The organism is Eubacterium sp. AB3007 (assembly GCF_000688015.1).
Lineage (GTDB): Bacteria > Bacillota > Clostridia > Peptostreptococcales > Anaerovoracaceae > Aminicella.
The window spans coordinates 921,567-979,237 of sequence record NZ_JIAD01000001.1 but is presented as its reverse complement, the minus strand read 5'-3'; the positions used below and the strand labels follow the sequence as shown (position 1 = coordinate 979,237).

At 54.0% G+C, this 57,671-nt stretch carries 52 protein-coding genes and 2 tRNA genes (2 of these 54 cut by a window edge); 46 read left to right on the top strand and 8 right to left on the bottom strand.

The annotated features are described in order from the left end of the window. The 7 genes from ptsP to P156_RS0104865 all read left to right on the top strand — a co-directional run. A protein-coding gene (ptsP, locus tag P156_RS0104895) for a phosphoenolpyruvate--protein phosphotransferase (protein WP_027869170.1) crosses the window boundary here: on the top strand, positions 1–485 show its end. Its footprint begins 1,207 nt before the window's first position; the window shows 485 of its 1,692 coding nt (coding positions 1,208–1,692); its start codon lies off the left edge, out of view; its stop codon occupies positions 483–485. Positions 486–494: 9 nt separating this feature from the next. Then, complete coding sequence (locus P156_RS0104890) at positions 495–983, top strand: hypothetical protein (RefSeq protein WP_027869169.1); 489 nt, start codon at positions 495–497, stop codon at positions 981–983. A 63-nt stretch (positions 984–1,046) separates the two neighbouring features. Beyond that, positions 1,047–1,349, top strand: coding sequence for a YhbY family RNA-binding protein (locus P156_RS0104885; RefSeq protein WP_027869168.1), 303 nt, complete (start codon positions 1,047–1,049; stop codon positions 1,347–1,349). 111 nt (positions 1,350–1,460) lie between these two features. Further along, positions 1,461–4,124 (top strand): MBL fold metallo-hydrolase, encoded by a 2,664-nt coding sequence (locus tag P156_RS0104880; protein WP_027869167.1) that lies wholly within the window; start codon positions 1,461–1,463, stop codon positions 4,122–4,124. A gap of 33 nt (positions 4,125–4,157) precedes the next feature. Then, complete coding sequence (locus P156_RS0104875; protein ID WP_185752141.1) at positions 4,158–6,440, top strand: ComEC/Rec2 family competence protein; 2,283 nt, start codon at positions 4,158–4,160, stop codon at positions 6,438–6,440. Positions 6,441–6,523: 83 nt separating this feature from the next. After that, on the top strand, positions 6,524–6,712 hold the full coding sequence (locus P156_RS0104870; protein ID WP_027869165.1) for a ferredoxin: 189 nt from the start codon (positions 6,524–6,526) through the stop codon (positions 6,710–6,712). 10 nt (positions 6,713–6,722) lie between these two features. Then, positions 6,723–7,214 carry a hypothetical protein gene (locus P156_RS0104865; RefSeq protein ID WP_027869164.1) on the top strand — a complete coding sequence of 164 codons (492 nt, stop codon included), beginning with the start codon at positions 6,723–6,725 and terminating at the stop codon, positions 7,212–7,214. A gap of 62 nt (positions 7,215–7,276) precedes the next feature. Here P156_RS0104865 and P156_RS0104860 read toward each other — a convergent pair whose 3' ends face one another. Continuing rightward, positions 7,277–8,185, bottom strand: coding sequence for a precorrin-6B methylase (locus tag P156_RS0104860; protein ID WP_027869163.1), 909 nt, complete (start codon positions 8,183–8,185; stop codon positions 7,277–7,279). 93 nt (positions 8,186–8,278) lie between these two features. Here P156_RS0104860 and P156_RS0104855 point away from each other — a divergent pair, with 93 nt between their 5' ends. From P156_RS0104855 to P156_RS0104835, 5 genes are all read left to right on the top strand, one after another. Further along, positions 8,279–9,337 (top strand): hypothetical protein, encoded by a 1,059-nt coding sequence (locus tag P156_RS0104855; RefSeq protein WP_027869162.1) that lies wholly within the window; start codon positions 8,279–8,281, stop codon positions 9,335–9,337. A 212-nt stretch (positions 9,338–9,549) separates the two neighbouring features. Then, on the top strand, positions 9,550–10,917 hold the full coding sequence (locus P156_RS0104850) for a 2-isopropylmalate synthase (RefSeq protein ID WP_027869161.1): 1,368 nt from the start codon (positions 9,550–9,552) through the stop codon (positions 10,915–10,917). Positions 10,918–10,933: 16 nt separating this feature from the next. Then, complete coding sequence (locus P156_RS0104845) at positions 10,934–11,590, top strand: GntR family transcriptional regulator (RefSeq protein WP_027869160.1); 657 nt, start codon at positions 10,934–10,936, stop codon at positions 11,588–11,590. Position 11,591: 1 nt separating this feature from the next. Further along, positions 11,592–13,523, top strand: coding sequence for an aconitate hydratase (locus P156_RS0104840; RefSeq protein ID WP_027869159.1), 1,932 nt, complete (start codon positions 11,592–11,594; stop codon positions 13,521–13,523). Further along, positions 13,516–14,823 (top strand): isocitrate/isopropylmalate family dehydrogenase, encoded by a 1,308-nt coding sequence (locus tag P156_RS0104835; RefSeq protein WP_369770410.1) that lies wholly within the window; start codon positions 13,516–13,518, stop codon positions 14,821–14,823. Before P156_RS0104840 ends, P156_RS0104835 begins: the two co-directional genes overlap by 8 nt. Before the next feature lie 28 nt (positions 14,824–14,851). Here P156_RS0104835 and P156_RS0104830 read toward each other — a convergent pair whose 3' ends face one another. Next, positions 14,852–15,751: a DMT family transporter gene (locus P156_RS0104830; protein WP_081818452.1), complete on the bottom strand. Its 900-nt coding sequence runs from the start codon at positions 15,749–15,751 to the stop codon at positions 14,852–14,854. A 46-nt stretch (positions 15,752–15,797) separates the two neighbouring features. Between P156_RS0104830 and P156_RS0104825 the strand changes: the two genes are divergently transcribed. The 5 genes from P156_RS0104825 to P156_RS11620 are packed head-to-tail and all read left to right on the top strand — an operon-like array spanning position 15,798 to position 19,782. After that, positions 15,798–16,379: a flavodoxin family protein gene (locus P156_RS0104825; RefSeq protein WP_027869156.1), complete on the top strand. Its 582-nt coding sequence runs from the start codon at positions 15,798–15,800 to the stop codon at positions 16,377–16,379. Positions 16,380–16,428: 49 nt separating this feature from the next. Next, a complete protein-coding gene (locus tag P156_RS0104820) occupies positions 16,429–16,947 on the top strand; it encodes a nitroreductase (protein WP_027869155.1) in 519 nt (172 codons plus the stop codon). Positions 16,948–16,968: 21 nt separating this feature from the next. Further along, positions 16,969–18,135 carry an ATP-binding protein gene (locus P156_RS0104815; RefSeq protein ID WP_027869154.1) on the top strand — a complete coding sequence of 389 codons (1,167 nt, stop codon included), beginning with the start codon at positions 16,969–16,971 and terminating at the stop codon, positions 18,133–18,135. A gap of 13 nt (positions 18,136–18,148) precedes the next feature. Continuing rightward, complete coding sequence (locus P156_RS12735) at positions 18,149–19,402, top strand: 4Fe-4S dicluster domain-containing protein (protein ID WP_051600656.1); 1,254 nt, start codon at positions 18,149–18,151, stop codon at positions 19,400–19,402. Positions 19,403–19,410: 8 nt separating this feature from the next. Beyond that, entirely contained in the window at positions 19,411–19,782 is a 372-nt protein-coding gene (locus tag P156_RS11620) for a hydrogenase maturation nickel metallochaperone HypA (protein ID WP_081818451.1), read from the top strand. A 46-nt stretch (positions 19,783–19,828) separates the two neighbouring features. Here P156_RS11620 and P156_RS0104795 read toward each other — a convergent pair whose 3' ends face one another. After that, on the bottom strand, positions 19,829–20,743 hold the full coding sequence (locus P156_RS0104795; RefSeq protein WP_027869152.1) for a LysR family transcriptional regulator: 915 nt from the start codon (positions 20,741–20,743) through the stop codon (positions 19,829–19,831). Between the two features lie 142 nt (positions 20,744–20,885). Between P156_RS0104795 and P156_RS0104790 the strand changes: the two genes are divergently transcribed. Then, positions 20,886–21,782, top strand: coding sequence for a DMT family transporter (locus P156_RS0104790; protein ID WP_081818450.1), 897 nt, complete (start codon positions 20,886–20,888; stop codon positions 21,780–21,782). A 122-nt stretch (positions 21,783–21,904) separates the two neighbouring features. Here the strand turns inward: P156_RS0104790 and P156_RS0104785 are convergent. After that, positions 21,905–21,992: transfer RNA gene (locus P156_RS0104785), tRNA-Ser, on the bottom strand. Positions 21,993–22,160: 168 nt separating this feature from the next. Between P156_RS0104785 and P156_RS0104780 the strand changes: the two genes are divergently transcribed. The 4 genes from P156_RS0104780 to P156_RS0104765 all read left to right on the top strand — a co-directional run bounded on the left by P156_RS0104780 (position 22,161) and on the right by P156_RS0104765 (position 26,428). After that, positions 22,161–22,235 (top strand) — tRNA-Glu (locus P156_RS0104780). Between the two features lie 891 nt (positions 22,236–23,126). Next, positions 23,127–24,335: a cation diffusion facilitator family transporter gene (locus tag P156_RS0104775; RefSeq protein ID WP_027869150.1), complete on the top strand. Its 1,209-nt coding sequence runs from the start codon at positions 23,127–23,129 to the stop codon at positions 24,333–24,335. Further along, positions 24,316–25,281 (top strand): D-2-hydroxyacid dehydrogenase, encoded by a 966-nt coding sequence (locus P156_RS0104770; RefSeq protein ID WP_027869149.1) that lies wholly within the window; start codon positions 24,316–24,318, stop codon positions 25,279–25,281. Before P156_RS0104775 ends, P156_RS0104770 begins: the two co-directional genes overlap by 20 nt. A gap of 4 nt (positions 25,282–25,285) precedes the next feature. Next, the gene (locus tag P156_RS0104765; protein ID WP_027869148.1) at positions 25,286–26,428 is read left to right on the top strand and encodes a glycerate kinase; all 1,143 of its coding nucleotides are present in this window, start codon (positions 25,286–25,288) and stop codon (positions 26,426–26,428) included. A gap of 40 nt (positions 26,429–26,468) precedes the next feature. On the opposite strand, the gene P156_RS12730 is transcribed toward P156_RS0104765, so the two are convergent. Continuing rightward, a complete protein-coding gene (locus P156_RS12730; protein ID WP_027869147.1) occupies positions 26,469–27,659 on the bottom strand; it encodes a DUF3048 domain-containing protein in 1,191 nt (396 codons plus the stop codon). Positions 27,660–27,808: 149 nt separating this feature from the next. Here P156_RS12730 and metF point away from each other — a divergent pair, with 149 nt between their 5' ends. The 6 genes from metF to P156_RS13110 all read left to right on the top strand — a co-directional run bounded on the left by metF (position 27,809) and on the right by P156_RS13110 (position 34,538). Beyond that, positions 27,809–28,678, top strand: a complete 870-nt coding sequence (gene metF / locus P156_RS0104755) for a methylenetetrahydrofolate reductase [NAD(P)H] (RefSeq protein WP_027869146.1) — start codon at positions 27,809–27,811, stop codon at positions 28,676–28,678. Further along, positions 28,675–29,352: a vitamin B12 dependent-methionine synthase activation domain-containing protein gene (locus tag P156_RS0104750; RefSeq protein ID WP_034802242.1), complete on the top strand. Its 678-nt coding sequence runs from the start codon at positions 28,675–28,677 to the stop codon at positions 29,350–29,352. Before metF ends, P156_RS0104750 begins: the two co-directional genes overlap by 4 nt. A 29-nt stretch (positions 29,353–29,381) precedes the next feature. After that, on the top strand, positions 29,382–31,778 hold the full coding sequence (locus P156_RS0104745; protein ID WP_027869144.1) for a homocysteine S-methyltransferase family protein: 2,397 nt from the start codon (positions 29,382–29,384) through the stop codon (positions 31,776–31,778). Positions 31,779–31,981: 203 nt separating this feature from the next. Beyond that, positions 31,982–32,194: a ferrous iron transport protein A gene (locus P156_RS0104740; RefSeq protein WP_027869143.1), complete on the top strand. Its 213-nt coding sequence runs from the start codon at positions 31,982–31,984 to the stop codon at positions 32,192–32,194. A gap of 66 nt (positions 32,195–32,260) precedes the next feature. Beyond that, positions 32,261–34,273, top strand: coding sequence for a ferrous iron transporter B (locus P156_RS0104735; RefSeq protein WP_027869142.1), 2,013 nt, complete (start codon positions 32,261–32,263; stop codon positions 34,271–34,273). 106 nt (positions 34,274–34,379) lie between these two features. Further along, positions 34,380–34,538 carry a FeoB-associated Cys-rich membrane protein gene (locus tag P156_RS13110; protein ID WP_081818449.1) on the top strand — a complete coding sequence of 53 codons (159 nt, stop codon included), beginning with the start codon at positions 34,380–34,382 and terminating at the stop codon, positions 34,536–34,538. A gap of 112 nt (positions 34,539–34,650) precedes the next feature. Here the strand turns inward: P156_RS13110 and P156_RS0104725 are convergent, their stop codons facing one another. The 3 genes from P156_RS0104725 to P156_RS0104715 all read right to left on the bottom strand — a co-directional run bounded on the left by P156_RS0104725 (position 34,651) and on the right by P156_RS0104715 (position 38,493). Continuing rightward, entirely contained in the window at positions 34,651–36,171 is a 1,521-nt protein-coding gene (locus P156_RS0104725; RefSeq protein WP_027869141.1) for a YfcC family protein, read from the bottom strand. A 32-nt stretch (positions 36,172–36,203) separates the two neighbouring features. After that, positions 36,204–37,439, bottom strand: coding sequence for a peptidase T (gene pepT, locus P156_RS0104720; protein ID WP_027869140.1), 1,236 nt, complete (start codon positions 37,437–37,439; stop codon positions 36,204–36,206). Positions 37,440–37,596: 157 nt separating this feature from the next. After that, a complete protein-coding gene (locus P156_RS0104715; protein ID WP_027869139.1) occupies positions 37,597–38,493 on the bottom strand; it encodes a YitT family protein in 897 nt (298 codons plus the stop codon). Positions 38,494–38,761: 268 nt separating this feature from the next. Here P156_RS0104715 and P156_RS0104705 point away from each other — a divergent pair, with 268 nt between their 5' ends. The 18 genes from P156_RS0104705 to ftsZ form a co-directional block, all read left to right on the top strand. Next, positions 38,762–40,207 carry an aminoacyl-histidine dipeptidase gene (locus P156_RS0104705; protein WP_027869138.1) on the top strand — a complete coding sequence of 482 codons (1,446 nt, stop codon included), beginning with the start codon at positions 38,762–38,764 and terminating at the stop codon, positions 40,205–40,207. A gap of 16 nt (positions 40,208–40,223) precedes the next feature. After that, complete coding sequence (gene deoC / locus P156_RS0104700; RefSeq protein ID WP_027869137.1) at positions 40,224–40,880, top strand: deoxyribose-phosphate aldolase; 657 nt, start codon at positions 40,224–40,226, stop codon at positions 40,878–40,880. Between the two features lie 16 nt (positions 40,881–40,896). After that, complete coding sequence (locus P156_RS0104695; RefSeq protein ID WP_027869136.1) at positions 40,897–41,547, top strand: GntR family transcriptional regulator; 651 nt, start codon at positions 40,897–40,899, stop codon at positions 41,545–41,547. 164 nt (positions 41,548–41,711) lie between these two features. Further along, positions 41,712–42,986 (top strand): ArsB/NhaD family transporter, encoded by a 1,275-nt coding sequence (locus P156_RS0104690; RefSeq protein ID WP_027869135.1) that lies wholly within the window; start codon positions 41,712–41,714, stop codon positions 42,984–42,986. 13 nt (positions 42,987–42,999) lie between these two features. Beyond that, positions 43,000–43,485 carry a hypothetical protein gene (locus tag P156_RS0104685; protein WP_027869134.1) on the top strand — a complete coding sequence of 162 codons (486 nt, stop codon included), beginning with the start codon at positions 43,000–43,002 and terminating at the stop codon, positions 43,483–43,485. Between the two features lie 83 nt (positions 43,486–43,568). Beyond that, positions 43,569–44,327 carry an acyl-[acyl-carrier-protein] thioesterase gene (locus P156_RS0104680; protein WP_027869133.1) on the top strand — a complete coding sequence of 253 codons (759 nt, stop codon included), beginning with the start codon at positions 43,569–43,571 and terminating at the stop codon, positions 44,325–44,327. Between the two features lie 73 nt (positions 44,328–44,400). Next, complete coding sequence (locus tag P156_RS0104675; protein WP_027869132.1) at positions 44,401–46,929, top strand: heavy metal translocating P-type ATPase; 2,529 nt, start codon at positions 44,401–44,403, stop codon at positions 46,927–46,929. After that, positions 46,922–47,203, top strand: coding sequence for a GIY-YIG nuclease family protein (locus P156_RS11610; RefSeq protein WP_081818447.1), 282 nt, complete (start codon positions 46,922–46,924; stop codon positions 47,201–47,203). The genes P156_RS0104675 and P156_RS11610 overlap by 8 nt, the downstream gene beginning before the upstream one ends. A 201-nt stretch (positions 47,204–47,404) precedes the next feature. Continuing rightward, positions 47,405–47,830 carry a division/cell wall cluster transcriptional repressor MraZ gene (gene mraZ / locus P156_RS11605; protein WP_242838697.1) on the top strand — a complete coding sequence of 142 codons (426 nt, stop codon included), beginning with the start codon at positions 47,405–47,407 and terminating at the stop codon, positions 47,828–47,830. Between the two features lie 9 nt (positions 47,831–47,839). Continuing rightward, complete coding sequence (gene rsmH, locus P156_RS0104660) at positions 47,840–48,775, top strand: 16S rRNA (cytosine(1402)-N(4))-methyltransferase RsmH (RefSeq protein ID WP_027869131.1); 936 nt, start codon at positions 47,840–47,842, stop codon at positions 48,773–48,775. A gap of 9 nt (positions 48,776–48,784) precedes the next feature. Next, positions 48,785–49,111, top strand: a complete 327-nt coding sequence (locus P156_RS0104655) for a hypothetical protein (RefSeq protein WP_027869130.1) — start codon at positions 48,785–48,787, stop codon at positions 49,109–49,111. A gap of 108 nt (positions 49,112–49,219) precedes the next feature. Continuing rightward, positions 49,220–51,199, top strand: a complete 1,980-nt coding sequence (locus tag P156_RS11600) for a penicillin-binding transpeptidase domain-containing protein (protein ID WP_051600651.1) — start codon at positions 49,220–49,222, stop codon at positions 51,197–51,199. Positions 51,200–51,214: 15 nt separating this feature from the next. After that, positions 51,215–52,180, top strand: a complete 966-nt coding sequence (mraY, locus tag P156_RS0104645; RefSeq protein WP_027869129.1) for a phospho-N-acetylmuramoyl-pentapeptide-transferase — start codon at positions 51,215–51,217, stop codon at positions 52,178–52,180. A gap of 25 nt (positions 52,181–52,205) precedes the next feature. Then, the gene (murD, locus tag P156_RS0104640) at positions 52,206–53,570 is read left to right on the top strand and encodes a UDP-N-acetylmuramoyl-L-alanine--D-glutamate ligase (protein WP_027869128.1); all 1,365 of its coding nucleotides are present in this window, start codon (positions 52,206–52,208) and stop codon (positions 53,568–53,570) included. Positions 53,571–53,589: 19 nt separating this feature from the next. Beyond that, entirely contained in the window at positions 53,590–54,795 is a 1,206-nt protein-coding gene (ftsW, locus tag P156_RS11595; protein WP_081818446.1) for a putative lipid II flippase FtsW, read from the top strand. Further along, a complete protein-coding gene (gene murG / locus P156_RS0104630) occupies positions 54,792–55,886 on the top strand; it encodes an undecaprenyldiphospho-muramoylpentapeptide beta-N-acetylglucosaminyltransferase (protein ID WP_027869127.1) in 1,095 nt (364 codons plus the stop codon). The genes ftsW and murG overlap by 4 nt, the downstream gene beginning before the upstream one ends. A 15-nt stretch (positions 55,887–55,901) precedes the next feature. Continuing rightward, entirely contained in the window at positions 55,902–57,011 is a 1,110-nt protein-coding gene (locus P156_RS0104625) for a cell division protein FtsQ/DivIB (RefSeq protein WP_027869126.1), read from the top strand. A gap of 73 nt (positions 57,012–57,084) precedes the next feature. After that, positions 57,085–57,671: the 5' portion of a cell division protein FtsZ gene (gene ftsZ / locus P156_RS0104620; RefSeq protein WP_027869125.1), read on the top strand. Its footprint extends 544 nt past the window's final position; the window shows 587 of its 1,131 coding nt (coding positions 1–587); the start codon lies at positions 57,085–57,087; its stop codon lies off the right edge, out of view.

The window sequence follows — 57,671 nt, the reverse complement described above, 5'->3', positions numbered from 1 at the left end:
CACTGGTGGAGGAGATCTGTCAGGAGACCGGACTTCCCATGCCGCGCATAGGAACCATGATCGAGACTCCAGCGGCTTACATCATGGCAGAGGTGTTGGCAAAATACTGCGACTTCTTCAGTATCGGGACCAACGATCTGACCCAGTATATCATGGCGGCAGATCGCGGCAACAGTGACGTGGCTTACCTGTATAATACTTATGATCCGGCAGTGCTGCGGTCACTGAAAGGAATCATCAATGCCGGCACTGAGGCAGGCATTCCGGTGGGGATGTGCGGCGAAGCAGCGGCAGATCCCATGTTGATTCCGCTTCTGATCAGTTTTGGGCTGGAGGAGTTCTCTGTCTCACCAACCTCTGTTCTGAAGACGCGCAGAGAGATCAGTCTCTGGTCCTGCAGTGAAGCGGATGCCGTGGCAGAGAAGGCTTTGTCCCTGGAGACTGCGGAAGAAGTGGAGGATTACCTGAAGAGCGTACGGAAGTGAGGATAGACGATGACCATCAGACGAGCAACTATGAATGATATGCAGACAGTGCTGCGCCTTTACAAGGATGCACGCAAGTATATGCGCAGCCAGGGGAATTCTCTTCAGTGGGGGCCATCGGATATGCCGGAAGACAGTGTGATCACTGATCTCCAGCGTGGACAACTGTTCCTGGGGGTGGACGAGGCGGACAGGCCACATTACGTGTTTGCCTTCCTCCTCGGGATCGATCATACCTATCGAAAGATCAAGGACGGGGCGTGGCCTAACGACGCCCCGTATGGAACCATCCATCGGGTGGCCAGTGATGGGACGCAGAGAGACGTGATCGGACAGGTCACAGCCTTCTGCAGCAAGACCATCGGAAATCTTCGCTGTGATACTCACGAGATGAATGAGAAGATGAAGACTGCGCTGGAGCGCAACGGGTTTGTTCGGTGCGGGATCATATTCGAGCCGGACGGAACGGAGAGAGTGGCTTACCAGAGAGTTGGGTAACCACTCTCTCCTTGTTTTTTTAGCTTTGTTCTGTTAGAATAGAACGCAGAAGGGAGTGAATGTATGCTAACAGGGAAACAACGCAGTTACCTGAAGGGACTGGCCAATGGCCTGCAGGTGACGGCCAGCATAGGAAAACGCGGGCTCACCGACACGGTGCGCCAGACCATCGATGAGAATCTTTCGGCGAGGGAGCTGGTGAAGGTATCCATCCAGGAAGGGGTGGAGCTGGATCCGAAGGAGGTCTGTAATCAGGTGGCAGGGGAGCTGCATGCAGAGTACGTGCAGGCCATCGGACGCAGATTCGTGGTATACCGGATGGCAAAGGATCCGGAGAAGCGGAAGATCGATCTGAAGGGGGTTTAATTGCGTTTTAATTTTGGTGGGATAGAATAGGAATACCATCAAAGAAAAGGGGCAATGGGAATGAGTATAGGAAAAAGTATCAGAAGATCGTTAATACTAGCCACTGTTTTAGTGGCTTTTTGTATTGCAGGCGGGAGCGTCTACGCGGCGGACCAGGTGAAGATCCACATGATCAACGTGGGCAATGCGGATTCCTTCCTGGTGGAATACAATGGGCATTATGCACTGATCGATGGGGGCCGCGCGACCAACGCCGGGAAATACAAGAACGGCAAGGATATAGACGGTGACTGCGCTCTGGACAAGTATAGCACGCTTGAGAAGGCCCTGGCGGGGAAACTGTCTGCCGGCAGTACGACCAAATTTTACAGGGACAGAAACCTGTTCAGTTTCTACGAGCACTTTGACAATGACATGAAGGAACTGACCAGGGTGACACATAATAACAAGAACTACCTTGCCACAACCATCCTCACGGCGAGCGAGTCATATGCTACGGATTTCAACAGGGCAGTGACTGCCAGACAGGCTTACGACAGAGAACTGGAGGAATATAGGGAAGAGTGCAAGGAATGGGCTGATTATGACGAGGCGCTGGAGGCGTATGAGCACCTGGTCCAGGTATGGGCGGATTATGACAAGGCGCTGGCTGCCTACAAGATTGCAGAGAAGGAGTACCCGGCGAAACTGAAGGCGTACCAGGAGGAACTGAAGGCCTGGCAGGAACGGAACCCGGATGGACAGGAGGATCCGGAGGATCCCATGCCGGTTGAACCGGAGAAGCCGATCCCTCCAACGCCTCCTGGACCTGCATCGGAGCGTCCGACAGAGGCCCAGAGACCGCAACCACCGGAAGGGACACGTCCGCCCGCACCGGTGAACAAGTCCGGGCTGGACAATGCTGCCTGGACGCTGTACCAGAATAAGAAAAGCGTATTCGATGGAATCAAGACCAGAGCATCTGCCACCAAGTACGCAAGCAGCGCTGCGGATGTGGGCGCATTCCAGAAATTTATGGAACTTCAGAAGGAAACCTCCATCAAGAAGGAGGATCCCCAATCACCCCTTTACAGGTATTACACAGCTCTGGGTTACCGGTATGTATACAAGCAGATCGACACCTATTTCAAGAGTAGCGGTTATGTAAACGGTGCGTACAATGACTGTCTGACCTATCTGAACAAGCGCGGAGTCAAGACCATCGACTACCTGATTCTGACCCACAGCCATGTGGATCACGTGGGAGCACTGGGCGCCGTGCTGGCCAGTGACAGGATCAAGGTGAACAACATCATCTACAACGGTACCGCCTATGGGTCCGGCAATTTCCGAGTGTTCGAACACGAGATGTTGGATGCACAGAAAGAAGGCAGCAGGGTGATCAAGGCCGACGATGATAAGAACAACACATTCACCCTCGGCGGCAAGGTGAAGTTCACCCAGCTGGGAGACACAGACCGGATCCCGGCATATACCCGGGAACCGAACCAGGGTTCTACCAAGGATAAGAAAGTCATGAACCACATCGTCAACAATCAGTCCCTGGTGTACAGGATGGATTTTGACGGCACTTCCATGCTTTTTACCGGTGATGCGGAAGGACAGAAGGATGGAAATGGCTACAACCGTCAGGCGGACATCCTCAGTAAACGAAAAGCATTGGTCAATGTAGACGTCTACAAGGCGGCGCATCACTGTCATAACAACGCCAGCAATGCCAGTTTCAACAGTGCCATGAGTCCATACTACGTGCTGGCCAGCTGCGGTAAGAAGAACGAACCTCATAAGAAAGCCAGGAAGGCTTTGTCGGGGGCAGATATCTGGACGACCAAGGGGAACGGAGACGCTATCGTCGCCAGTCTGTCACGAAATTCCTTCCGGATCGTCAACGGCGCAGGCAATGATATTACCCGGAGGCCGGCGTACAGTCACACCGTCTCCACCAAGTCCAGTTTTGGCACCCCCAACCTGTCAAAGGCCGCATTCAAGGCCTCCGGCAAGTCCGTGTCTGCGCTCAGGAACACGTCCACCAGGATCGGCTACTATAACCCGCCCAAGACCGGGAATGTCAAGGTGAAGGTCAGCCCGGGCTGGTTCTACGACAGGGTGCAATATCAGCTTTGTGCAGGAGACCGGGGCATGAGCAATGCCCGGTGGAAGAGCGGGAGCACCGCCACCATCAGTGGCGCGTTCCGGGGAACCGTGTACTTCCGTCTCTCCAACAAGTATGGGCGCAGCATCGTCTGCAAGACGGACGGGTTCGAGACCCGCACGGCAGTGGCTGCAGCCAGAGGAGGCCGGGCGGTACTCACCGGCTACAATGACGTGATGATCGACTGGTATCCTGTTAAGGGTGCCAAGAAATACAAGGTCTGGTACAAGAAAGGCAAGAAATGGAAGAGCAAGGGGACGACCAAGGCCATCTACAAGTCGATCAAGAACGTGCCTTCTGGCAAGAGGGTCCAGTTCAGGATCAAACCCGTAGGGGGCAGTGGAACTGCATACGTCAGCGTGGTCACCCTGAAGAAGGCGGCCAAACCGACTGTTGGCAAGGCAGGCTCCGTTGCGAGAGTCTCCTGGAAAGCCGTTGCAGGAGGCAGCGGTTACCAGGTGGCGGTGAATTCCAAAGTGAAGGCGACGACCAGAGGGATCCGTTATGCTTCGGTGAAAGTAGCTACGGGCAAGAAACTTAAGTACAAGGTACGGGCGTATACCGTAAGCAACGGCAGAACGATCTACGGGCCCTGGTCCAAGGTGAGGAAGTATAAACTGTAATAGTTGTTTCTTGAAGAAGGAAAGCAGGCGCAGATGAGTATCAGGAGAATACTTTTTTGGGTTGTTGTGGCGGTGATCATGTACATCGCTTCCTGTGGTGTCTATGCGGCAGACGGGGGTCAGATGAAGGTCCACATGATCAACGTTGGTAACGGGGATGCGGCCCTCATCGAATACAACGGTCACTATGCGCTGATCGATGGCGGACACTCCTCTAATAACACAAAGAAATACAAGGATGGAAAGAAGGGCAACGGAAAAGGACTTTGTGCGTTGGACAAAGTCGATGGGGATTATGATAAGAATCTCTTTAGTTTCTTCGAACACTTTGACAACGACATGAAAAAACTGACCGGACAAAAAGCGACAGATGTCATAATCGATAAGGCGGATGAGTATGTCGCCGATTTCGATAATGAATTGGATGCCTATGACAGAGATCCGAGTTCGTCAAATCTGACCGACGAGGAGATCGCGTTTTATGAACAAAAGGAGGATGCATTCGAAGAAGCCAGAGAGCAGATGGAGAGGGAGGCCTACACATCTGCACCTGTAAGAGCCTTCATTGAACTCAAGGATGATGACCATCTGAAATACAACAAAGATTCCGTTCTATTTAAGTACTACACAGGATTGGGGTATCAGTTCATATACCATCAGACAGATACATACATGAAGAGTGAGGATTACCAGAACGGAGGATACAATGATTGTCTGACCTATCTGCACAAGAAAAACATCTCAACAATTGATTATATGATCCTGACACATTCGCATCAGGATCACGTGGGTGGTTTGTCAGGGATTCTGGCAAATGATGAGATCACAGTGAGAAATATTATCTGGAACGGCAGTTCCTACGGTACTGGAAACTTCCGGGTTTTTGAACACGAGATGATTGACCGGGATCGGGATCGCAAGAGCATGGTCTGGAAAGGAGACGATGACAATCAGAAGAAGAAAGAGAACGTAATTACTTCTTTTGCTCTGAATGACAAGGTTCTGTTTACTGAATTGGGGGATACGGAGTCCCTTCCTGCTTTCACTGAAGAGGCGGCGGAAGACGATGATGACCTTGGACACACTGTCAATAATCAGTCCCTGGTTTATCGAGTGGAGTTGGATGGAGCCTCGATGCTTTTCACAGGTGATGCCGAGACCAGTCGCCAAAAGGCGATCCTTTCAAAATACAAGAATGATCTCAACGTGGACGTATACAAGGCAGCCCATCACTGCCACAACAACGCCAGCAATGTGAATTTCAACGACGCCATGAGCCCTTACTTTGTGCTGACCTCCTGCGGAACATCAAAAGAACCACATAAGACTGCCAGAGCAGCCCTGGCAGGCGCGGATATGTGGCTCACCAAGGGGAATGGGGATGCGATCGTTGCAACGATCGCACCAAGCCGTTTTACCGTGAAGAACGGCAATGGGAAGAATATCACCGAGTCTCCGAAGTATACACATACCCTGGACTATACCGTGGGTGCCAGCTTCGGTACGCCGAACAACACCAAGGCAGCGTTCGCGGCCGGGGGCAAGACAGTGGATGCACTTCGTTACACCACCACCGCTGTCAGGTACTACAACCCGCCCGCCGGGAGCATCCGGCTGACGGCGAAGGCAGGCTGGTACTATGACACCATCCAGCGGCAGAAGAGTGCCGGTGATAAGGGGGTATCTTCTTCGGACTGGCAGAAGGGAGGCGTCACTTCGCTGAATGGCGATTTTCGAGGGACAGTGTACTATCGCTTCTCCAACAAATACGGAAAGAGTTTTGTGCGTAAGACAGATGGGTTCGAGACCCGTGGAAACAGAACTTCCATCCGGAAGGGGCGCATCGCGCTGGCGGGATATAACAGTGCGACGCTGGACTGGTATCCGGTGAAAGGAGTTTCGAAATACAAAGTATGGTTCAAGAAGGGCAAGAAATGGAAGAGTGCCGGAACCACCAGGCAGTTGTACCTCACCGCCAGGAAATTGCCTGCTGGTAAGAAAGTTCAACTCCGTGTCCAGGGGGTCGGCAAGAAAGGTTACGCATACGCCTATATCAGGACTCTTAAGAAGATGGCCGCACCCAAGGTGAAGTCCAGAGGAGGAAAGGCGAGGGTCTCCTGGAAGAAACTGACCGGTGCTGCCGGGTATCAGGTGGCTGTCAATGCAAAGGTCCTGTCCACCGTGAAGGGATCGCGCAGTGCGACCATCAGTGTGACCAAAGGCAAGAAACTGAAGTACAAGGTCCGGGCGTACACCGTGAGCAACGGTAAAACGATCTATGGTCCTTGGTCCAAGGTGAAAAAATACAAGATCTAGTCCTATCCCCGAGACAGTTGATTGTTTTTTGAATACATGGTATAATCTACAAAATACTGCGTGACACCATGAGGAGAAGGAGCATGAGATACATAGTGAACAAGAGTTGCATAGGGTGCGGTGCCTGCGCTTATGTATGTCCAGTGATCTTCAAGATGACAGAGAAAGGACAGGCAGAGGCAGAGCCAATGGATGTTCCCATCGAGGCTCTGAAAGCGGCTGATTACGCCATGGAGAACTGCCCGGCCTGCGCCATCGTGCCAGCGGATTAGGAGGATAAACATGAAGGGGATTAAGGGATCGAGATGGGCGGTCTGCCTGTTGGCGACGTTGCTGATAGGTTTGATTATGTTGCCCGGATGTACACAGAAAGAGAAGGATGGCAAAGACAAGAAGCAGGAGACTACGGTGATGGAGGCGGCGTTCAAGCAGTTCAAGCCAGCTTATCAGGCCGTTGGAAAGAACAACTTCTGGCACATCGATTTCACCAGAGATTTCAAGAATGAGGATACTGGGGAGACCTATGACTACTATATGGCCATCTTCGACAACGGAGCCGGAAACCCCGGGGTAGAGGGGCAGATCATCTCCCTTGATAACAAGAAGATCGTGATCAAGGTGGATTACGATCTCTACGAGGGAACACCGGGAGACTGGAAACTGGGAGATGATACTCTGGAACTGGACTACACCATCGAGGATGATGGGACCCTTGTTCTGTCCAACAGTGGAAGCAAGGTGGAGTTCGCTGAATATGTGGAGACGGATTACTGATCCGCCCCTGACTTTCGAAAACCAACAGGGATGCTGTACGAGACAGCATCCCTGTTTCTTTTTCAATCTTCCTTCTCTTTCCGCCCGGAAATGATCCATGGGGCGGGTTCGGTGTCAAAGGTGTTCTTGGCGTTCAGCTTGGAGATGGTCATCTGCAGCACCTCCGCGTCCTTGATGCCATGCTTCTCGAACAGATCCTTCATCCTGCCAGCCTCGACGAAATCCAGTGTGTAGACCACCAGGTTGATGTGGGGGTTAAGCTCCATCAGACACTGGATCTCCTGCTCCATGCTGGCGGAGGCAACGATGAAGGCTACGTCCGGTACCGGTAGATCGGCCAATGTCTCCGGCGCTACACGGTCGATGATGTGGACGTTCCGTAGGTCAAAGTAATCGATGTTGTCTTCCAGGGCATCCCGCTGCTTACGGTTGTATTCGCAAGCGATGACCGTTCCTTCGTTGGCATGGAAGGCGGCGTCCACGGCGATGATCTCACCGCCCACCACACATACGGTGTCTTCCGCATCCACATGCATTTTTCGGAGGATAATGTGGCGGATCTCGCTGCCTACCTGGTTTCCTCCGCTGCGGACCGTGAGATCGCCTAGTCCGTTCTTATAGGTGCTCATGGCGTTGGGGTTGACCACCAGCATGCCGGCAGAGGCGTTGATGCCGCGGTCGATCATGAAACGCACATCGTCGTGTTTGATCTCGCCCACAGGGTCAGAACCCTCGTTATACCAGACCTCGCAGTCCCCCAGCCCCGCGTTCCACATGCGATAGAAGATCTCTGTATCGCCGGCTTCCATGAAGGCCAGGACTGCCTTATGGGATTCCACGGTGGGGATCAGGTTCTTGTTCTTCTTGGTGACGTCCATCATCTTGATCTGTTCCAGATCGATGGGCGTATTCTCTGCAAAATACTGCAGCCACTGCAGTATCACTTCGTTCGTAAACAACTGTTTCTCCATTGATATTCACCTCGCTTTCCCCCATTATACAATTAAATCGTTGATTGTGCTACAAGAAATGCGTATAATTATGACAGAAAGGCGGAGAAGACTATGGCAATGGATATTTACAGATTTCCGATGAGTTATGGGGTCGTGACCGATGGCGGGAAGCGCTTTCTGGGACTGGTGAACAGTGACGGGGAGTCTGCCTTTGTGCTCTACGATCTGGAAGAGAACGATATCATCCACAAGTTCCAATACATGGATACCCGGAACTGGAGGCTGAACAAGCAGTTGGAGGATCACCCGACCGGGGTGTCCGACAAGGGGGCTTATTTCGTCAGTGACTACCTGCTGTCTGAAGAGCAGGGAGAGTCCTTTTGCAAGCCCTGTGGTATGGAAGTGCGGGCGTATGACAAGGAGGGAGGAAGGCTTTGTGCCACCATCCCTGTCTCGGAGGGATACAAGGAGTGGCCGCTGAACTGCCGCTTGCTGGATATGGCCAAACTGGAGGATGGTTTCTATCTGGTGATCTTCTCGGAGAAGATGCGGTCGGAACGGGATTTTGTTGTGGCACTCTACGACGGGCAGAGTGGGGAAAGTGGAGAACTCTGGCGCTCCACCGGCCACCAGATGCGGTATTTTGACGTGGCCTATCATCCAGAGACCAGGATCATCACCGTCAAGAAGGCGGAGGAGTTCTTCTACGATGTGTTCGATAAGAATGAGTACGATCTTTATACGCTGCAGCTGTCGGAGGATTACGGAGAGATCACTCTCCTCAGTGAGGAGAAGATCACCCGGGTGGAAAGTGAGTCGAACCCCCTTCCGGGACTTACCAGCCAGAAACAGAAGCGCGGCCTTCTGCGAGGCAAGCTGCACCGTTATGTGGACGATGCCACAGGGCAGGTGCTTCTGGAGATGAAGGAGGGGATGAATACCGTCTGCGAGTATATCGCCATACCAGGCTTGAACAGTCTTGTCTTAGAAAGGTCCGGCGTCATGGGCGGCGGGGCGACCTACTACGTGATCGTCGGAACGGATAGCGGCTACGAACTTGCAGAGACCATCGAGATGAACAGCGCGGCCAGGATCCGCTACGACGAGGAGGAGGGATGGATCGCGCTGGTAGGCGCGGAGGAGTCCGTTGTCCTCAGGCACAAAGCCTGACGGAATCGGCATTGTCCCGCAAGGTTGTTTTTTCTCTTGACAAACGATTTTAAAACATTTATACTTGTATACAAGCGATGCGTTAATGCGCTAAAGCGGTATACGCCGTTATTCATCATAGAGTTCAGCTAGAGTTGTTAATTCAGATAGTGCGTGGGAGTGTCTGGGATAGAGGACACTCCAACACGCATATTTCATTTGGAGGTGAATCTATGTTAGAGAGATCGGGAAAGACCAATCTGCTGGAGAATGCCAGCTATCAATATGAGTTGCAGGATGTGAAGGAACCCAACCTTCACAGAGCCATGTTCGACTATGAGGAGGCTCCCAAGATCGCCTTCAACCACCGCCGCGTCCCCATGCAGATGCCGGAGGATATCTGGATCACGGACACTTCCTTCCGGGATGGGCAGCAGGCGATGGCTCCCTATACGGTCAAGCAGATCGTGGATCTGTTTAAACTCTTGTCGAGACTAGGCGGGCCGTATGGGATCATCCGTCAGTCGGAGTTCTTTGTGTACACTAAGAAAGACAGAGAAGCCGTGCTGAAGTGCATGGATCTGGGACTGAAATTCCCGGAGATCACCACATGGATCCGGGCCAGTAAGGAGGATTTCAAACTTGTAAAGGATCTGGGGATTCGGGAGACCGGCATACTGGTATCCTGCAGTGACTATCACATCTTCAAGAAGATGGGGATGACCCGCAAACAGTGCATGGAGTACTACCTGGAGACAATCAGCGAAGCCTTTGAGGCAGGGGTCATGCCGCGCTGCCATCTGGAGGATCTGACCAGAGCCGATTTCTATGGCTTTGTGGTGCCCTTCGTGAACAAGATCATGGATCTGTCCAGGCAGGCGGGGATCCCTGTGAAGATCCGGGCCTGCGATACCATGGGATACGGCGTCCCCTACACCGAGGCAGCCCTGCCAAGATCCGTTGCAGGCATCATCTATGGCCTGCAGCATTTCTCCAAGGTGCCCAGCGAGATGTTGGAGTGGCACGGACACAATGACTTCTATCACGCCGTTTCCAACGCGACAACCGCTTGGCTGTACGGCGCCTGCGCGGTCAACTGCTCACTGCTGGGGATCGGTGAGCGGACAGGGAACATTCCGCTGGAAGCCATGGTGTTCGAGTACGCAGGCCTGCGCGGTTCCATGGACGGTATGGATCCTACGGCGATCACCGAGATCGGACGCTATTTCGAAGATGAGATCGGCTATTGGATCCCGCCCCGCACGCCATTCGTAGGCGAAGATTTCAACATGACCAAGGCTGGCATCCATGCCGATGGTCTCATGAAAGATGAAGAGATCTACAACATTTTCAATACCACCAAGATCCTGGGCCGCAAGCCTGGCGTCACCATCAGCAAGACCAGCGGGACAGCGGGCATCGCTTACTGGTTGAACGACCACTTCATGCTGGAAGGGGAGAAGATGTACAAGAAGAACGATCCTTTGGTGGCCACCCTGAAGGAATGGGTGGACGAAATGTATGCGGATGGCCGCAATACCAGTATCTCCAACCGTGAGATCCGTCACAAGCTCAAAGAGCTGGGCGTGATCAACGACTAAGGAAAGGAGCTCACCTATGGTAAAATATAAGAGTATGTCCCTGGCGAGCCAGGTATACGAAAGAATACAGAACGACATCCTCACGGAGGTCTACAAGAGAGGAGAGATCATCAGTGAAAATAGGCTGACCACAGAGCTGGGCGTCAGCCGGACCCCCATCCGTGAAGCGCTGAGCAAGCTGGCGGAGGAGGGACTGATCATGGAATCTCCGGCTGGCACTGTGGTAGTAGGCATCTCGGACGACGATGTAGATGACTACTATGAAGTCAGACGGCGCATCGAAGGGATGGTCTGCGGCCGGACAGCGGCGCGGGTCAACGTGGATACGCTGGAGGCATTGCAGGACATCGTGGACATGCAGGAGATCTACATGAGCAAGGGAGATGTAGATAAGCTGCAGGAACTGGACTACAATTTCCACAAGATCATCTACGCCAGCTGCGGCAGCCGGGTGTTCAGCTCGTTGCTCCGCGGCATGCATCGGCGCAGCAAGCGCTATCGTAAGGCCAACTACCAGTTCGTGCCGGAGCGATCCCAGGCCTCCATCGCCGAGCACAAAGCCATCCTGGAGGCGCTGAAAGCACAGGATGCAGAAGAAGCGGAACGGCTGATGAACGAACATGTTGAGAATTCCTACAAGACGAGAGTGAAGATCAGAGAAGAAAGGAAATAGAATGGGACTGACATTAGCACAGAAAATCATCAAAGATCACCTGGTCAGCGGCACTATGGAACCAGGTAGCGAGATCGCCCTCCGCATCGACCAGACATTGACTCAGGACGCCACAGGAACCATGGCCTACCTGGAGTTTGAGACCATGGGGATCCCCCGTGTACGCACAGAGCTTTCCGTGGCATACATCGACCACAACACCCTGCAATCCGGGTTTGAGAATGCGGATGACCACCGTTTCATCCAATCCATGGCAAAGAAATACGGTCTGAAGTTTTCCCGCCCAGGAAATGGGATCTGTCACCAGGTGCATCTGGAGCGGTTCGGGATTCCCGGGAAGACCCTGATCGGGTCAGACAGTCATACGCCTACCGGCGGCGGGATCGGCATGCTGGCCATGGGCGCCGGCGGACTGGACGTGGCGGTGGCCATGGGAGGTGGTGCCTACCACATTACCATGCCAAAGATGTACAGGGTCAACCTGACCGGACACCTGACGCCCTTCGTGACCGCTAAGGACGTAAGCTTGGAGATCCTTCGGCTTCTGTCTGTAAAGGGCGGAGTAGGTGCCATCATCGAGTGGAACGGCCCTGGGATCAAGGGCCTCTCGGTACCGGAACGGGCGACGATCACCAACATGGGGACGGAACTGGGCGCCACCACCTCGATCTTTCCTTCCGATGAGGTGACCAGGGCCTTTCTGGAGGCAGAAGGCAGAGGCGATGTCTACCGCCCGCTGGACAGCGATCCGGATGCGGTGTATGATAAAGTCATCGACATCAATCTGTCAGATCTGGAACCGGAGATTGCCTGTCCTCACAGCCCTGATGCGGTGGTGAAGGTGGCAGAGGTGGCGGGCACCAGAGTAGACCAGGTCTGCATCGGTTCCTGTACCAACTCCTCTCTGTTCGATATGCTGAAGGTGGCAGCGCTTCTGAAGAAGAAGACCATTGCCCCTTCCGTGAGTCTGTCTGTTTCACCAGGCTCCAAGCAGGTGCTCCGAATGCTTGCAGACTGCGGGGCACTGTCCGATATCCTGGCCAGCGGTGCACGGGTGCTGGAATGCGCCTGTGGTCCCTGCATCGGCATGGGATTCTCGCCGAATTCAGGGGGTGTGTCCTTGCGGACCTTCAATCGAAATTTTGAAGGACGCAGCGGCACCAAGGATGGCCAGGTCTATCTGGTCTCCCCGGAGGTGGCGGTGGCAGCCGCGCTAAAGGGCGTTATCACTGATCCCAGGGATCTGGGACAGATGCCGGAGATCCATATGCCGGTAGCTTTCCGCATTGATGACTCTGCTGTGATCGATCCGGCGCCTGTCGAGGAAGCCGATCAGGTGGAGATCCTGCGGGGACCGAACATCAGGGAGTTCCCGGAAGGAGAGCCTGTGGGGGATACTCTGGCAGCCAGGCTCACGCTGAAGGTGGGAGACAACATCACCACTGACCACATCATGCCGGCGGGAGCCAAGATTTTGCCCTATCGGTCTAACATCCCGCATCTGTCTCAGTTCTGTTTTGGGGTCTGCGATGAGAAGTTCCCGGAGAATGCCAAAGCCGCCGGGCGGAGTATTGTCGTGGGCGGAGAGAACTACGGACAGGGTTCCTCCCGGGAGCATGCCGCATTGGTTCCTTTGTATCTTGGAGTGCGGGCTGTGGTCGCCAAGAGTTTTGCGCGGATCCATATGGCAAACCTGATCAATGCCGGCATCATGCCCCTGACCTTTGCAGATCCGGCGGATTATGATAGACTGGAACAGGGCACATCCCTGGAACTGAGGGGCATCCTGGAGGGACTGAAAACAGGAAGGATGGCTTTGTGCAAGGTGGAGACCGGAGAAGAGATTCCGGTGTGCTGTGCATACACCGACCGACAGCAGGATATCCTTCTTGCCGGAGGACTACTGAAGTATGTGGCAAAGGAGAATGCATAAGATGTTTGGCAGAAGAAGACTGAATAAAAAAAACATGGAGCGAAACCGCAGGTTCAACCGGGGACGCACCAACATCAAGGAGAAACTCCGGGAACGTAAGCGTAAGGGTTCCTATGTAGGTGATCTGGTGAACATGAGCATCAAGGAGATCAATGAGATGGGAGAGGTAGCAGACTCCGTTGGACAATTCCGACATCTGCTGAACGACCAGTTATCAAGAGTCCTGGCGATGACCGATGAGAAGAGCCGACCGAAAGACTATAGTTCCATGACCCAGATCGTCATCGGACTGGTACCGGGGGATGGCATCGGGCCCATTATCATGGAGCAGGCAGAACGCCTTCTGAAGGTGCTGCTGGAGAAGGAACTCCGCTCTGGTACAGTGGTGCTGAAGGAGATCGAGGGGCTGACCATAGAGAACAGACTGCAAAAGCAGGAGACAATCCCCGCAGACGTGATGGCACAGATCAAGAAATGCGATGTACTCCTGAAAGGCCCCACCACAACCCCCAAGGGGGGCAACATGGAGAGCGCCAATGTACGGCTACGGAAGGAACTGGATCTCTATGCCAATGTGCGTCCGGTGTACATCCCGGAAAAGAACATCGACTGGGTGTTTTTCCGGGAGAACACGGAGGGGGAGTATGCGCTGGGAAGCTCTGGCGTGGAGATTCCGGGCAAACTGGCGATCGATTTCAAGGTGACCACGGAGCCCGGTACCAAGCGCATTGCAAGGCGCGCCTTTGACTATGCGGACAGCACAGGCCGTAACCGTGTTTCCATCGTGACCAAGGCAAATATCATGAAGAAAACGGACGGGAACTTCTCACGGATCTGCCATGAGGTAGGTGGGCGGTATCCCAATATTGAGATGGACGAGTGGTACATCGACATCATGGCAGCCAACCTGGTGAACGAGGATATTCGCAGTGATTTCCAGGTGTTCCTGCTCCCCAACCTGTACGGGGATATCATCACCGACCTGGCAGCTCAGTTGCAAGGCGGTGTAGGGACGGCGGGCAGTGCCAATATAGGAGATCAGTATGCCATGTTCGAGGCGATCCATGGCAGCGCACCACGCATGATCGAGGATGGGCTTGGAGACTATGCCAATCCAGCCAGTATATTCAAGGCCTGCGAGATGATGCTTACCCACATCGGCTTCCATGCCAAGGCCCGGGCGCTGGAGTCAGTGCTGGACGAGTGTCTGAACAGAGAGAAGAGTGTGGTGGTCACAGGATTCAAGGAAGGGGCTACCTGTAAGGAATTTGCCGATTATGTGATCGGGAAATTGCTGTAGAATCAACAAGGAGACCGGTCCGTTGGGATCAGGTCTCTTTTTCGATCTCCTCATGGAGTTCTGCGGGGTCCAACTCGATGATCAGGATCCCGGCCAGCAACAGACCCATGCCGATGTAGTTGTGGAGGGCGTAGACTTCGTTGGCCAGGAAATAGGCGATGAAGGCGCAGAACACCGGCTCCAGGGTGAGGATCAGACTGGTGTGGGTACCGGTCGTGTGCTGCTGGGCGATGGGCTGCACCACGAACGCGATGGCTGTACAGAACAGCCCTACAAATACGATCCCTGCCCAGGCAGCGCCTGACTTCGGCAGAGCGGGGGTACTAAAGAGGAAGGCGAAAACGATTCCGAACAGGCAGCAGAAGAAGATCTGCAGTACGCCCATCTGGAAGGCGTCCGTATCCTCCCGCTGAACGGCCCGCTCCGTCAAAAGGATGTTCACCGTGTAGCTCACAGAGCAGCAGATACACAGGATATCGCCGAACAGGGTCTTTGTGTTCAGGGTGAAATCACCTTGCATGGTCATAAGGAAGAACCCGGCAAAACACATCAGCAGAACCAGGAATACCTTGCGGCTGGGCCGCTTACGAAAGAACAGCCACTCGGCGATGGGGGTGAATACCACTGCCAGCCCGCAGAAGAAGCCGGTGTTAGAAATGGTAGTGTTGGCCAATCCGATGGTGCAGAAGAAGAAGTTCGCAGCCAGAAAGATCCCCATCACAAAAGCCCACCGCAGGGAGGCGGCACTGATGTGGTGAAGCCGCTTGTGGCACAGGATCCCGAGGGCGATGGAGGCCACCAGGAACCGCAGCATGACCAGGGTCAGCGGCGTGATCTCCTTCAGGCAGATCGTCTGTATGAAATTCGATGCGCCCCAGAACAGGGCGACCATGGCTAGCATCAAATCGGCCTGTAATTTCTTACTCATAATATGTTATTATATACTATAGAAATCGTTTCGACAAGGAGGGGTCATGGCGAAGGTCATTGTGTTTCGGGGCAGTCCCCGGAAGGAGGGAAACACCAACGCACTGGAGAAGGTAATCAGGCAGCAACTTTTGGAAGCTGGACACGAGGTCAGGCTCTTCGATCTCTACGACATGGATATCCGCCCATGTACCGCCTGCCGCTATTGCCAGCAGGACTGGACCCAGATCACCTGCAGTCAGTCCGACGACATGAATGAGATCTTTCGTGAGATCGTGGATACCGATCTGTTGTTGCTGGCTACGCCGATCTATTCCTGGTATGCTACCCCGCCTGCCAAGGCTTTGTTGGACAGGCTGGTATACGCTCTCTGCATGTATTACGGGGAGGAACGGGGACCGGCCCTCGCATCGGGCAAGGCGATGGCGCTGATCGTCACCTGCGGTTATCCGCCGGAGAGGGGTGCGGATCTTCTGGAAGAAGGGATCCGCCGCTACTGCAAACATATGCAAATGGACTACCGGGGGATGCTCTGCGAAAGGCACAAAGCCTATGCGGAGGAGTTCATGGACGAGGGGAAGAATGCCCGGGCAAGGGCCTTCGCGGATAAGCTAGCATCTTGCATATAGTTTTCTGGGTTGGTATAATATAAATAATAGCAATAAGGAGGAGAATATCATGGCAGAAACACTGAAAGTCATCAAGGAAAGAAGAAGCGTCAGAAAATATAAGGACCAGAGAGTCCCGCAGGAAATCATTGACCAGATCATGGAGGCAGGGACCTATGCGCCCACTGGTATGGGAAAACAGTCTCCCATCATCATCCAGATCTCAGATCAGGGGCTGCGAGACAGACTGTCCGAGTTGAACCGCACCATCATGGGCGCGAACATCGATCCTTTCTACGGAGCAAAGGATGTGTTGATCGTACTGGCAGACAAAAGCATCCCCACCTATCTGTATGACGGATCGCTGGTGATGGGCACACTGATGCTGGCGGCCAAGGATCTCGGTGTGGACAGCTGCTACATCTTCAGAGCGAAGGAAGAGTTTGAAACGGAAGCAGGCAAGGCGATCCTGAATGCTCTGGGGATCCAAGGGGACTACGAGGGCATCGGTCACGTGATCCTGGGCTATGCAGAAGGCGAAGTAGGGGAGGCTGCCCCAAGAAAGGCTAACTATATCTATAAGATCTAAATTTCCGCAGGAGGAAATGGCATGGATGATCTGTTTGCAATTTTTCAGAGACTGGATGAGAACGTAAAGCATTATGAGAATGCTAAAACAGGGAAGCAGGATCCTTACCGGGAGGTGTTGGACAACCTGCAGGCTCCCTATGGCCCCATGCGTAACTACGATGGTTTCCTGGCAGTGCTGAAGAGGTCGATCTCCAAGGAGGCTGCAAGAGCGTGGTTTGCCTACCCTGATTTTGTCATCGATACCAAGGGGGAGTCGCTGTCTGAGGCGAGTCGAAAGATGGATCCCTCGTTTGCAGGCAAGGCCAGAGATCTGACCGGGGAACTGGTCAGCAGCGACCTGTTGGTGGATCTGGGGAATGACCGATATGTGCGGAACTATCTGTTCGGTATCATCTTCGATGCGATCCTCTGGCCGGAGAAGACGCCCTTCGGTCAGGTCGGACTGGACTGGTGGGAGGCCCAGTGCAGTGGGGATTCAGGGAAACTGAGAGCGACTACGACGGAGTACAGGATTCAGCCCCATCAGGGGACGCTGGATGGAAACCAGATCCACGGGAAGATTCCCATGAACCTGGAGATCCCGGATCAGCGGGAAATCCTGCCCATGGATGAGCTGGACAAGATCCTGGAAGCGCAGGAGACCATTGCGGTGATCCCATGTATGTGCAGGCTGGCCAAGGATAGGCAGGGTACCAGAGAGTGTGACCACCCGATCCAGGATACTTGCTTTGTGTTCAACGAGGCGGCGGTGCCTACCATCGAGATGGGATACGGCAGGCAGATCTCGGTAGACGAGGCCAAGTCACTGGTACGGCAGTACCGTGACCGGGGATTGGTGCAGGAGATCAGCAATGCTGCCCACCCGCTGGCTATGTGCAACTGCTGCGAGTGCTGCTGCCTGTGTCTGCTATCCATGAAACGATATGAGACCAACATGGCAGTACCTTCCCGTTGGCAGGCAGATGGCGGGCACGTGGAGAACTGCATCGGGTGTGGGAAATGCGCCCAGGTATGTTTCATGGATGCCATCTCCTTTGATATGGGGATTCCACAGGTCAAGGGGTCGCTATGTGCGGGATGTGGACTTTGCGCTGCGAACTGTCCAAAGGGAGTACTTAAGATGATAAAGCGGGCAGGCGCCCAGACCGAGTATGGTCGGGAGAAACCTGAGAGAATCTATCTGTAAGGAGTGATGCTGTATGATAAACAGATTTGAACAGGGGCCATTCCCAGGGAAGTGCACGGTGCATGGAAGTGCTTACTGGCCAGATACCACACTGGGGGGCCAGATTGGCGGAAAACCACCCTATAAAGGAGCAGATATCGTATGTACCGCACCTGCGGTATACGGCAAGGTGCTGGATCTATTGCTGGCGCCTTACTGTGATGCTCCGAATCAAGGAGAGATCCTGCAAGGACTGGCACAGGTCCTGACGGAGGACGAGGCGGAAGTCTGGATGGCTTTTCCGGATTACTCCCACCTTCCAGAAGATCCTGCACCGGAAACAGTGAAACGGGTGGCAGAACGTGTACGGCCGGAGCTTGCGGCGAACATGCAATCCCTCGTTTCCTCGCTGATAGAGAAGGAATTCCTCATCCCCATGGGGGAGAGAGAGGGGGAACCTGTGTACATGCGCACATACCTTCTGTATCTGGTCAGTTCTTATGCCGGAAGAGAAGGATCCCCTCTGTACGAAGCAGTGTTCCACTGGTTTTACAACATCATCCGTGGTAACAGCGAGGATATGCGGAAGATCCCGAAATCCGGGAACGTAATGATCGCCATGCCTAATGAGGTGGCACTCACAGGAGATGACAGGTATGGGAAAGTGCCTATGAACATTGAGATACCAGATGACCGAATGGTTATCGACTTCGACCGGACCTCGGAGATCATCAATAACGCCTGGTGCTATGCGTTGGCGGAGTGTGTGTGCAGGGCCAGCACAGAGCACGAGCATGACCGGGCATGCGACCATTCTATGCAGACTTGCGTGCTGTTTGACAAAACCGCCGAGGTAAGTATACGCATGGGTTGGGCAGAGCCCAAGACAAAGGAAGAGATAGAGGAGGTCATCAAAGCCTGTCGGGACGAAGGTCTGGTACAGATGACCTATAACGCAGAGCATCCCACTTCCATCTGCAATTGCTGCAAGTGCTGCTGTGTCTTCCTTAATTCACTGAAGAGGGGGGAGACCACCATCGCAGGTCCTTCCCGTTTTGTCCCGGCACGGCTGGATGGATGTCGATCCTGTGGGCAGTGTGCGTCTATCTGCCCCATGGAGGCCATTCGGATTTCGGACGAGGGCGCTTGTATTGACACCATGCGGTGCATCGGTTGCGGGCTCTGCGTGACCAAGTGCAATTTCGGGGCGTTGAAACTGGAAACAAGGATCCCTGGAGATACTTCCTCGAACCGCGCCTGTGATTACCAGAAGCGCGATCACATATAGGTGCTGCCATGCATGAAATGTCATTGGTCACTTATGTTCTCAATGCAGTGGAGAATAAGGCATCTGGCATGGGAATCGAGAAGGTGGGGGAGATCGGACTGGTGATCGGCCGTCTGGCGGCGGTGCCGGAACTGATGGAGAGATGCTTTCAGATCGCCAGATACCAACGCCCCATGTTCCAGGAGGCGACCCTGCATATTGAGATGAGAGATATCCGGCTGCGCTGCCGGGAGTGTGGAACCGAATACAGCTCCCAGGATGACTTTGGCTACGCGACCTGCCCGGAGTGTGGCAGCGGGGCATCGGATCTGCTTGGTGGAAAGGAACTTCTGCTGGATTACTTTGTGCCGGCAAAAGAACAGAATACAGGAAATGTCTGAGTCGTTTGCAGTGGTGACAATTCCGGCTTTCGGCAGGGGTGTATCCCTACGATTTTCCGGTTTTGTCACCACCTTTCTGTTTTGATAGGCGTACACCATCCGGAAAACGTTCCTGGGCGAATTCTGCAAACCGACAGGCCGCGGGGGACATACCTTCACGGGGCGGTGTTGCCATTCCAATCTCGATATACTGAGGGGGTTCCAGCGGGAGGTAGCGAACGCCGGCCCGAAAGGCTTCTCCAATGATGGCATTGGTACAGGTGACCCCAAGACCGGCCGCCACCATGGCGTAGGCGGCGTAGTTGTCTGAGGTGGAATAGCGTATGTTGGGGCGGACCTTGCAGCGGTGGAGCATCCTGGAGTTGTCCGAGTCCTTACCTGGATAGAGTTCGACAAAATCCTCCTCCCCGAAGCGGATCACGGGAAATGATGGCGAATCCGACAGAGGGTGATGCTCCGGCAGGCAAGCCAGAAGCTGATCGCGAACCAAGGGGAGCCAATCGTACTGTCCGTCCCGCTTGCTTATGATGCAGAGTTCCAGCCTATGTGCCTCCATTTCCTGGAGCAGTTCGCTGCTGGTTCCTTCCCGAATCTCCACCCGGATCCCGGGATACGCCCGGCTGAACTCCGCGATGAGCCTGGCAAACCAGTCATAGTAGGCGTAGTAGGACGTGCCGATGCGGATCGTTCCTCTTTCAAGGCCGACAAGTTCTCCGGCAAGCTGTGTGTAGCGGTCTGCAGCATCCACGATCTGTCGCATTACGGGCAGGAGCATCTGGCACTCCTCAGTAGGCGATACCCCACTGCGGCTGCGTACCAGCAAAGGGCATCCCGTCTCTTCTTCCATTGTTGCCACCATGCGGCTCATTCCGGAGGTGGTGTATCCCAATCTTGCGGCAGCTGCGGTCAGGCTGCCTTCCTCGATTACACAAAGCAATCCTTTGCAACGTTCTGTATCCATGTTCCCTCCTAATGTTGACTATTACACAACTATAGGTTGATATATTCTCGATTTACTCAATGATAACGCAAGGATATAATAGTGTCAAGAGCGAAAGGCAGTGGAGGTGAGCGGAGTGGATATACGTTGCGATAGCAGGGGAATGCTTTCTGTGAGGAGTGGCTGCCTTCTGATGGCGGGTCTGTCGATGGCCAGAGGATCCTCTTTTCTGATGTCCAAATCCCTCCTGGATGGGATGGGGCCTTTGAACCTTCTGGGGCTACGGTTCCTACTGGCGTTCGCGGTACTGTTCCTGCTGTTTCTGAAGCGTACCTGCCGGGATGTTCAAAGGGATCCGGGGGTGTTGGCAGGAAGCTTTGTGCTGGGAGGGGTGTACTTCCTGTGCATGGCCGCAGAGCTGATCGGACTGCAGTACACCACCTCGTCCACCTGTTCTTTTCTGGAAAACAGTGCCATCGTCATCGTGCCGGTGATCGAGGCGATCCTTCTGCGGCGGCGGCCGGCGCCGGTGATCGTCATCAGTACATTGATCACGTTCCTGGGCATCGGGTTTATCGTACTGCGAAGCGGAGGGGTCGTCGGTGTTGGGCTCGGGGAGATTCTCTGCATGGCTGCAGCTCTGCTGTATGCGGTGGCTATCATTCTTACTGACCGGCTGTCGAAAAAGCACGACCCAATGACTCTGGGCATTCTATATGTGGGCATTATGGGGAGCATGGGGATAGTGGCCTCGCTTTGTACAGAGTCTCCCCATCTTCCACATAGCGGTAGCCAGTGGGTGCTTCTGCTGGGATTGGCGCTGCTGTGTACAGCCTTCGGGTTCACCATGCAACCGGTGGCTCAGAAGCCTATATCCTCTGAGACCGCCGGCATCATCGGTGCACTGAATCCGCTGACCACGGCGATCCTGGGATGGTTGTTGCTGGGGGAGATGCTGGGCGCATCCGGCATCCTGGGGGCCGTGCTGATCATCTCTGGGATATTGCTTCCGAATCTGAGGGTAGGGAGTAAATCTGTCTGCGTAAACGATGCTCGTTAATAATGTCATTTCACAAGTCGATATTCGCTTCATTCTCTTCCACAAAGCCTTGTCTGTGTATTTCCTCCAATCCTATTCCACCAAAAGAAAAAACATCGAGCTGTTTGCTCGATGCTTTCTTTTGGCGGAGGGCATGGGACTCGAACCCACGAGGCTGTTACACCCTACTCGCTTTCCAGGCGAGCTCCTTAGCCACTCGGTCAACCCTCCACACCGCGTGTCCACGAATTAATTTACCACAAATGAGGGGAAAATGCAAGTAAAATCTACATATTATTTCCAAAAAAACATTATTTTTTTCAAAAAAAGGGGTTGCGTTCCTTTCTGATTCGTTATATAATAACATCTGTCAGTGCTTCGGCGGACGTAACTGAATATGTCGCCTTGGTCAAGTGGTCAAGACGCAGCCCTCTCACGGCTGAATCAAGGGTTCGACTCCCTTAGGCGATACCAACGATAACGACATCCGGAAGGATGTCGTTTTTCGTTGGTATTGCATATAGTTGGAGGGAGTCGAACCCGAAAGGGCGCGAACGTGAAGGGGAACGGTCGTTTGGACCGTTCCGTAGTGAGCGAGTCAAGCAGGCTGAACGAGCCTGCGTAGACTGGCGGACTATGCCCGAAAGGGCATCGGCCGCAAACTCCCTTAGGCGATACCAACGATAACGACATCCGGAAGGATGTCGTTTTTCGTTGGTATTGCATATAGTTGGAGGGAGTCGAACCCGAAAGGGCGCGAACGTGAAGGGGAACGGTCGTCTGGACCGTTCCGTAGTGAGCGAGTCAAGCAGGCTGAACGAGCCTGCGTAGACTGGCGGACTATGCCCGAAAGGGCATCGGCCGCAAACTCCCTTAGGCGATACCAACGATAACGACATCCGGAAGGATGTCGTTTTTCGTTGGTATTGCCTGACCACCCCTCCGTTTCCCAGAACCTCAATTCCGTTAATATTGTTCCCACTTTGTTTCATATTGGTCGCTTGGATACCAGATTCTCAATAATGACGGGTTTCTGTATCCCAAGAGGGCATTTTCGACAATCCTATTCCCAATAGATCCATAATCATGAACTGGGCAACCAAAAAGCGGGTTTTTGAGAAAAACCGTATCCTAAGGTTCCCTATCAGGAGATTTGGGAACAGAAAATGTCTCATTTGCAATTCGGGCAACGTTTCTCGATAATCTTTACAATTCTGTCTTTGGGGAACCGCCAGGCCACAGGAATCGGTAGTACTTCGACGAGTTCCATGTGAGGCGGCGAGGATTACATGGACCTGCGATCGAGGGCGGATTCCCCGGCAGATGTAGTGACAACCGAAGAAAAATCTGCTATCATTATCTATTATGAAGGAATTTATCTGGAAAACATTTGTCAAGGATCATGAGAACTACACCGAACCTGCAGTACGGGACCGGTATACTCGGCTGACAGGCACCATGGGGATCCTGGTGAACAGCGTGCTTTGTGTGGCCAAGATTGTCCTGGGAATCGGCATCCACTCCATCGCAGTGGTAGCGGATGGTGCCCATGACATGGCAGATTCTCTGGCAGCCTGCATCACACTGATCGGAGCCAGACTGGCCCGGAAGCCTGCGGACAGCGATCATCCCTTTGGTCATGCGCGTATCGAGTATCTGACCTGTCTGGTGGTGTCTGCCATCATCCTGGTGGTCGGCGTGGAACTTCTGAAAACCTCTGTCGGGAAGGTGCTCCACCCGGTAGATACCGAGTTTTCCTGGGCAATGGTCGGTTTTATGGTGGTGGCGATCCTGCTGAAGGGGAGCAGTGCTTTGTTCACCATCGCCACAGGAAAGCACATCAATTCTCTCCCCGTGATTGCGGCGGGGACCGACAACCGTAACGACGTAATCACCAGCATCATCATTCTCTGTGGTATGCTGCTGCACCATTACACAGGTTTGGAACTGGACGGGTATATGGGGTGCCTGGTGTCGCTGTTCATCCTCTGGTCCGGGATCTCGTTGATTCGGGAGGGGGTGGACCCGCTTCTGGGCACAAAGCCTGACCAGGCGACTATCGACAAACTGGAGGAGATCGTTCTCTCCCACGAGGGTGTGTTCGGGATCCATGACGTGATCCTGTACAATTACGGGCCGGGGAACACCTATGCGGCCTTTGACGCCGAGGTGGATGGCCGGGCCAGCGCCATGGAGATCCACGAGGTGATCGACCATATCGAGCACGAGCTTATGGAGGAGATGAATATCCATGTGACTTGTCACATGGATCCGGTGATTCCGGATGATCCGGCCCGGATCCGGCTCATGGCGATGCTCACGGATGCGCTTCGCCCGTTTGACGCCGTGGAGGGGATCCATGACCTGCATGTGCAGCGGACCGGAGAGCAGTCAGAATTGCACGTGGATGTGGTGATCACTCCCGGTGCTTCGTATGCCCCAGAGGAGATCACATCTGCTGTGAACCAGGCCCTCGCCGAAGCCGGAGAGGAGGGCAAGGCGGTACTTTTCTTTGATCAGGCCTATACGGTTACAGAGCATAAGGAGGATGAGAATGAAGATCGTGATTCTTGACGCGTATACAGAAAATCCCGGGGACCTGTCCTGGGCGCCTTTGGAAGCCTTGGGAGAGGTGGAAATCTACGACAGGACCTCGGTCCGGGAGTCCCCGTTGATCGCAGAACGCCTGGCGGGGGCGGATATTGCGGTGACCAACAAGACACCGCTGTCCCGAGCTACCATCGAGAAATGTCCGGACCTGAAGGCCATCGCCGTATTGGCCACCGGCTACAACATCATCGACTGCGCCTGCGCCGCTGAGCGAGGGATCCCCGTGATGAACGTGCCTGCCTATGGGACACAGATCGTAGCGCAGTACGCGGTGGGCATGCTGCTGGAGATCTGCTCTCATTTCGCACATCATGATCAGGCGGTGAAGGAAGGACGCTGGACCAACAACATTGAGTGGTGTTTCTGGGATTATCCCATGATCGAACTGGCAGGCAAGACCGCAGGCATCGTCGGATTCGGCAGGATCGGCCGAACTACCGGCAAGATCGTGAAGGCCATGGGGATGCGGGTCCTCGCCTGCGACAAAGCTCAGTCGGAAGAGGGGCGAGCGATTGGGGAATATGTGGATCTTGACCGGCTTCTGGCAGAATCAGACGTGATTTTCCTGCACTGCCCACTGTTCCCGGACACGAAGGAGATGATCAACCGGGAGACCATCGCCAGGATGAAAGATGGGGTCATCCTCATCAACAACAGCCGGGGAGCTCTGGTGGTGGAAGAAGATCTGGCAGAGGCGCTGAACAGCGGGAAGGTCTATGCCGCCGGACTGGATGTGACAGCAGTGGAACCCATCCCAGAGGATAACCCGCTGCTGGGGGCGAAGAATTGTCTGATCACGCCGCACATCTCCTGGGCGGCCAAAGAAGCGCGGCAGAGGATTTTGGATACGACCGTGGAGAATGTACAGTCATTCCTGGCGGGAAAGCCGGTGAATGTAGTGAATGGGTGAACCTATGAAATTGGTATTTGCATCAGATTCTTTTAAGGGAAGTCTGTCCAGTGAACGGACGGCGCAGTTGCTCACCAAGGCGGCAGAAGAGATATTCGACGAGACAGAGTGCTTCAGTTTGCCTGTGGCGGACGGCGGAGAAGGGACCCTGGAAGCGGTGGTGAGCGCCACCGGTGGTGGGTTTGTGGAAGCCTGGGCCCGAGATCCCATGGGTAATCCGAGGAGGACGCATTATGGGGTGACGGGAGACGGTCGGGCGATCATCGAGATGGCAGCCGCTTCTGGTCTTACTCTGGTGCCGGCAGAGCAACGTGACCCGGAGTCAGCCAGCAGTTATGGGACCGGCGAATTGATCCAGGATGCTCTGGCGCGAGGATACCGGGATGTTTCTGTGGCCATCGGCGGCAGCGCCACCAATGACGGCGGCATGGGCTGTGCCCGTGCCCTTGGCATTCGATTTCTGGATGAGCGAGGACAGGAATTGGATGGTATCGGAAGCGATCTGGGGAGAGTGCATAGCATCGATATGGCAGGGTTGGATCCTCGGCTGGCTGGCGCTACGCTCACGGTCATGTGCGATGTGACCAATCCTCTCTGTGGCCCGGATGGGGCGACCCAGACCTTTGGAGCACAGAAGGGAGCCTCTCAGGAGGCGCTCCAGCGCCTGGAAGAGGGTATGTGCCACTACCGGGATGTATTGCTGCGAACCTTCGGGAAGGATGCAGACCAGATGCCCGGTGCCGGTGCGGCAGGCGGTCTGGGGGCAGCCCTCATGATCCTTTTGGGGGCCAACATGCGCTCCGGCATCGAGACGGTGTTGGATCTGATCGGGTTTGAGACTCTTCTGAAGGAGGCAGATCTGGTGATCACGGGAGAGGGGCGCACTGACTGGCAGAGTTGCCATGGCAAGGTGATGCAGGGCATCGGAGAGTATGCACGCAGAAGAGGAGTTCCTGTCATCGGTCTTTCCGGATCTCTGGGGCTAGGAGCAGACCAGATCCTGGCACACGGGATCACAGCCCTGACGACTACCGTGAACGCTCCCATGGAGCTTGACGAAGCCATGGAGCGGGCGGAAGAACTCTACCTGGATGCCGCACGGAACATGTTTCGGATGGTGAAGGTGGGAATGAAACTCGGGAAATAGCAACAAAAAAGGAGGAGTAACTCCTCCTTTTTGATTGCGATCAACTGAGCTTCAGCTTGCCGCCATGGTTGCTGGATGCCCATCCAATCCAGGTCTTGCCCTGATTCAGTGTGATGGGAACAGGTTCCGCCTCAATCGTGGTGGTCTCCCCAAGGCTCAGGCCTGTGATGGTCGCATCGGCGGCCTTCTGCATATCCTCGGTGAGGGCCTGGTCGAAGAGGACCAGTTCTTTCTTGCGCCAGGAGGCTTTCCAGCCGATGTCTCTGGCCTTGCCCTGGCTGATGTACTTTCCGGTGCCTTTCTTCATCTTGTAGTCGCAGTAGACCACGGTGCCGCCGCCACCGCCCTGATAGTCCTGTTTCTCGATGTATTCCGTCTTATCGAAGAGGACCAGAAGATTGTCTCTTTCCAGATCATTATCAAAGTTGCTTGTGTGGTATTTCTGATCTTTCTTGTCATAATTCCAGACGGTGGTCTCCCAGTTGCTCCGGGCGGAATAGTCCAGAGAGACTTTGGAGGCCTTCTGGTCACCGGCGGGCACAGCCTTCTCGTTGAAGTAGAGCACGGTCTTCTGCTTGGGTTTTTGTCTGTGGCCGTATTCCTTGATGGCAGCCGCGACCTTGTTGCCGTGGATGATACCGGTGTGCTCGCTGGACACGTTTCTGGTGCTGTCTCTATCGTATAATCCACACTTGTTTGAAAAGTCCATGCCGTTGATGTGCTGAACCTTGTGTCTGCGGAAGATGGTGTTCGCTCCGATGTAGGCGCCCTTGGAGTGACTCTGGCCCCAGTGGATGAAGATGGAATCGAATAACTCAGAGAACCGGATGAAAGGTGGTCTGGCGCTTCGCATAGGTCCGACTTTCTTGGGGATCTTCTTGTAGTCAGCGTAGAACCAGAGCGTTCTGGTGATGCCACCCTCGACTTCTCCCTCCAAGATGATGTCCGGGGCGTATTTCTTGTCATCCATGCCCCACTGCGGACGGGCGTCCGGAGTGTTCTCCACTACGATGGCAACTGTGCGGCGTTTCAGCGCGCTGGCATCGAATCCCTTCTCTACTCCGGTGAGAGGATTGACGATACGTGGAGTCTCCTCCTGGGCGGTGTCCTGCTTGGGTGTTGCCTTCTGCTCCTCCTGCGAGGATCCAGAACAGGCGGTAAGCAGCATGCCCGCAGCCAGAATCGCTGACAGGAGGGTAAGTGTAGTGCGTTTCAGTCTTTTTGATCTCATATCTCAAGTCTCCCTCATTCAGATTAAATGGTATCGTTGAGTTATATTATACCATTGATAGAGAAGTGATACAAGGATGCACTTTTTTTAAAACATAGTGTATAACAGGGTCTTTTGGTGTATAATTATTCCAATGGAGGTGAATGTGCTTGAAAATATCAGATTTATATAAACAGAAGAAACCTGTTTTTTCTCTGGAGGTGTTCCCCCCGAAGAGGAAGTCTAACATAGAGTCTCTATACAAGGCCGTGGAGGCTTTGTCTTCTATGCATCCGGACTTCATCAGCGTGACCTATGGTGCGGGAGGGAATCTGGCTGATGATACCACCTGTGAGATCGCAGCCAACATCAAGAGCCGCTATGGGATCGAGACCTTGGCCCATCTGACCTGCATCAACTCCACTCGTAAGGACGTGAAGGCTATGATTGGCCGTCTGCGGGACGCTAACATTGAGAACGTGATGGCGCTGCGGGGAGATATCGTCCCGGGGGAGACGATCCAACGGGAGTTCGAACATGCCAACGAGCTGGCTATCGAGATCCAGCGCAAGTGCAACGACCAGCTGGAGATCATCGGGGCATGCTATCCGGAGGGCCACTATGAGAGCCTGAACCTGGAAAGTGACATTCAGAACCTGAAATACAAGATCGGCGCCGGCGTTCAGGTACTGATCAGCCAGCTGTTCTTTGATAACAATGCCTTCTATAATTTCATCGGGAGGGCCCGGAGCATGGGGATCAACGTGCCCATCTCCGCCGGGATCATGCCCATCGTTCGCTCCAGTCAGATCGAGAAGACCGTGCAGCTTTCCGGCGCCAGTCTTCCCCATGAGTTCACGGCTATGATCGGACGATATGAGCACGACCCCGAGGGGCTCTACGAAGCGGGGATCGACTATGCCATCCGCCAGACGCGAGATCTGATCACCAGTGGCGTAGACGGTATCCATCTCTATATCATGAACGATCCCACAGTTGGCCTGCGGGTCTGGGAGGGCTGCCGGGATCTGCTCGGATGAACGGTAAGATAGAGGCCCGCCTGAGTGCCCTGAATCGAGGCGAGATCCTGCACTATCTGGGCTACAGCGGGCAGAAAATCGATTCGACATTGTCAGCGCAGATCGACCGGTGCGCAGCTCTGGTGACAAAAGCGGCGGTTCCGCGGCTTGTGTGGGTTCGTCTTCCTATGGAGCACAAAACCGTGTTCGACTGGGAAAGCAGGGATCTGGAAAGCCTTCTGGACGACTGCCGGGAGCATATCTTGCTGGCTGCTACCATCGGAGCAGGGGTGGATCAACTGATCCATCGCTACGAGATCAGTAATATGGCAGATGCCGTGATCATGGATGCCTGCGCCAGTGCAGCGATAGAGAATGTATGCGACCATGCGGAGCACCATTTGAGAGAGATGCTCCGGAAGGAAGGGCTGTATCTGACGGACCGGTTTTCTCCGGGGTATGGAGATCTGCCGATGAGTGCGCAGCGCGGGATATGCAAGAGACTGGATACGGGACGCAAGATCGGGGTGATGCTCTCAGGAAGCGGACTGATGATCCCAAGGAAGTCGGTGACAGCGATCATGGGAATCGCACAGAGGCCGGTGCAGCGAAGGACCAGAGGTTGCGATATATGTAGTCTTGGCGCAGACTGTCCATACAGACGAGCGGGTACACGGTGTAGCGCAGCCCGGTAAGGGATTCTTTCTGGGGAGGAGAATTGAGAATGAAAGACATATTGATACTTGACGGTGCCATGGGTACCATGCTCCAGCGATCAGGACAGCAGCCGGGGGAGATCCCGGAGGTTTTTGGTATGGAGCATCCGGAGATCCTGGCAGATATCCACGAACAGTATATACAGGCGGGAAGCCGGGTGATCTATGCCAATACCTTCAACGCCAACGCACGTAAGCTGGCGGAGAGCGGACACAGCGTCGGGGAGGTGATCACCGCCAATGTGAAGACCGCCCTTGCTGCAGCCGCCGGCAGAGCCAGGGTTGCGGTCAGCATGGGACCCATCGGGGAATTGCTGGCTCCGCTGGGGACGCTGCGGTTTGAGGAAGCCTATGAGATCTTCCGGGAGATGGTCTGTGCAGGACGGGATGCCGGGGCGGAGTTGGTGGTATTCGAGACTTTCAGCGATCTCTATGAGCTGAAGGCAGCCGTACTGGCGGCGAAGGAACACACGGATCTTCCGGTATGGACCACCATGAGCTTTGAGGCGACAGGGCGGACCTTCCTGGGGACAACGGTGGCTTCTATGGCCAGCACCATGGAGGGGCTGGGGGTGGATGCCATGGGGATTAACTGTTCCCTGGGCCCGGCAGAGATCCTTCCCCTGATCAGAGAAATGCGTCGTTGGACGGACCTTCCTTTGATCGTCAAACCAAACGCAGGCCTTCCGGATCCCAGAACAGGTGATTATGCTATGGATGCCGCGGCGTTTGCGGATCAGATGGGAGAGTACAGAGAGCTGGGAGTCAGCATGATGGGCGGGTGCTGTGGCACAGATCCTTCCTTCATCAGGGCTTTGTCCGGGCTGAAGCTGAAAGGGCCGGAGATTGCCGCTGGATGCGTCAGTAGGGTGGACGATCCCTCCGCAGGGACATGCCGGGGCGTGTGCGCGCCTTCTCACATGGCAGAGTTCGGCGGTGTGCACGTGATCGGAGAACGGATCAACCCCACCGGCAAGAAGAAGTTCCAGCAGGCGCTGCGAGATGGAAATATGAACTATATCATGGAACAGGCTATCCAGCAGCAGGAAGCGGGGGCGGACATTCTGGACGTGAACGTGGGACTGCCTGATCTGGATGAGCCGGCGATGATGCGCACTGTGGTCCGTGCGGTGCAGAGCGTGGTGGACCTGCCTGTCCAGATCGATTCCAGCAATCCTGCCGCCATCGAGGCGGGACTGCGGGCAGCAAACGGCCGGGCCATCGTCAACTCCGTAAATGGAGAGACTGAGAAGATGGAAGCGATCCTTCCGTTGGTGAAGAAGTATGGAGCGGCCATGGTGGCTTTGACCATGGACGAGGATGGTATCCCGACCACTGCCGAGAAGCGCGTGGAGATCGCACACCGTATCATATGCGCTGCGGAGCGCTATGGTATTCCCAGGGAAGACATCCTTGTGGACTGCCTGACCCTCACGGTGTCAGCGCAGCAGGCGCAGGCCATGGAAACGCTGCGCGCCATGCGGATCCTCCGAGAAGAGGGCTGCCATCTGGTGCTGGGCGTGAGCAACATCTCCTTTGGATTGCCTGCCCGGATCCATGTGAACCGCAGTTTCCTGACTATGGCGCTGTACTGCGGACTGGACTTCGCCATCGTCAACCCCAACCAGAAGGAGATCATGGATGCCATCTATGCGTTCCGGGTGTTCTCCTGCGAGGACGAGAACTCCGAAGCGTATATCGAACGATTCAAGGATGAGAAGCCGGTGGCGGCTGCACCGGTCTCTGCGGGCACAAAGCCTTCTGCGGCAGGGGCCTCTGCAGCGGAACCGCGGACCGTCGAGGACGCCATTCTGAAAGGGCTGAAGGAGGAAACGGCCTCTATTACCAGGAAATTGCTCACGTCCATGGATGCCATGGCCCTGATCAACGAGAAGATCATTCCGGCATTGGATCTGGTGGGAGCGAAGTACGAGACCGGCGAGTTGTTTCTGCCCCAACTGATCAACGCGGCCAATGCAGCCTGTGCAGGACTGGATCTGATCAAGGAACGGCTGGCGGAGAGGGGAGCCAGCATTGATAAGGAGAAGATCATTCTGGCTACGGTGAAGGGAGACATCCACGACATCGGTAAAAACATCGTGAAGGTGGTGCTGGAAAACTACGGATACCAGGTCATCGATCTGGGAAGAGATGTGGATCCGTCTGCCATCGTGGAGAAGGCGATAGAGGAGAATGTACGCCTGATCGGGCTGTCTGCATTGATGACCACCACCGTAGGCGCGATGGAGGAAACCATCCGGGCGCTGCATGAGGCCGGTCACGACTGCCAGGTCATGGTAGGAGGCGCGGTGCTCACCGAGGAGTATGCAGGGGAGATCGGTGCGGATTGCTTTGTGCGAGACGCCAAAGCCTCTGCAGACGCGGCAAAGAAAATACTGGGATAGTGTTGATCGACCCCAGCGGGGAGAAGGTTTTGAAAAAATTGGCCCTGCAGGGGTTGACATTTTTTATCAATAGGGTTAGACTAAACTAACAAGGGCTGAAAGAAGCCCTTTTTCAAAGGAAGACGGTTAGTTGTAATTAACAATAATTAGCGACAGTTAATGTTCGGAAGATGGATTGAACTCAGTGCAGAATGGAGAGAACTATGAATTTACTGGAAGGAAACGTAGGGGAGACCTACATGGTCAAGGATATTGACACGGCGGATGAGGAGATGAACGGATTCCTGTTTCGCCTGGGTTGCTACAGTGGAGAGCCCATCACCCTGATGTCCAAGAAGAAGAAAGGGTGCATCGTGGTGATCAAGGATAGTCGTTACAGCATCGATAATACGCTGGCAGAAGCTATCATAATTTAGTTCGTTAAAGATCGCGAGCCAAAGGCCGCGGGAATATAAGAAGTATATAGAAGAGAGGTAATGTGTATGAGAATTGCGTTTGCCGGCAATCCCAACAGCGGAAAGACGACCATGTACAATGCGCTGACTGGGCGGAGCGAGAAGGTAGGTAACTGGGCCGGGGTTACCGTTGGAAGAAAAGATTCTCCTATCAAGGATTCTTTCACAGGTGGACAGGAGGCCATCGCGGTGGATCTGCCAGGTGCCTACTCCATGTCTCCGTTTACTCCAGAGGAGAGTATCACCAGCGAATTCGTACGTGACGAGCATCCAGATGCGATCATCAACATCGTAGATGCTACCAATCTGAGCAGGAGTTTGTTCTTCACCACCCAGCTTCTGGAACTGGGGATCCCTGTGGTGGTTGCCCTGAACAAGAGCGACATCAACGAGAAGGAACATACCTCCATCGACGAAGGCAAGCTTTCTGAAAAACTGGGCTGCCCGGTTGTCAAGACCGTATCCACGGACGAAAGGAACAGCGGTCTGAAAGAGGTGGTAGCCAAAGCCATGGCGCTGGCAGGCAAGGTGCAGAAAGCGCCGTATCTGCAGGCGGAGATCGACTTGCACGACAAGGCGGCTGTAGACAGGGAAGACCGGAAGCGGTTCGATTTTGTCAACGGCGTCGTGAAGGAAGTCGAAGTCCGGCAGGTAGCTTCCAGTCAGGAGAACACTCACGACAAACTGGATGCGATCCTGACCAACAAGTTTGCAGGCATTCTCATCTTCGCGATCGTCATGTACGCAGTGTTCCAGATCTCCCAGGCTGTGGTGGGTCCGGCTATCGCCGATTGGTTGGTGGGCTGGATCGAGACCTTCCAGGGGTGGGTCGCCGGTCAGTTGGAAAACAGCCCGGCCATCGTCAGCGCCATCGTGGCCGATGGAATCGTGGGTGGCGTCGGTGCCGTCATCGGGTTCTTGCCACTGGTTATGGTCATGTACTTCCTGATCGCCCTGCTGGAGGATTGTGGATACATGGCACGTGTCAGTGTTGTCCTTGACCCGATCTTCAAGAGAGTGGGTCTGTCCGGAAAGTCCGTCATCCCTGTTGTCATCGGCACTGGCTGCGGTATCCCGGCCATCATGGGGTGTCGTACCATCCGCGATGAGCGGGAGAGAAGAGCGACCACCATGCTGACGACTTTCATCCCGTGTGGAGCCAAGATCCCTGTCATCGCCCTGTTTGCGGGCGCGTTCTTTGCCGGGGCAGGCTGGGTCAGTGCCCTGAGTTACTTCCTGGGACTGGTCCTCATCTTCCTGGGAGCCCTGCTGATCAAGGCGGTCACCGGATACAAATACAGAAAATCCTTCTTTATCATGGAATTGCCGCAGTACAAGTTGCCTAGCCTGAAAAGAGCCTTCTGGTCCATGATGGAACGTGCCAAGGCTTACATCATCAAGGCGGCCACCATTATCCTGGTGTGCAATACCGTGGTGCAGGTCATGCAGAGTTTCAACTGGAAGTTCCAGGTAGTAGAAGAGGGAATGGAGAATACTTCTATCCTTGCCTCCATCGCATCTCCGTTTGCCATCCTGTTGGTTCCGCTTGGATTTGGTGTTTGGCAGCTGGCAGCAGCGGCGATCACTGGATTCATCGCCAAGGAGAACGTAGTCGGTACACTGGCTGTGGTATACGGTCTGACGGCATTCATCGATACGGACGAGCTGGCCATGACCGGCGGTGCCAACGAGGTAGCCATGACCATGGGTCTGACCTCCGTTACCGCACTGGCCTATCTGTTCTTCAATCTGTTCACGCCGCCGTGCTTCGCCGCCATCGGTGCTATGAATTCTGAGATGCAGCACAAGGGCTGGCTATGGTGCGCTATCGGCCTGCAGCTTTCCACCGGTTACACAGTGGCCTTCCTGGTCTATCAGATCGGAACACTGATCACCGAGGGACATTTGGGAACAGGCTTTGTGCCTGGACTGATCGCGATCATCGTAATCGCTCTGATCATCGTGGCGATCTCCAGAAAGATCCGCGCGCACTTCGATGAGAAGTACAGCCTGCACGAGCATGCTCGCGCAACAGCTTAACAGACGAAACGCAATAGAGTCTGAGACGGGGCAGGGAACTGCCCCGTTTGAATTACCGTAAATTGTGTATATAATGTAGATAGAAAAACAGTGAGGAGGGAAAGGTATGAACATGCAAACAATCATAGCGGTGATCGCTGTGGCGCTGATCCTCTTCTTTGCCATTCGGTATATTTACAAGGAGAAGAAGAAGGGAAACAAGTGCATCGGCTGCCCGTTTGCGGAGAACTGTCAGAAGTACGGTGGTCATGAGAAGTGCGATTGAGAAGTGGCCATATAGCGAGAAGCAATGAGCGCGATCGCATCAAGGATCAAATACGCAAGAAAGAGGGTAAAAAAAGAGTTGCTGCATTTCGCAGCAACTCTTGCTTTGTCTGCTAGCCAATCATGACCTGTGCGATCAACATGATAAGTCCGAAGACGAAGTAGATGATGCACAGCGGCCAGATGAACTTCAGCCACTTGTTGTAAGTGGTATCGATCATTTCCAGTACCGGCAGGATCAGTCCGGTCGGAGTAACAACACCGATCAGGCCCAGACCGTAGATGTATGCGGAAATGACAGTGGATCTCGGGAGTCCAACAGCGTCTGCCAGAGGAGCCATGATAGGAATGGACAGCATGGCCAGTCCGGAAGAAGAGTTGATGAAGAATCCCAGAATGATGTAGATGACCATCATGACGCAGATGAATACGATGGGGTTCATGCCCTTGACCCAACCGGACATGGTGTGCAGCAGGGTATCAGAGATCATGCCGTTCTCCATCAGGTAGTTGACACCTCTCGCCAGTCCGCAGACCAGTGCAACGCCTACCAGGTCGGAAGCTCCACTGATGAAGACTCTGCAGATGTCCTTCTCGCTCATTCTTCCAATGATGCCGAAGACAACGCCTGCACACATGAACAGGGCTGCGGTCTCACCGAACCACCACTCCAGTTTGACTACGCCGTAGATCATGACGACGAAGACACAGAAGAACAGGACCAGGATGATCTTGCTGCTAGTGCGCATCTTTCCGGCAGCTACTTCCGCATCGACATCGCCGGAGAGGAACTTCTCTTCCAGGTGCTGCTTGCTCTCGTAGATGATGGACTTGCTAGGATCAGCCTTGACCTTGCGGGCATAACGCAGGATGTAGCCGATGGTCAGGATGACACCGATGATCAGGCCGACCAGGTGGATCCCCATGCCTTCTCTGAAGTTGATGCCTGCCGCGTTGGAAGCGATAACCACGGAGAACGGGTTGACGGTGGAGAACATACATCCGATGCAGGAACCCATCCAGATGGCCGCAACACCGACCATGGCGTCGTAGCCTGATTTCAGGAATATCGGTACCAGGATCGGGTAGAAGGCGATGGTCTCCTCGCACATACCGAAGGAAGTGCCGCCCAGGGCGATCAGGAAGCAGACCAGTGCGATGATGACCTGCTCTCTGCCTTTGGATACCCGGGCGAGGGCTTCGATACCTTCGTTGAATACACCCAGGAAGTTGACAATACCGACCATACCTCCGATCATGAAGATGAACAGGATGATGTCGATTACCTCATACACGCCCTGAATAGGAGCCATGATGAAGTCGAAGAATCCCTGACTATGGCGCTCCATCTTCTGATAGGTGCCGGTGATGGCCATGGGCTTATAGATGGTGCCGTCTGTGAACTTGTCCAGCTCAGCCTTGATGTTCAGCTTGTCCAGAGTAGCCTGGGTCGCTTCCATCTCCTCGGTGCTCTCATCCGGGTGGGTGATCACGAACACCTTGTTGTCAGTGTCATAACTCAGTGTGTCATACTTACCGGCGGGGATGATCCATGTCAGCAGTGTGGCCAGGATCAGTACGATGAATAACACCGTGTACGCCGATGGGAACGATAACTTTTTCTTCTCACTCATTGTACTATACCTCTCATAAAAACTGATAATGATTAAATATTCTTATCCTGCTCAGCGATGCGCTGAACCAGGCGGATAAGCAGTTCCACTGTCCGGTCCATATCACGGATCACGGCGAATTCTTTCTTGCCGTGGAAGTTGTGGGCGCCTACACCCAGATTGGGGCAGGGCAATCCCTTGAAGGACAGGAAGGCGCCATCTGTGCCGCCTCTCACTGGTGCGGTATCCGGCTCTTCTCCCATCTCGCGAATGATCGCCAGAGGAATCTCTGTCAGCACGGGGTGATCCTTCAGGATCTCTTCCATGTTGTGATAACTCTCCTCGATCTCGACGACGACGGTTCCTTCTCCATACTTGTGGTTCAGGAACTCCGCGGTCTTCTGCATAGTCTCGCAGCGTTCCTTCGCGATCTGGAAGTCGTGGTCGCGGATGATGTATTCCATGTCGGTCTGCTCCACATCTCCGTGGATCTCACAGAGGTGATAAAAGCCCTGGAAGCCTTCCGTATGTTCCGGTGTCTCAGAGTCTGGGATCAGACCATCGAACTCTGCCGCAATGCGGGCAGCGTTGATCATCTTGTCCTTGGCACTTCCGGGATGGATGTTGAATCCGTGTACATGGACCATCACTTCAAAGGCGTTGAAGGTGATCCACTGGCATTCGCCGAAGGCGTCTCCATCTACGGTGTAGGCGAAGTCTGCGCCGAACCCTTCTACATCAAAGAAGGTGCCGCTCTCTCCGATCTCCTCGTCCGGCGTAAAGCCGATCATGATATCCCCATGCTTGATGGAGTCATCCTTCTGCAGGGTCTCTGCCATTGTAAGGATCTCTGCGATGCCGGCCTTGTTATCGGCGCCAAGCAGAGTGGATCCATCGCTGGTGATGATGTCGCAGCCAACATAGTTGTTCAGGAATGGATAATCCTCCGGGCTTACGCTGGCGCCGGTATCCTTGTTCTGCACCAGATCCCCGCCCTCGTAGTGGATGATCTGCGCCTGAATATCCCTGGAGGGAGCCTCGTAGGAAACGTCCATGTGGGCGATCAATCCCATTACAGGGCCCTTGTAGTCAGGAATGTTTGCCGGGATCCTGCCGTATACATAGCAGTGATCGTCGAGGCGGATATCCTGCACTCCCAGTGTTTCCATCTCTCTGACCAGTTCCCTTGCAAACTCCCACTCTTCGGGGTTGCTTGGGATCACACCGGCCTTGGGATCGGAGCCTGTTGGAAATGTCACATAATGAAGTAGTCTCTCATGCGCTTTCATGACTCATATTCCTTTCTGAAATTTCACATTAAAAAATTGTTTTTCTAGAAAACAACAAGATTATTATACTACTAAAAAAATGTTGAATCAATAGATATAGTGCAGAAAACAATAATATGTATAAATTTTTCGCCTGAATTTGTTTCCGGATACAAGTTTATGATCTGATATCTGTATCGAGGCCATAGTTGCGGCTCAGAGAGAAGCCTCGTCCGCTCACCGAGGAGGCTGGCAGTACAGTCACAAAGGCCAGGGGATCTACATCTGCGATCACCTGCTTGACGGCGTGGATCCGCCTCTTCTGCGCGGTACAAAGCAGGACTGTGTTGGGCTGCTTCAGGTAACCACCCTCCCCGTGAAGCAGGGTGGAGCCAACGTTGGCATCTTCCAAAAGCCCTTGACGGAGCGCCTCCCATTTCTTGCTGACAATGATGAATTCGGCATCGTTGGAACCCAGGAGCAGGACTTTGTTCATGATGATGGAGTAGGCGAGAATGATCAGGATGCCGTAGAGAACCTCGTCAGCAGTCGCGAAGGAACACTGCAGAAGCAGCGCGATGATGTCTATGATGTTCATGACCAAAGCGGTGGAGAGCCCCTTCTTGCGGTTCAGGACGACTGCCAGTACATCACTTCCGCCGGTACTGCCTCCGGCTCGGACTACCATGCCGACGCCAGCTCCGATGAATAGGGCGGCAAAGGCGGCCGCCAAGAGTTTGTCCTGTGTCAGATGCTGCAGGGCGGGAAACATCTCCAGAACGCGAAGGGCAGCAGGATACAGAAAGGTACCGATGAGGATGGTGGAAGCGAACTCCTTGCCCAGAGCGAACAACCCTATCAGGAACAGCACCACAGTAATGGCACCGGTCCCGAAGGAAACGGGAATGTTCAGCGCTTCGGAGAGGACCCGTCCATACCCTGTGGCCCCACCGCATAGGAAATTGTTGGGGAGTATGAAGATCCCTGCACCGATCGCATTGAAGATGACTCCGACTGAAATGATCAGAAGGCGGAAAAGCCGGGTTTGTAAAGTCACCTGATTGGGTACTGCCATAGTGATACCTCCTTTAAGAAACCGTGTTACAATATCGAGAAAAAAGACACCCGTTCCACTGGAACCAGTGCCCAAGATTGGATTATAGTACCCGGAAGACCGGTTTTCAAGTGGTCAAAACCAAAAAAATAAAGGAATTTGGTCTGTATTCACTAAATTGAATAAAAAAGTAAATTGAAATTTATATTTTTGAACAAAAGTTTGAAAAATAAAGAAAAAGTGGTATACTATTGCCATAAGCAATATTATGAAAACAGGAGAGAGTATCATGAGCAACATTACTGAGTATGAACCAAAACGTGTTTTCCATTACTTCAATGAGATCAGCAAGATCCCTCACGGATCTTATAACACGGCAGCGATGACAAAGTTCCTGGTGGATTTCGCCAAGGCACAGGGGCTTGAGTACATTGAGGAAGAGATCGGCAACGTGATCATCAAGAAACCTGCGAGCCCGGGCTATGAAAAGTCTGCCCCCATCCTCCTTCAGGGGCACATGGACATGGTCTGCACAGTGGCGCCCGGCTGCACCAAGGATATGACCAAGGAAGGACTGGATCTGGTCGTGGACGGAGACTGGCTGACAGCAGAAGGCACGACACTGGGCGGTGATGATGGCGCAGCCGTCGCCTACATGCTGGCCCTGGCTGAGTCCGATGAGTTCCAGCATCCGGCGTTGGAGCTGGTGTTCACCGTAGATGAAGAAACAGGTCTGGAAGGAGCCGATGCCATAGATACGGATCATCTGGCAGCCCGCAAGATGATCAATCTGGATTCCGAGGAAGAGGGGATCATCACGGTCAGCTGTGCAGGTGGTATCACTGGCAAAGCACATCTGCCCATCAAGAGAGAAGAGAAGGAAGGAGAACTCTGCACACTGACGATCGGCGGTCTGAAGAGCGGTCACTCTGGTACCGATATCAACCTGGAACTTGGGAATGCCAACATACTTATGGGAAGAGTGCTCTACGACCTGTCCAAGGTAACGGAGGTCAGCCTGATCTCCATGGCGGGTGGTAACGCAGACAATGTCATTTGTCAGGAGTGTGTGGCAGAGATCATCGTCTCTGATACAGAGAAGCTGGCGAGTGAGATCGACAGATTGGATGCTGTTCTGAAGAACGAGTACAAGACTTCTGATCCGGGTGTGTTCGTGAAGGCGGAACTGGAAGGTGTCTGCCGGAAAGCAGCGACCGACGCAGACAGCACACGCAGAGTCCTGGCTTACCTGATGACGGCACCGTATGGTGTTCAGAACATGAGTATGGATATCAAAGATCTGACAGAGACCAGTCTGAATCTGGGAGCACTGAAGCTGGAGGAGGATGAGATGACAGCCCTTTATGCGCTGCGTTCTTCTGTCATGACCAGACAGGCCTACCTGCAGGATAAGCTGACACTGGCCTGTGAAGCGCAGGGAGGTACGGTGGAGTATTCCTTCTTCTATCCTGCCTGGGAATTCCGCAAGGATTCTCCGCTGCGGGACGTGTGTGTGAAGGTGTACCAGGAGATGTTCGGCAAGGAGCCTCTGGTGGAGGCGATCCACGCTGGACTGGAGTGTGGCATCTTCGCCGGGAAGATGGGCGGAGAGTTTGATGCCGTTTCCATCGGACCGCAGATGGTGGCCGTGCATACTGCGGATGAGAAGCTTTCCATCTCCTCTACCAAGAGGACATGGGAGTATCTGTTGGAGATCCTGAAGGAATCCAAGTAACAGAGATAGGAGTAAGATGCAGAAGAAATATGCGAGGATACTGGCGGCGTGCGACCATACATTGCTGCAACCGCACGCCACCTGGGAGGATATCAGGCAGCTCTGCGATGAGGCGTTGGAATACAGAACAGCGAGCGTCTGTATCCCGCCCTGCTTTGTCCGGGAAGCCAGAGAGTATGTTGGGAACGATCTGAAGATCTGCACCGTTATCGGGTTCCCCCATGGCAACAGCACGACTGCGTCCAAGGTGTTTGAGGCCAGAGATGCCATCGAGAACGGCGCCGATGAGATCGATATGGTGATCAACATCGGGATGCTGAAGGCAGGGCGACCAGACTACGTACGGGAGGAGATCCGTGCGGTGAAGGAAACGGTGGGGATGCGCGTGCTGAAGGTGATCGTGGAGACCTGTATGCTGACAGAAGCAGAGAAGATCCTCATGTGCAGGGTGATCTCCCAGTCCGGCGCTGATTACATCAAGACTTCCACCGGCTTTGCGGAAGCCGGAGCGACTTTTGAGGACGTGGCGCTGTTTGCAGAATACGTTGGTCCCCATGTGAAGATCAAGGCAGCCGGAGGTATCCGTACACTGGAAGATGCAGAGAAGTTTCTGTCACTGGGCGCATCCAGGCTTGGGACCAGTCGGATCGTAAAACTCGTGAAAGAGCAATAGACGGGAGGACGCAGGCATGGAGAAATACAAGTCCCTGAAAGATCATGTCTACGATTACATCGCCAGACAGATCATGGACGGCACACTCAAGCCGGAGCAGAAAATCAACGAGAACGTGATCTGCGAAGAACTGAATATCAGTCGCACGCCGGTCCGCGAGGCCCTGATCCAACTGGCCAGTGAGGGCGTTCTGAAGAACCGCGCTCGCAAGGGCTTTGTGGTGAGGGCTTTGTCCGAGGAAGAGGTGGCGGAGCTCTACGGAGTTCTCGGCGTGCTGGATGGGTATGCTGCAGAACTTGCCGTTTTCCAGCTTGGGGAGAAGGATCTGGCCAACATGGGGTTCTATGTGGATAGCATGGACGTGGCTATTCGTGCCGGAAACTATGAGATGTACCATGTGCAGCAGGTGGCGTTCCACGACGTTTACATCCAGAAGTCCGGCAACCAGATCCTGATCGACGAGTTGGAACGTCTGAAAAGCAAACTCATCAAGAAGACCTACGTGGAGGATGAGGAAGGGAGAATCAAACGTGCCCTTTACCAGACCAACGAGGAACACCGGGTGATCCTCCAGTATTTCAAAGAGAAGGACGGTGTGGCTCTGCGGGACTATCTGCGGAATGTCCACTGGTCGCCGGAATACGCCAGGATCGATGCCGGTGTATAACAAAGCGTTTGAATTAACAGAATTGAATCAATAATAAGAAGGTATAATTGGTGGGAATATTTCTCAAAAATCGCCTTGAACTCTTCCTTTGGAAGTGTTATAATCAGCAACTGTTGGGTTTGGAATAGTGAAAGATTTAACATGTTAATTAGGGAGGTAATAAGGTGAGTCCGCAGGCTATTTCTATCATCATTTTCGCAATCACCATCGTGGCGATCGTCACGGAGAAGGTACACCGTACGAGTGCCGCCTTGGCTGGCGTTGTGCTTCTCCTTCTAACAGGGGTCCTGAGCATGGAGACGGCTGTCAAGCATGTCGATTTCAATACGCTCGGCGTACTTCTGGGGATGATGTTGTTCGTGGCGGTGGTACGCCACTCTGGATTGTTTGAGTACATTTCCATCAAGGCAGCCAAGTTGTCCCACGGAGATCCCTGGAAGATCACGGTGGCGTTTATGGTAATTACAGCGATCTGTTCCGCTTTCCTGGACAATGTGACCACGGTGCTGCTCATGGGGCCCATGACCATCACCATGGCCAAGATGCTGAAGATCAATCCGACACCGATCCTGTTGGCACAGATCGTGTCGTCCAACATCGGTGGTACCATGACCATGATCGGTGACCCACCGAACATCATGATCGGAAGTGCGGCGCACTTCACGTTTCTGCAGTTTATCGAAAACACTGGGATCACCTGCCTGATCGGACTTGTCGTTGTGATCTTCGGGTTCAAGACCGTATTCAAGAAGCGGCTTGGGGCCAGTGATGAGGCCATCGACCAGGTAATGAGTCTGGATGAGAACAAGGCCATCGCAGACAAGAACCTGATGCTGACCAGCGTGTTCATGATCGGTGTGGTAGTGGTCGCGTTCATGGTCCACGGCAAACTGGGGATCGACAGTGCCACCGTCGCCCTTACCGCTGGTGTCATCATGATGATCATCGGACGGCAGGATATCGAGGAAGTGGTCAGAGACGTGGAATGGACCACCATCCTGTTCTTCATCGGACTGTTCATCGTTGTCGGTGGTATGGTAGAGACCGGTGTGATCAAGTCCTGTGCGGATGTGATCATGAACATTTCAGGAGGAAGAGTCTTGCTCACCATGGTGATCCTGCTGTGGGCTTCCGCCTTCTTCTCTTCGATCCTGGATAACATCCCGTTCGTAGCCACCCTGATTCCGCTGATTCAGGCGATGGCAGCGGAGGGTATGGATGTGACACCTCTCTGGTGGGCCATCTCTCTGGGCGCCTGCCTGGGCGGGAACGGAACTATGCTGGGCGCATCGGCCAACGTGGTGCTGTGCTCGATCGCAGGAAAGAACGGCTATCCTATCACCTTCAACCAGTATGCCAAGGTGGGTATGCCGGTAATGATCGTCACAGTGGCCATCGCTAATGTGTTCCTACTTGTGAAATTTGGCCTGTTTGCTTAATTAGGAGGTTACTATGTTTACCGATCGTGTAGATGTCGACATCGTCAACAATATTCTCAGACAGAAGGGGGCAACCCGGATCAAGACGTTCCATGCGTATGTCAATATCGTGACGTTTGTGCTGGGAAAGGATTTTGAGGTCCAGTATGTCTACAATATGAAGGAAGAAGAGAACAACTACCTGGAAAGAGTTTCTCCCGTACCGTATTATATCGGGGAACCAGTGGATGGTGATGCGTTGGTAGAGATGATCATGGAGGATCTGAGGTCCTACCAGGAGGCTTTTGAGAGTAACAACTTCCCCATCTATCTGGACATCAGCAAGAAGGTCTACCAGGCAAGACGGGAGATCGAGAGTCTCTTCCTGGACGAGGATTACGCCAAATACGATATGCTGAAAGACGTAAACGACCTGTTAGATCAGCTGCTTGACAAGCTGGAGGATACAGCAGAGGAAATGATCCCGGACGAGGGCGTGGATCCGACGGTTATTGAATAGTAAAGGGACAGTTTCCTGTCCGTAGGAAAGAACTCTGAGAGGGTTGGCCTCACAGAGTTCTTTTGTAAAAAGGGAGGTAGCCTATGAGTTATTACTGCGCCGATTTTGAGATCGGCTGCCATGACACTGACGAGAATAACAACGTGCGTCCCACAGAGCTGGTGCGGCTTCTGCAGGAGACCGCGAACCGCCAGATGAGAGACAGGCGGCCGTCCTATGTGGAATTTTTCAACATGGGGAAGGCCTTTGTCATCACCAAACTATCTGTGGAGATATTTGACCAGCTCCACCAGTTTGATAAAGTGCAGGTGCGCACATGGACCTGCCCCGGGAAGGCAGCCACCTTCCCCAGGTCTTATCAGATCTGGCGGGGAGAGGAGTTGGTGGTACGGGCGCACAGTGAGTGGGCCGTGCCGGACAGGTTTACTGGAAAACTCAGTAAGACCACCGAGATCGACATCTCCGGGTACGAACGGGACGAGGCGCTGACGCTGCCTCTCCTGAAGCGAATCCGTTTTCCAAAGGACATGGCCTTCCATCCGGTGGATAAACACCAGGTCCGTTACTCAGAATGTGATATGAACCGGCACATGAACAACACCAACTATTTTAACCTTCTGTGGGATCGGATCCCGGAAGTCATGAGAAAGCAGGTCACCTCTCTTAACGTTCGATTCATACACGAGGCGCCACTGGGAGGAAACATCCAGATCACCATGGCGGAGGCAGAACAGAAAATGGCAGGGGATCCTCGGGCGGAAGAAGTCTGGGCTTTCAAAACGGCTGTTTCGGAGGGGACCAATGTGGAGTGCCTGATCGGCGTGAAAGAAATAGATGATTGACCGAGACCACCTGAGGGTATAAAATAAGGTGAGTTAGAGAAAGCTTACTGAAAGGTGGTGTAAGGATACATCGATGAAGCAATACACAGTAACCGGAATGAGTTGCGCAGCGTGTCAGGCCCGGGTAGAGAAAGCAGTGAGCGGGGTGCCCGGCGTGACTTCCTGCGCGGTGAGCCTGCTGACCAATTCCATGGGGGTGGAGGGAAGCGCTTCGCCCCAGGAAGTGATCAAGGCGGTGGAAGCAGCGGGCTACGGTGCGAACGAGAGAGGGACGGAAGGGACTTCTTCCGTGCACAAAGCCTTCTTCGCGGAGGAGGAAGAAGCGCTTAGGGACCACGAGACTCCGGTCTTGAAGAGGCGTTTGCTGATCTCCCTGGGATTCCTGCTGGTGCTGATGTACTTTTCTATGGGGCACAGCATGCTGGGACTACCTCTTCCGGAATTCTTCCATGATAACCCGGTGGGGTTGGGACTGGTGCAGATGCTCCTGTCCGCCATCGTCATGTATATCAACAAGAAATTTTTCACCAGTGGTTTTCGGAGCATGTTCCATCTGGCGCCGAACATGGATACCCTGGTGGCCATGGGCTCTGCAGTGTCGTTTCTGTGGAGTCTTGTGGTGCTCTTCCAGATGACAGGGCAGCAGGCGACGGGAAACGCAGAGGCGGCGATCGCGGGCCTGCATAACCTGTACTTTGAGTCTGCGGCTATGATCGTGACGCTCATCACTATCGGCAAGATGCTGGAGGCGATGTCCAAGGGCAGGACCACCGATGCCCTGCGCGGACTGATGAAGCTCGCGCCTCAGACGGCTGTCCTGTGGAGGGATGGGGAGGAGAAGGAAGTGCCTATCGAGGAAGTGCATCCTGGAGATGTGTTCGTCGTAAGGCCCGGAGAAAGCGTTCCGGTGGATGGTGTAATCACAGAAGGGGAGACGGCCCTGGACGAGTCCATGCTCACCGGAGAGAGCATTCCGGTGGATAAGCACGTGGGCGATGCCGTTTCGGCGGCGACCATGAACCAGTCCGGGTATATTCGAGCGACCGCGACACGGGTGGGAGAAGATACCACCCTCTCGCAGATCATCCATATGGTCAGCGATGCGGCCGCCACCAAGGCTCCCATTGCCAGGATCGCGGACAAGGTCTCCGGCGTGTTCGTGCCGGCGGTGCTTCTCCTGGCCGTTTTGGTAACAGTGATCTGGCTCCTTGTTGGACAGACACCAGGGTATGCATTGGCCCGAGGGATCTCTGTGCTGGTGATCAGTTGCCCCTGTGCGCTGGGGCTGGCCACGCCTGTGGCGATCATGGTGGGGAGTGGTATCGGTGCCAGAAACGGTATCCTTTTTAAAACAGCAGAATCCCTGGAGATGGCCGGCCGGGTGAATACGGTGGTACTGGACAAGACAGGAACCATTACCAGTGGTACGCCGGAGGTGACTGATGTGGTCCCGGCGGAAGGTGTAAGCGAAGAGCGTCTGCTGAAATCGGCTTTGGCGTTGGAACAGCGCAGCGAACACCCTTTGGCCAGGGCGGTGGTCCGAGAGGCAGAAAACAGGGCCCTGGTCTCAGGGGAAATCGAGAAGTTTCAGGCGGTGGCCGGAAATGGACTCACCGGGAAGCGGGAAGGCAGGACACTGGCAGGCGGGAACGCATCTTTCCTCGGTGGATTCGCAGTGATTCCCAGGGAAGCGGAGGTCAGAGCATCCGTGCTATCCGAAGAAGGCAAGACCTGTCTCTTCTTTGGTGAGGAATCCAGATATCTGGGAATGATCGCGGTGGCAGACACTATCCGTGAGGACAGCCCAGAAGCCATAAGGCAGATGCAGAATCAGGGTCTTCACGTGGTCATGCTTACCGGTGATGAGAAGAGGACCGCAGAAGCCATCGGTCGACAGGCTGGTGTGGATCAGGTTATCGCCGGAGTCCGTCCGGATGGGAAGGATCGGGAGATCCGCAGGCTCAGAAGGGGCGGGCGTGTGGCCATGGTTGGCGACGGAATCAATGATGCGCCGGCCCTGACCAGAGCGGATGTTGGGATTGCCATCGGAGCCGGTGCGGATGTGGCGGTTGACGCGGCCGATGTGGTGCTGATCCACAATCGGCTGACAGATGTGGCGGCGGCGATCCGGCTTAGTCGGGGGGCGGTGCGGAACATCCACGAGAACTTGTTTTGGGCGTTTTTCTACAACGTGATCCTGATCCCTGTTGCGGCAGGCGCATGGGTACACCTGACTGGCTGGACCATGAACCCTATGCTGGGAGCGGCGGCGATGAGTCTGTCGAGTTTCTGTGTCTGCATGAATGCATTGAGACTGAACCTGTTCCGCTTGTATGATACGGGCAGAGACAGAAAGATTAAACAAACATATAAACCTGAGGAGGAAATGGAAATGGAAAAAACAATGAACATCGAGGGTATGATGTGCACACACTGTGAGGCGACTGTCAAAAAGGCGCTGGAAGCTGTTGCGGGTGTGGAGAGCGCAGAGGTAAGCCACGAAGCCAACAAGGCTGTTGTTACTCTGTCCGCAGAGGTGGGGGACGAAGTGCTCACCAAGGCCGTGGAGGACAAGGATTACAAGGTGCTCTCGGTTGAGTAAGAACTACACCTATATACTCAGGTGTGCAGATGGTACGTTTTACACCGGTTGGACTACAGATCTCACACGGCGGGTCGATGTCCACAACAGCGGCCAGGGTGCCAAGTATACCAGGGCGAGGCGGCCAGTAGAACTGGTGTATTACGAAACCTTCGACACTCGTCAGGATGCCATGCAGAGGGAATGTGCCATCAAGAAGCTTACTCGGGAACAGAAGGTGGCGCTGGTGGAGCATCAGGTGGCAGCCGGTGGGGACCAAAAAGAGAACCAGTAGTCGTGAATAGTAGAATAGAAAACCCCGAAGCACAATATATAGTGTTTTGGGGTTTTTTCGTGGGGAAGGAAAGTGTTGTTTTGTGAAATAAAGTGGGGATAATACCCAAAAAAATGGAAAAAAGAATTGATAAGTGGGGGAGTGTGGTGTATTATGAAGATGTATCAATAAAGGGGTATAAGGGAGTTCAGCCAAATGTTCATGGGCACGTATCACAACTCCATAGATGCTAAGAAAAGGTTGATCGTGCCGCAAAAGCACAGAGACCAGTTAGCAGGCAAATGCGTCCTTACTAAGGGGATGGATACGTGCCTCTACATTTACTCCATGGACGAATGGGAACGTCTGGTTACGAGAATGGCTGAACTGCCGGAGTCGGATCCGGATGTCCGTGATGCCATCAGAGACCTGATGAGCAACGCGGCAGAGTGCGAGTTTGATAAACAGGGGAGGATCATCGTACCGCAGGTACTGATCGATTACGCGCACATACAGAAGGATCTGATCACCATGGGTGCTATGAACAAGGTGGAGATCTGGGCCAAGGAGGTCTGGGACTCCCCGGATGACAGCACCAGAAGGGGAACCGGAGGTTATTCGGAAGCACTTGCCAAGTATAACTTCTAAGACAGTAAGATGGATTTCAAGCATGTGCCGGTATTGCTGGATCAGTGCATAGAGAATCTCAATATCAGGCCGGATGGGGTGTATGTGGATGGCACGATCGGGGGAGCGGGCCATTCCGTACACATCTGTGAACGCCTTTCGGGGGAAGGGACGCTCATCGGCATCGACAGAGACCAGGATGCGCTGAAAGCGGCAAGGGAGAGACTTGCAGGGATGTCCTGCAGGAAATACTTTGTTCAAGCATGTTACGCCGACATCAAGGCAGTACTTGCGGAATTGGGAATCGAGAGAATCGATGGAGCCCTTCTGGATATTGGGGTTTCTTCTTTTCAGTTGGACAATGCGGAGAGAGGATTTTCCTACATGCAGGACGCGCCGCTGGATATGAGGATGAACCAGGAGGATACGCTCACCGCGTATGATATCGTCAATACCTACGATCAGAGAGAGATCGCAGAGATCATACGCAAATACGGGGAAGAGCGATGGGCGGCGCGGATCGCGCAGTTCATCGACAAAGCAAGAAGAGACAAGCCGATCGCGAGTACGGGCGAACTGGTGGAGATCATCAAGGCTGCCATACCTGCGAAGGCGAGAAGAAACGGGCCTCATCCGGCGAAGCGGACGTTTCAGGCGCTTCGAATCGAGGTCAATGACGAATTGGGACAGCTCGAGAATGCGATCGATGACTATTTCGATGTCCTCGATCATGGGGGACGGTTCTGTATCATTACCTTCCACTCTCTGGAAGACAGGATCGTGAAGGAGAAATTCCAGAAGAGAGTCCACCCCTGCACCTGCCCGCCGGAGTTTCCGGTGTGTGTTTGTGGCAAGGTTGCAGATGTCAGAAAGGTGACCGGCAAGCCGATCATTCCAGGCGCAGAGGAGGAGGAACAGAATCCGCGAGCGAGGAGTGCCAAACTCAGGGTATGCGAGAAGATATAGGGGTTAATCATGAGTGCAAGGGATAAGAGAAGACTGGTCATTTCTATTTTGTTGATCGGATTTATCTGTGTCGGCATGGTGGTCATGCGGGCATGGGCAGCGGAGATTCGCTGTGAGAACAACAATCTCAACGAGTTGAATGAGCAACTGGCCAGTGACATCGATACGCTGGGCGTGAAGATCAGTTCGGCCAACAGCGCCGGTACCATCGAGCAGATCGCCAAGGATCGTCTTGGGATGGAATACCCTACGGCTGCCAACTGCCAGCCGCTGAAGGACAGCGACAAGCCGAAAAAGAACTTTGCGGCAGCCATTCGGGAAGAAGCTTACAATTAACCCTTGAAAAAATCACAATTTGTTTTACAATTGAATACGGAATGCCAGACAAATACATAGGAAACGATCTGTCTGGCTTTTTTTGGTAATAGGAGAGAGTTACGAAGCATGGGCAGACAAGTAACCAAACTGAATAAGAACAGGATCAAGCTGATATTCTTCTTTCTGGTGCTTTTGATGATCCTGCTTGCTTTCCGTCTGGCATGGATCCAGATCGTGCGTGCGGAGGAGTACACAGACAAGGCCATCGACCAGCAGATGAAGGATATGCCGGTAGAGGCTGCCAGGGGCGATATACTGGACTGCAACGGGGAAAAACTGGCTACCAGCGTCCGCTGTTACAGTATCTGGGTCAGACCGGAGTTGATGCGGCAGAACTACACGGCAGAGGAGATCGAGGATTACAGTCAACGACTTTCGGTGATCTTGGACAAGGATTTTGAATCGGTGAAGGGAGTGATCACCTCAACAGACAGCCTCAGGCGTGTTGCCAGGTATCTGAACAAGGAACAGATCGACACCATCAAGCGCATGGATCTGAAGGGCATCGAGATCGTAGCCAGCACCAGGCGGCATTACCCGCTGGAGACCAATGGCGCGCAAATGCTTGGGAGTGTCACTGATGATAATATTGGCAGGACCGGCATCGAGGCCCAGTTCGACAACTACCTCAGCGGTGTGTCCGGAAGATGGATCAAGGACACCGATCTGAACGGTGATACGTTGGCCTATGGAAGCCAGCGATATTTTAAGGCGAAGGATGGACTGAACGTCCGCCTGACCATCAACTCCGTCCTTCAGAACTACGCCGAACAGGCTTTGAAGAAGCAGATGGAGAAGGCCAAGTGTGATCGAATGATGTGTCTGGTTATGGATCCCAAGACCGGGGATATTCTGGCCATGGTGACAACGCCATCTTTCGATCCAAACGATGCTTCGCAGCCTGTCACAAAGAAAGAAAAAGAAAAGTTCGAGAAGATGAACGCCGACCAGCAGAGCGAGTACCTGAGCCGGCTCTGGACCAACCCCATCGTCAGCGATCTGTATGAGCCAGGCTCTACTTTCAAGTTGATAACTACCTCCTCCGCACTGGAGGAAGGGGTCACCAACCTTGCGGACAGGTTCGAATGTGTCGGGTCTGTTCCGGTGGGAGGGATCCGGCTGAACTGTACGGCGACCCATGGCAAACAATCCCTGGTGGAAGCCGTGGGTAATTCCTGCAATCCGGTACAGGTAGCGCTGGGACAGAGACTGGGAAAGGATCGCTTCTATAATTATCTGGAAATGTTCGGGATCACTGATCCGACCCATGTGGATCTGCCGGCAGAGACCTCTGCGATGGTCCAGGACAAGGACAGCGTTGGTGATGTGGAACTGGCGACGATGTGCTTTGGCCAGGGAATCGCGCTGACTCCGATCCAGATGCTCACAGCGGCTTGTGCCATCGGTAACGATGGCGTCCTCATGCAGCCTCGTATCGTTACAGAGATGACCGATAAGAACGGGAAGGTCGTCAAGAAATTCAAGACAAAGGCAGTCCGCAAGGTGTTCTCCACCAAGACGGCAGATGAGATGAAAGAGATCATGGAATACGTCGTTAACGAAGGCGGCGGGACCAGAGCGCAGATCCCCGGTTACCGGATCGGAGGCAAGACCGGTACGGCCAACAAGGCAAAGAACGGTCACTATACATCCAAGACGGACTGTTCTTTCATCGGGATGGCACCCATGGAAGATCCCAAGTTCGCTATTCTCGTCATCGGTGACAACCCAAAGAAAATGCACTTCGGTGCGACGGTGGCGGCGCCTGTGGCCAGGCGGTTCCTGGAGAAGGCATTGGCCTACTACGAGATCGGCCCTCAGTATTCCAAGGAAGAAAAGGAGCAGAACAACGTAGGGCCAACCTATGTGCCGGATGTGACTGACCAAGACAGTTCCAGCGCCAAGGCGGAGATCCGAAGTGCGGGACTCAAGCCAAAGGTCAGCCCGGATACGGGCGACAAGAAGGCGTTTACCGTGGTCGACCAGTACCCGAAGGCCGGGACCAAGGTCTTCAAGGGCGGCACGGTGTACATATATAAGGAGTAGGAGAGGACAATCGTTATGAAAGTATTTCAGTTCATTTTGATCATCGTGGTAGCGTTTCTGGAGGGGCTCGTACTCACCTCTATCGAGATTCCTATCCTCAAGCACAGGCAGTTTGGACAGTTTATTCGTGAGGAGGGACCCAAGTCTCATCTAAAGAAACAAGGTACCCCTACTATGGGCGGTATCGCCATCTACCTGACGATCATCTTTGCTTCGCTGATCGGCACAAAGCCCGGGACAGATATGTGGGTCATGATCGCCGCTGGTCTGCTGTTCGGGCTCATCGGGTTCCTGGACGATTACATCAAGGTGGCGAAGAAGCACAATCTGGGCCTGCGGGCATGGCAGAAGCTGGTGCTCCAGATCGCCCTGGGGCTGGGCCTGGGTTACTACATCCAGGCATTTACTGAGAATGGGAGCACGGTATGGATTCCCTTCGTCGATAAGTATGTTGATTTTGGTATCTGTTTTGTGCCCTTCGTTGCCTTTGTCATGGTGGCGATGGCGAACAGCGTCAACCTGACCGATGGAATGGATGGTCTGTGCAGCGGAGTGTCTATCATCTTTGCGCTGACGTTTGCGCTGATCCTGGCAAGGGTGGGGGCTATCCAGAGCTCCGTTTACCTGATTGCAGTGGCTGGAGCGTGCGGCGGATTCCTGGTCTACAACAAGTACCCCGCGCAGATATTCATGGGAGACACCGGGTCCATGGCATTGGGGGGCGGTATGACCGCTGCCATACTCCTGTCGCGGATGGAACTTCTGATCCCGCTTGCGGGGCTGGTGTTCGTGGCAGAGGCTGTTTCCGTGATCATGCAGGTGGGATACTTCAAGGCGACCGGCGGGAAGAGGATCTTCCGGATGGCGCCCCTTCATCATCATTTTGAGGAGGGCGGCATGAAAGAGACCAGGGTGGTGCTCATGTTCTGTCTGGCCACGGTAGTCTTCTGCGTGCTCACTTTGCTGATTGCACTGATATAGTATTTTAGAAAGAAGGATAGAGATAATGAGTAATCTTGACAACATGAAAGGAAACCGCGTTTTGGTGGTCGGGTTCGGTCGCAGCGGACAGGCCGCGGCCAGAGTGATGGCTCGTATGGGCGCGGAAGTTAGCGTCCAGGACGCCAAGAAAGAATCGCAGATCGACAGCAATCTCCTGACTTTCTACAGGGGACAGGGTGTGACGTTCTATCTGGACAGCATGCCACCTGACATGGGAGCTTTTGACCAGATCATTCTGAGTCCGGGTGCCAGCCCGGAGCTCGGTTTTGTGCAAGAAGGAAAAGAGAAGGGGGCAGAGATCATCGGAGAGCTGGAAATCGCCTACCGTGTCGGCAAGGGGAACTACGTGGCTATCACCGGAACCAACGGGAAAACCACGACCACAACGCTGGTGGGAGAGATTTTTCGGGCAGCCGGTCGCGGAACCTATGTGGTCGGGAATATCGGCACAGCGGTCATCAATGCTTCTACCGAGTCCAGTGAGAAGGATTGGCTCGTGACGGAGTGCAGCAGTTTTCAGTTGGAAACCACCAGGTACTTCAAGCCGGTGGTCTCAGCGATTCTGAACCTGACCCCGGATCACCTGAACCGTCACCACACCATGGAGGCATATGGGAAGGCAAAAGCGAAGATCTTTGCCAACCAGACGGAAGCCGGGTATCTGGTGATCAACCAGGATGACAGGCTTTGTTTCAGTCTGGCAGAAGGATGCCGAGCCAGGATCGTGCCCTTCAGTGTAAAGCAAGAGCTTCCCTTCGGCGCATTTCTGCGCGGAGATACGCTGGTTCTGCGAGATGACGAGAAGGAAATCGAGATCTGTACGCGCGGGGACCTGAAGATCATCGGGATGCACAACGTGCAGAACGTGCTGGCGGCTGCGGCCATCAGTTACTTTGCAGGGATCGAACCGGCGGTCATCACCAGGGTGGTGAAGGAGTTTGCGGGAGTCGCGCACCGGATCGAGTACTGCGGAAAGGTGGACGACGTCCTCTATTACAACGATTCCAAGGGGACCAATACAGACGCGACCGAGATCGCGCTGCGGGCCATGGAGAGGGACGTCATCCTCATTGCCGGTGGCGATTCGAAGGGACAGGATTTTGGGACGCTGGTCAGATTGTTCCCCGGCAAGGTGAAGCATCTGGTGCTTCTGGGGCGGGACGCGCATTTTATCCGCGAGGCATGTGATGCCATCGGCTATGGAGACTATACATTCTGTAAGGACATGGAGGAATGCGTCCGAACAGCGGCTGCGCTGGCCTCCCCAGGGGATGTGGTACTGTTGTCGCCGGCCTGTGCCAGCTGGGATATGTACAATAATTTTGAACAGAGAGGTGACCATTTCAAGGACTGCGTGAGCAGACTGTAGAGAGAAGGATGATCATAGGATGAACAAGGTCAAGGGACTCTACAACGAAATACGACAGAAGCAGGAACCCTGCGATTTTCTCGTGGTGATTCTGGTGCTGGTCCTGGCGGTCTTCGGGATCGTGATGGTGTTCAGCGCCAGCTACTACAAAGCCATCAATGAAGCAGGGTCCCCTTATTTCTATTTGCGCAAGCAACTTGGGTTCGCGGTCATGGGCTGTGTGGCCATGTGGCTCTTTTCCAGAATCGACTACCACAGGTTCCGCAAGAGCGGCCCGATCCTGGTGATCATCGGTCTGGTGCTCCTGGGATTGATCTTTACACCGGTAGGTCTGACCGTCAACGGTGCGACCAGATGGCTGAAGGTGGGACCGTTCACAGTCATGCCGGGAGAACTTGCAAAGCCGATCCTGATCCTGTTCACCGCGGGGGTGCTCTCCGCCAATGACAGGAGCAAAGCCAGGTGGAAGGTTTGGGTCATGCTGATCCTGGTGGGCCTTGTGTTTGCCGGGCTCATCATCAGACAGCCTAACCTGTCCACCGCCATTACAGTGGTAGGGATCATCGGCTGCATGCTCCTGCTTTCCGGATTTCCACTTCCCATCGCCGGCGGTATGCTGGCGGCGATGGTGGCCGGTATTGCCCTCCTGGGGACCACGGGTACTTATTGGGGGAAGAGGATCACCAGTTTCATGGATCCTTTTCAGGATCCCAAGGGAGACGGTTTCCAGGCTGCCCAATCTCTGCTCGCTCTGGGTACGGGCGGCATTCGTGGATTGGGGCTGGGGAAGAGCGTCCAGAAGACGCTATATCTTCCAGAACCACAGAATGACTTTATCCTGGCCATCATAGGAGAGGAGCTGGGACTTATCCGGGTTTTGCTCCTGCTGCTCCTGTTCATGGTATTGATCTGGCGCTGTTTCCTGGTGGCCATGCACGCACAGGACAAGTATGGCATGTATGTGTCTGCGGGCATCACGCTGATGATTGGCCTGCAGGTAGTCCTAAACGTGGCGGTGGTGACTTCCTCCATGCCGCCTACAGGGATCTCCCTGCCTTTTGTGGGATATGGAGGGAATACGATCGTGATCTTCCTGGCCTGTATGGGGATCCTGCTTAACATATCCAGATCATCGGATCTGGCGCCTTTGATTCAGCCAAAACCGGAGAGCGAAGAAAGCAGGGTGGAGAAGGTTCGCAGAAAACAAAGGGAGAATGCGATATGAGAGTGATTATGACCGGCGGAGGAACGGGGGGGCATATCTATCCCGCCATCGCCATCGCCGACAAAATAAAAACAGAACAGCCGGATGCGGAAATCCTCTATGTGGGGAATGAGATCGGGCTGGAGAAGGACATCGTTCCCAAGGCGGGCTACGAGATGGCCTTTGTATCTGCCAAGTGGATCGATCGCAGCAATCCGCTAAAGATCCTGGACACAGGATTCGCGACGCTGCGAGGTGTCTGGCAGGCTGGAAACCTCATGAAGAGATTCCGGCCGGATGTAGTGATCGGCACCGGGGGCTATGTTTGCTTTCCGGTGATCTACGCTGCTCACCGATATGGTGCCCGGTGCTATCTGCATGAGCAGAACGCATTCCCTGGTGTGGCCAACAAGAGCCTGGAGCGCTATGTGGACAAGGTTTTCCTTGGATTTCCGGAAGCGTCCGGGCTATTTCACCATCCGGAGAAACATGTGGTGACAGGGAATCCGGTCCGAAGAGACTTCTATGGGGTGGACAAAGCCGCCGCCAGGGAGCGTCTGGGGATCGGGCAGAACGACTTTGTGATCTTCTCCTTTGGAGGAAGCCAGGGCGCCGAGGCCATCAACAATGTGGTCTTTGACCTCATGAGAGAGGTGAACGGCACCCAGGGGATCACATTGCTATTCGGCACCGGAGGCTATTATTACGAGGATATTCTGGCGCGCTGCAAGGAGCAGGGGATAGACCCTGCGGAGAATGTCCGGATCAAACTTTATATTGACGATATGCCGGACCATCTGGCAGCCTCTGATCTGATCATCGCAAGGGCTGGTGCTCTGTCGGTGGCAGAGATCTGTGTCAGCGGACGGGCTTCCATTCTCGTTCCTTCGCCTAACGTGACGGGAAACCATCAGTACTTCAATGCAAAATCGGTGGCAGACAGAGGCGGTGCTATTCTCATAGAGGAGAAGGAGTTCACCAGTAATCGCCTGAACCGAGAGGTAGCAGTGCTCCGGGATGATCCGGACAGGCTGCGCAGCATGGAAGAGGCCAGCCGGAGTTGTGTGCCAGGTGATGCAACAGAAGTGATCTATCGTAATCTGCAGCGATAGACAGGGGAACAGAGTATGAGTCAGAAACAAGAGACGACGCGGCTGATCCAGGAGCTCGCCGAAGCCGAGGGAATGCCTGAGACAGAAGAGGCCGTAGAGGAGAAGGGTATCGAAGAGGAAACGCTGCCTGCCGAGCCGGTGGAAAGGCCAGAGGAGGCGGAAGCGGAGGAGCAACTGGAAGAACCTGAAACGCAAGAGGAGACCTCGGATCCTTTTGAGGTACCGGTCTACCTGCGTCCTGGGGAACCGCGGGAGACAGATCCGGAAGAAACTGTGCTGGAGGAAGGGGACGAGGAGGAGATGCCACTCCCTGAGGGAATGGAGGAGATGGAAGATGCTCCCGAAGAACCGGAGGAACCGGTGATGCAGGAGATCTCCTTCCGCGATATACCCAGAAAACGAAAGGTGCGGAAGAAAAAGCATTATCTGATGCGGGCGTTCATGATCATTGGATTCCTGATCCTTATTATTCTGGTACTCCTGTCTCCGCTGTTCGACATAAAACACATCAAGGTCGAGGGGAATCTGTATTATACAGACAGGCAGGTCATCAACATGAGCGGAGCCAGAACCGGACAGAATATCTTTCTGCATGCAGGGGCGGGGGCGATCAAGGATTCGCTGGGTCGAAGTCCCTATTACGCAGATGTGAACGTGCACAGAAGGCTGCCGGACACCCTTGTGATCCAGTTGGATGAACGGCCGCAGGTGGCTTCTCTGAAGTTCGGAGAGGAGTACGTGATCATCGATGACAAGGGGCTGGTCCTCCGGGTGAGCCCGTATATGCCCAAACTGACACTCCTCACGGGTCTCACTCTGAGCAGGATCCAGGTAGGGGAGAAGATCGATGCAGAGGAGAAACTCAATCTGGCGACCACATTGGATATGATCAACACCATGGAAGAGGGAGATCTCTTCTTCAAGAAGATCAGCATCGGCGACCTCAATATCCAGGCATATATCTATGATACGCTTATGGTAAACGGGCGCCCCGCTAATATCAAGCGCTCCATCGAGAGGGGAGACCTGCAGAAGGTTGTCAATAAACTTTATAAGAGCAAGACCAAAAGAGGCATCATAACGGTAGGAGATGACGATTATCTGTCATTTTCCCCAGAATTTTAGCAAAAAAACATAGTGCAAAGATACACATTATATGGTAAAATACTGTTAATATGGGATCCAAGGAGGCAGTTACATGTTGCAATTTGAAAATGAACAGAAGACAGGTGCAATTATCAAGGTAATCGGCGTCGGCGGGGGCGGATGCAACGCTATCAACAGAATGCTGGAGACGAATCTGCAGGGTGTTGAGTATATCGCAGTTAACACAGATAGCCAGGCATTGAGCCGCTGCAATGCAGAGACGAAGATCCAGATCGGTGAGAAGCTGACCAGAGGTCTGGGAGCCGGTGGCAATCCGGAAATCGGACAGAAGTCAGCGGAGGAGACGCTGGATACGATTGCAGACATCATGGAAGGCACAGACATGGTCTTCATCACCGCTGGCATGGGCGGTGGTACCGGTACCGGCGCGGCTCCCATCATCGCAAAGGCAGCGAAGGACATGGGCATCCTGACCGTCGGTGTAGTGACTAGACCGTTCTCCTTCGAAGGAAGGAAGAGATCCGCACAGGCTGAGCTGGGGCTGAACTTCCTGAAGAAATACGTCGACTCTCTGGTTGTCGTTCCAAATGACAAGCTGCTGGAGAACTGTGACAAGAACACATCCATGGTAGATGCGTTCGCTATGGCAGATGACGTGCTCCGCCAGGGCGTACAGGG

Coding starts and splice junctions, on each gene's coding strand:
- P156_RS0104890 (WP_027869169.1), top strand. CDS start 495: ATGACCATCAGACGAGCAACTATGAATGATATGCAGACAGTGCTGCGC.
- P156_RS0104885 (WP_027869168.1), top strand. CDS start 1,047: ATGCTAACAGGGAAACAACGCAGTTACCTGAAGGGACTGGCCAATGGC.
- P156_RS0104875 (WP_185752141.1), top strand. CDS start 4,158: ATGAGTATCAGGAGAATACTTTTTTGGGTTGTTGTGGCGGTGATCATG.
- P156_RS0104870 (WP_027869165.1), top strand. CDS start 6,524: ATGAGATACATAGTGAACAAGAGTTGCATAGGGTGCGGTGCCTGCGCT.
- P156_RS0104865 (WP_027869164.1), top strand. CDS start 6,723: ATGAAGGGGATTAAGGGATCGAGATGGGCGGTCTGCCTGTTGGCGACG.
- P156_RS0104860 (WP_027869163.1), bottom strand. CDS start 8,185: ATGGAGAAACAGTTGTTTACGAACGAAGTGATACTGCAGTGGCTGCAG.
- P156_RS0104855 (WP_027869162.1), top strand. CDS start 8,279: ATGGCAATGGATATTTACAGATTTCCGATGAGTTATGGGGTCGTGACC.
- P156_RS0104850 (WP_027869161.1), top strand. CDS start 9,550: ATGTTAGAGAGATCGGGAAAGACCAATCTGCTGGAGAATGCCAGCTAT.
- P156_RS0104845 (WP_027869160.1), top strand. CDS start 10,934: ATGGTAAAATATAAGAGTATGTCCCTGGCGAGCCAGGTATACGAAAGA.
- P156_RS0104840 (WP_027869159.1), top strand. CDS start 11,592: ATGGGACTGACATTAGCACAGAAAATCATCAAAGATCACCTGGTCAGC.
- P156_RS0104835 (WP_369770410.1), top strand. CDS start 13,516: ATGCATAAGATGTTTGGCAGAAGAAGACTGAATAAAAAAAACATGGAG.
- P156_RS0104830 (WP_081818452.1), bottom strand. CDS start 15,751: ATGAGTAAGAAATTACAGGCCGATTTGATGCTAGCCATGGTCGCCCTG.
- P156_RS0104825 (WP_027869156.1), top strand. CDS start 15,798: ATGGCGAAGGTCATTGTGTTTCGGGGCAGTCCCCGGAAGGAGGGAAAC.
- P156_RS0104820 (WP_027869155.1), top strand. CDS start 16,429: ATGGCAGAAACACTGAAAGTCATCAAGGAAAGAAGAAGCGTCAGAAAA.
- P156_RS0104815 (WP_027869154.1), top strand. CDS start 16,969: ATGGATGATCTGTTTGCAATTTTTCAGAGACTGGATGAGAACGTAAAG.
- P156_RS12735 (WP_051600656.1), top strand. CDS start 18,149: ATGATAAACAGATTTGAACAGGGGCCATTCCCAGGGAAGTGCACGGTG.
- P156_RS11620 (WP_081818451.1), top strand. CDS start 19,411: ATGCATGAAATGTCATTGGTCACTTATGTTCTCAATGCAGTGGAGAAT.
- P156_RS0104795 (WP_027869152.1), bottom strand. CDS start 20,743: ATGGATACAGAACGTTGCAAAGGATTGCTTTGTGTAATCGAGGAAGGC.
- P156_RS0104790 (WP_081818450.1), top strand. CDS start 20,886: ATGCTTTCTGTGAGGAGTGGCTGCCTTCTGATGGCGGGTCTGTCGATG.
- P156_RS0104775 (WP_027869150.1), top strand. CDS start 23,127: ATGAAGGAATTTATCTGGAAAACATTTGTCAAGGATCATGAGAACTAC.
- P156_RS0104770 (WP_027869149.1), top strand. CDS start 24,316: ATGAAGATCGTGATTCTTGACGCGTATACAGAAAATCCCGGGGACCTG.
- P156_RS0104765 (WP_027869148.1), top strand. CDS start 25,286: ATGAAATTGGTATTTGCATCAGATTCTTTTAAGGGAAGTCTGTCCAGT.
- P156_RS12730 (WP_027869147.1), bottom strand. CDS start 27,659: ATGAGATCAAAAAGACTGAAACGCACTACACTTACCCTCCTGTCAGCG.
- P156_RS0104750 (WP_034802242.1), top strand. CDS start 28,675: ATGAACGGTAAGATAGAGGCCCGCCTGAGTGCCCTGAATCGAGGCGAG.
- P156_RS0104745 (WP_027869144.1), top strand. CDS start 29,382: ATGAAAGACATATTGATACTTGACGGTGCCATGGGTACCATGCTCCAG.
- P156_RS0104740 (WP_027869143.1), top strand. CDS start 31,982: ATGAATTTACTGGAAGGAAACGTAGGGGAGACCTACATGGTCAAGGAT.
- P156_RS0104735 (WP_027869142.1), top strand. CDS start 32,261: ATGAGAATTGCGTTTGCCGGCAATCCCAACAGCGGAAAGACGACCATG.
- P156_RS13110 (WP_081818449.1), top strand. CDS start 34,380: ATGAACATGCAAACAATCATAGCGGTGATCGCTGTGGCGCTGATCCTC.
- P156_RS0104725 (WP_027869141.1), bottom strand. CDS start 36,171: ATGAGTGAGAAGAAAAAGTTATCGTTCCCATCGGCGTACACGGTGTTA.
- pepT (WP_027869140.1), bottom strand. CDS start 37,439: ATGAAAGCGCATGAGAGACTACTTCATTATGTGACATTTCCAACAGGC.
- P156_RS0104715 (WP_027869139.1), bottom strand. CDS start 38,493: ATGGCAGTACCCAATCAGGTGACTTTACAAACCCGGCTTTTCCGCCTT.
- P156_RS0104705 (WP_027869138.1), top strand. CDS start 38,762: ATGAGCAACATTACTGAGTATGAACCAAAACGTGTTTTCCATTACTTC.
- deoC (WP_027869137.1), top strand. CDS start 40,224: ATGCAGAAGAAATATGCGAGGATACTGGCGGCGTGCGACCATACATTG.
- P156_RS0104695 (WP_027869136.1), top strand. CDS start 40,897: ATGGAGAAATACAAGTCCCTGAAAGATCATGTCTACGATTACATCGCC.
- P156_RS0104685 (WP_027869134.1), top strand. CDS start 43,000: ATGTTTACCGATCGTGTAGATGTCGACATCGTCAACAATATTCTCAGA.
- P156_RS0104680 (WP_027869133.1), top strand. CDS start 43,569: ATGAGTTATTACTGCGCCGATTTTGAGATCGGCTGCCATGACACTGAC.
- P156_RS0104675 (WP_027869132.1), top strand. CDS start 44,401: ATGAAGCAATACACAGTAACCGGAATGAGTTGCGCAGCGTGTCAGGCC.
- mraZ (WP_242838697.1), top strand. CDS start 47,405: ATGGGCACGTATCACAACTCCATAGATGCTAAGAAAAGGTTGATCGTG.
- rsmH (WP_027869131.1), top strand. CDS start 47,840: ATGGATTTCAAGCATGTGCCGGTATTGCTGGATCAGTGCATAGAGAAT.
- P156_RS0104655 (WP_027869130.1), top strand. CDS start 48,785: ATGAGTGCAAGGGATAAGAGAAGACTGGTCATTTCTATTTTGTTGATC.
- P156_RS11600 (WP_051600651.1), top strand. CDS start 49,220: ATGGGCAGACAAGTAACCAAACTGAATAAGAACAGGATCAAGCTGATA.
- mraY (WP_027869129.1), top strand. CDS start 51,215: ATGAAAGTATTTCAGTTCATTTTGATCATCGTGGTAGCGTTTCTGGAG.
- murD (WP_027869128.1), top strand. CDS start 52,206: ATGAGTAATCTTGACAACATGAAAGGAAACCGCGTTTTGGTGGTCGGG.
- ftsW (WP_081818446.1), top strand. CDS start 53,590: ATGAACAAGGTCAAGGGACTCTACAACGAAATACGACAGAAGCAGGAA.
- murG (WP_027869127.1), top strand. CDS start 54,792: ATGAGAGTGATTATGACCGGCGGAGGAACGGGGGGGCATATCTATCCC.
- P156_RS0104625 (WP_027869126.1), top strand. CDS start 55,902: ATGAGTCAGAAACAAGAGACGACGCGGCTGATCCAGGAGCTCGCCGAA.